Below are 53,684 nucleotides of genomic sequence, written 5' to 3'. Positions count from 1 at the left end.
GATGACAAGGCGGGCGAATTGCCGGTGGTGGCGCAGGCCTTCGTCCACAACCTGCCTTTCACCTGCGGCTTGACCATTCAATACGCGCCCTCGGCCCTGACCGGCGGCGCGGCGCATCAGGCGCTGGCGCCGGGCTTCGATCTGGGCAAGCGGTTCCACTCGGCGCCGGTGATCCGGCTGGCGGATGCCAAGCCCATGGAGCTGGGCCATTGCATCGAGGCGGACGCGCGCTGGCGGCTCTTCGTCTTCGCGCCCGAGGGGGATGTCGGGCAGCCGGGCGGGCCGGTCGCCTCGCTCTGCGACTGGCTGGAGCAGGATCCGGCCTCGCCCGTGCTGCGCCACCGGCGGGAGGGTGACGATATCGATGCGGTGATCGACGTCCGGGCGGTGTTCCAGCCGGGGTTCCGCGAGCTGGACTACGGGGCAATGCCCGCGCTGCTCAGGCCGCAGGGCGGGGCGCTGGGGCTCAGGGATTACGAGAAGGTGTTCTGCGTCGACCACAAGCGGGGCGTCAATATCTATGACGCGCGGGGCATCGACAAGGCGCGGGGCTGTCTGGTGGTGGTGCGGCCCGATCAATACGTGGCGCAGGTCTTGCCGCTCTCGGCGCGGGAGGAGCTGACCGCGTTCTTCGGCGGGTTCCTGGTGTGAGGCGCAAGGTGGGATGAAATCCCACCCTACGGGGCGGGGGACGGTGCGTGCGAGCACGCACCCTACGGGGCGGCGCCGGGTTGGATGAAATCCCATCCTACGGGGGATGGAGCGTGCGGGCACGCGCCCCACGGGAGGTGGGGAGGACGTGAGATTGGCGCGTCCGCGGCGGCGATGGTGCGTGCAAGCACGCAGCCTCCGGGGTGGCGCACAGAGGGGTCGGTTGACCTTGGCCGCCCCGGGTGGCTTGCTGGCGGGGTCCAGAAGCGAGGCCTCATGTCCGACGATCCCTATCGCCACCACCCCGGCCTCAGGGGCAAGATCCGCCCCGCCGCGGAGAGTGTGTTCCGCACCCTGGACGTGGCGGATTTCGACGCGCGGGCGGTGGCGGCGGGGATGCCCGCCGACTGGCGCACGCCGGACGACCAGCGCGAGGCGGCGCGGGCGGCCTTTCTGCAGGAACGGCGCGGGCGGGATCTGTGGGTTTTCGCCTATGGTTCGCTGATGTGGGACCCGGGCGTCGACTTTACCGAGGTGCGCCGTGCCTTCACCCCGGTCTATGCCCGCAGCTTCTGCCTGGTCGATCAGGGCGGCCGGGGCTCGGCGGCGCAGCCGGGGCTGCAACTGGCGCTGGACGAGGGGGCGGGCTGCGAGGGGCTGGCCTTTCGCATCGACGCCGCGGTGCTGGACGGCGAGACCTTCGTGCTCTGGCGGCGCGAGATGATCGCGCCGGCCTATCGCCCGGTGATGCTGCCGCTGGAGACCGGACCGGGGCCGATCGAGGCTCTGGGCTTCGTCGCCGACCACGGGACCGAACATATCGTCACCGGCATCCCGATGGCGGAAAAGGCGCGGATGATCGCCTCGGCCTCGGGCTTTCTGGGCAGCAATTTCGATTATCTGGCGGGTACGCGGGCACAGCTGGCGGGGCTGGGCGTCAGCGATCCCTATGTCGATGACCTCTATGCACGGGTGATGGCGCTGCGGGGCTGACCCCGCCGACGCCCGCCCGATTCCCCTTCGAGACCCGTGCGCGGCCTCAGGGCGCGCGGCGCTTCGGCGTCCGGTGCCAGCTGCGGCGGGAATGGCAGTTTTTAGCACTTTTTTGTCCGCGTTGGCATAATCCAATGCCGCATCTTCGATGTTACATTTTCACGACAAGCCCAAGGGAAGCGCCCGCCAGCCCCTCGCCGGGGCCGAATGACAGGGGCGCAAGGGTCCACCATCATCGGGGAATGACGCCATGACAGCCGTGCCATTGGATGCCACCAACATCCGTATCCTGAACCAGCTTCAGCAAGACGCATCGCTGACCAATGTCGAACTGGCCTCGCGCATTCACCTGTCGCCCTCGCCCTGCCTGTCGCGGGTGAAATTCCTGGAACAGAACGGCGTGATCGAGCGGCGCGTGGCGCTGCTGAACCCGCAGGCGCTGGGGCTGAGCGTCAATGCCTTCGTCCGGGTGCGGCTGTCGCGGCACAGCACCGATGTGGTGGAGCGCTTCGCCGCCGCGATCAGCGACATGGACGAGGTGATGGAGCTCTATCTCATGTCCGATTTCGATTATGTGCTGCGGGTCATGATGCGCGATATCGACGCGCTGGAGCGTTTCGCCACCGCCCGCGTCTCGCGGATCGAGGGGGTGGAGCAGGTGAAGACCGATATCGTCCTGCGCAAGCAGCGTCACAAGACCGCGCTGCCGATCCATCGCACCGCGGCCGATCTGACCATGGTATCGGACAGCTACCCGCGCGCGGCCTATTGATCCGCCATGAATGCCCAGCACCCCTCCCTGCGGGTCGAGGACCTGTCGCCCCGGCTGACCGCGCTGACCCTCGACCGTCCGCCCGCCAATGCCCTGACCAGCGACCTGATCGCGGCGATCACCGCCACCTTCCGTGACCTCGCCCAGCGGTCCGAGCCGCCTGTCGTCCTGCTGTCCGCCGAGGGCGAGCGCTTCTTCTGCGCGGGCGGCGACATCAGGGAGCTGGACGGGACCGAGCCTGACCACGCCCTCGCCCGGATGGAGAAATTCCACCACATGCTGCTGGCGCTGGGCGCCTATCCCTCGGCCATCGTCGTCGCAATCCGGGGCTATGCCGCCGGGGGCGGGCTGGAACTGGCACTGATGGGCGATGTGGTGATCGCGGGCGAGGGGGCGAGGTTCGGCTTTCCCGAGATCAACAACGGCCTGATGCCCGCCATCACCGGGATCCGCCGCGCGGTGGCGATCCTCGGGCGGCAGGCGGCCTTCGACCTGTTGTCGAGCGGGCGTTTCCTGACCGCGCCCGAGGCGCGGGCGCTGGGGCTGGCGCAAAGCGTGGTTCCCGATGCCTTGGTCCTGGCCCGCGCCACCGAGGCGGCGACGGGGCTGGCGGCGAAGGATCCGCTGATCCTGGGGATCATGAAACGCGCGGTGCAGGGCGCAGATCCCGCCGAGGCCGAGGCGATGCGCCGCCGGACGCTGACCGAGTTCCGCAAGATCCTCAACCGGCCGGCGGCGGTCGAGGCGCGGGCGCGGTTCCTCGCCAGGGACAGGGTCTGAGCCATGGAGGCGCCGGTCCATTTTCTCGAACGCCTGACCTCGCCCGAGATTGCCGCGGCGATCGCTGCCGGTTGCACCCGGGCGCTGGTGCCCTGCGGCGCCATCGAGCAGCACGGCCCGCATATGGCGCTGCGCATGGATACCGACCATGCCGAGGCGCTGGCGCCGCTGATCGCCAAGGGGCTGGGCGGTGCCTTCATCGCGCCGAGCATCGCCGTGGGCTGTTCCAGCCATCACCTTGCGTTCAGCGGCACGATCTCCTTGTCCGAGGCCACGTTCACCGCGATCTGCCGCGACTATTGCACCAGCCTGCTGCGGCACGGCATCACGGAAATCTTCTTCTATTCCGGGCATGTCGGCAATTTCCCGGTGCTGGAAAACGCCCTGCCGGGGTTGCGGCAGGCGGTGCCCGGGGCGCGGGTCGAGGCCTTTACCGACGCGACCGCCTGGCTCACCTGCTGGGCCGAGGCGGTCGCCGCCGCCGGGGGATCCGCTGCCAGCGTCGGCGGGCACGCCGATATCGCCGAAACCTCGCTCATGCTGCATATCAGGCCCGAAGCGGTGCGCCCCTCGCGGATCGAGGCCGGGCGCCCGGGCCTGATGACCCGGGCCGAGCTGGAGGTCATGTGGCGCGACGGTCTGCCCGCGGTCAGCCCCAACGGCATTCTGGGCGACGCCCGCGGTGCCAGCGCCGGGATCGGCGCCGCCTGTCTGACGGCCATTGCCGGGCTGATCCTGGCGGATTTCACGGCGAGGGCCTGATCGGGCGAGGCCGCGCGCGGCGGATGATCGACCGACCGGGCCTGCCTGTGCTACAAGGAGGGGCGCAGCGGCAGAGGACGCGTCCCCTAGGCCAACCTTCGGAGGTCGCCCGATGGACAGCTACCAGCAACAGGAGATCGAGCATGAGAATCATGTCTGGTCCCTGCGAGAGCGCAACCCGGCGCTCACCCTCAGCTATCCCAATGTCGACCCCGACCGCATCGACACCCCGGTTTTCGCCATCCGTCTGGGGCGCGGTCCGGCCGATGACGAATTGCCGCTGCACAGCCATCGCAAGGGCCAGCTGGTCATCGCCGAAAACGGCTCGGTCACCTGCCGGGTCGAGAACGGGATCTGGATGGTGCCGACCTTCGGCGCCTTCTGGGTGCCGGGTGGCATCGCCCATTCCAATTCCGTCTCGCCCAATGGCAGTGTGATCTGCGTCTTTGTCGATGGCGAGGTCTCGGGCCTGCCGCGGAAATGCTGCACGCTGGGTGTGACGCCCCTGATGCGGGTCATCACCGAGGCGCTGACCCAGCGCTCGGTCCGCTACACGCCGGACAGCCCTTCGGGCCGTCTGGCGCAGGTATTGATGGATGAATTCGCCAAGGCGCCGACCAGCGACCAGCATCTGCCGATCTCGTCCGATCCGCGGCTGCTGGCGGTGGCCGAGCATCTGCTCGCCGATCCCGCCGACCGGCGGACGGTGGCGGAATGGGCGGCCGAACTGGCGATGAGCGAGCGCAGCTTCGCCCGCTGGGTGGTGCGCGAGACCGGGCTGACCTTCGGCCAGTGGCGGCGCCAGCTGCACGGGCTGGTCGCGCTGGAGCGGTTGTCGGCGGGCAGCAGCGTGCAGATCATCGCCCAGGATCTGGGCTACGAATCGACCAGCGCCTTCATCACCATGTTCAAGAAGGTGTTCGGCGATTCCCCGCGTCGCTACCTGCGGCGCATCGAGGCGACCGGCGAACTGGGCGGCAGCACGCCTTTCGCCTGAGGCACGGCGCCCCCGACTGACCCCTGTTCTTTCCGTCACGAGCCGCGGTCCCGACCGGCCGATTCGCCCTGCCGCAGGCCCTGCCGCAGGCCTGTTCCGGGGCCCCGGTACAATCCACTCGACCCCCCGCGCCCGGCCCTTTTTTGTGCTGCGGCCCGTCCGGTCCGGCGGGCAGTTCGGCAGCACCTGCGGCGCGCTCGGGCGTAGCATCTTTCCAAGGGAATAACGCTTGGAAGGTGTGCCATGACGCTAAAATTCGGTTTCTGGTCAGAGCAGGAGACGCAGGTCGGCCATAGCTACGCGCGGCGGCTGCATGAACTGGTCGACGAGGCGGTCTTCGCCGAGAAGATGGGCTTCGACTTCGTCTCGCTCTCGGAACAGCATGTGGCGCTGGGCGGCATTTCCAGCTCGGCGCCCGAGGTGGTCTATGGCTATCTGGCGGCGAAGACCTCGCGCATCCGGTTGCGCCCGGCGGTCACGCTGATGCCCAAGAACTTCAACCACGCCCTGCGCTCGGCCGAGCGGCTGGCGGTCACCGACATCCTGTCGAACGGACGGATGGAATTCTTCGCCGGTCGCTCGAACACCACCATCGCCATGCGGGCCTTCAACGTCGAGGCGGCCGAGACCCTCTCGCAGATGGAAGAGGGGCTGGCGCTGATGAAGGAGGCGATGTCGAAGGACATCTTCAAGTTCAGCGGCAAGCATTACAACGTCCCGCCGCGCATGCTGGTGCCGAAGCCGCTGCAAAAGCCCTATCCGATCATGGGCATCGCCGCGACCAGCCCCCGCAGCCACGTCTATGCCGCCGAACAGGGCATGGCCTGCCTGTCGAACAATTTCTATTCGGGCTGGGAGAAGCAGGCGGAATACATCGCCCTCTACAAGGACAATTGGAAGCGCGACGAAAACGGGCCGCTGACCCGTCCCAGCCTTGGCATTCCGCTGTTTCTGGGCATCGGCAAGACCGATCAGGAGGCAAAGGACAATTACGCCGAACCGCTGATGAACTACGCCAGGATCTCGACCGACGCCTATCCGCGGCTGGCCAAGATCGCCGACGATTACAATTACTTCTCCGAGGGGCTGGAAGGGCTGCAGCGTGCGGCGACCGACTGGGATTATCTGGTCAACGACTCCGGGACCACGCTCTGCGGCAGCCCCGATACGGTGATCCGGCAGCTGGAGCGGATCGTCGACATGGGCGTGGACGAGGTGCTGTTCCACCTCGATTCCGTCCCGCATGAGATGATCATGGACGCCATCGACATGGTGGGCAAATACATCATCCCGCATTTCAACGACCGCAACAACGTGGTGCGGCCGACCGACGAGATCCTCAACACCATCCGGGGGATGCGCGATGCGTAAGGAACCCGAATTCATCACCATCGAGCACCGCAGCGACGGCGTGGCGGTGCTGACCCTGAACCGTCCCGAGATCCTCAATGCCATCAACTGGCAGATGCACGAGGAGATCGAGCTGGCGCTTTACGACCTCGACCTGGACCCTTCGGTCAAGGCGGTGGTGCTGACTGGCGCCGGGCGCGGCTTTTGCTCGGGCGGGGACCAGAAGGCGGTCGATACCGGCATGCCCTCGGTCACCCGGGGCGGGCGGCATATCGTGCGCAACATTCTTGAGCTGGAAGTGCCGATCATCGCGGCGGTCAATGGCGTGGCCGTGGGTCTGGGGGCGACGCTGGCGCTTTATTGCGATGCGGTCTTCGCCCAGCCCAGCGCGCGCTTCGCCGATACCCATGTGAATGCGGGCGTGGTGGCGGGCGATGGCGGGCAGGTCATCTGGCCGATGCTGATGGGGCCGATCCGGGCCAAGCATTACCTGATGACCGGCGCGTTCCTCTCGGCCGAGGAGGCCCTGCAATTCGGCATGGTCACCAAGCTGGTTCCCGAGGGCACGGTGCTGGACGAGGCGATCCGCTACGCCGAACTCCTGGCCTCGGGCCCGCCGGAAGCGATCAAATGGACCAAATACGCGGTCAACAAGCTGATCAAGGATCAGGTCCAGCTGGGCCTCGACATCGGGCTGGCGCTTGAGGCGCTGACCTTCGATCTGCCCGGACGGCGCGAGGCCGCTGCCGCCTTCGCCGCCAAGAAGAAGCGCTACGCCGAATAACCCCGGCACCCGTCGGCCTTCGCGGATCCCGCGAAGGCCGCAGAGGATCCCATCATGACTTTGGTACGACCCCTTCAGGGCCGCTCCGAGCCTGTCTCGGCCGAGGCCTTCCGCGCGGCGATGCGCAATCTCGCCGGTGGCGTCTCGATCATCGCCACCGGCAGGGGCGAGGATCGCCGCGGGCTCACCGTCACGGCGGTGACCGCCGTCACCTCGACCCCGCCGATGCTGGCCGTCTTCGTCAACCAATCGGCCGAGGCGCATGACGTCATCAAGGGGACCGGCGCCTTCTGCGTCAGTGTCCTGGCCGCCGGACATGTGCCCGAGGCGGCGCTCTTTTCCGGCCAGAACGGGCTGAAGGGTGCGATCCGCTTCGCACCGCAGGACTGGGACAGCCTGGTCACCGGCTCGCCCGCGCTGACCTCGGCCGTGGCCAACATTGATTGCGAGCTGATCGAATGCATCGGGCTGGGGTCGCACACGATGTTCCTGGGTCAGGTCATCGGCACGCGCTGCGACGACGGGGCGCCGCCGCTGATCTACCTGCGCGCGGCCTATCACACGCCTGACCCGCTCTCGCGCCCAAGCGAATGACCAAGCTCCCGAATGACAAGGCCAGGAGACACCATGAAACACGGCACTGAATCGCCGCCTGCCGCTCTGGGCGCAGAGATCCTGAACCAGACGATCCCCGGCCTTCTGGCGCGCAAATGCCGCGCCCGGCCCGAGGCGGTCGCCTACCGCAGGCTGGGCCCGGAAGGCTGGCGCGACGTGAGCTTCGCCGATTACGTGCAGAAGGTCGTCCGCCTTGGCGCCTCGATGCAGGCAGGCGGCGTCAGCCGGGGCGACCGGGTCTGCATCATGGGCGATGTTTCGCCGGAATGGATGATCGCCGACATTGCCACCATCTCGATGGGGGCGATCACGGTGGGGGTGTATTTCACCTCGTCCGCCGAGGAGCTGGATTATTACATCGAGGATTCGGGCGCCTGTCTGCTGTTTGTCGGCAGCGCCACGGAATTGGCCATCGCCGCCCGGGCGCGCAAGGCGCTGGCGCTCAATCAGATCGTCGTGCTGGACCCCGGCTGGCAGGCCTCGGCCGGGGATCCCGCCAATGCGCTGTCCATCGGCGATTTCCTGGGCGCGCCCTTCTCGGCGCCGCTGGAGATGCTGGCAGAATGGGCCGACCGGGCGGCGCCCTCGGATATCGTCAGCCTGGGCTATACGTCCGGGACGACGGGCAAGCCCAAGGGCGTCATCAACACCCATGTCAACCTGCTGGGCGGAGCGCTGGCCAACCTGCTGTCCGCCCCGGACGCCTATCAGCACGAAACCCGCGTGGCAGTGCATCTGCCGCTGTCGCATATCGTGGCGCGGGTGCAATCGGGCTGCTTCCCGCTGGTCTCGGAATGCGTGCCGCATTTCGGCGCCTCCTCGGCCAGCTACGAGGAGACGGTGCGCCGGGCGCGGCCGCAGTATTTCGTCGCGCCGCCGCGCTTCTTCCAGCGCTTCGCCGCGACCATCGTCAGCCATGTCAATCAGGGCACCACGGCGGAACGGGCCAATTACCGGCTGGCGCTGACCATTTCACGCCGGGTGCTGAAGGAGCGCCAGACGCGCCCGGAGCGGCCCGATCCCTTCCTCGCCGCGCTCTATCAGGCCTGTCAGGAGCAGGTCTTCACCCCGCTCCTGCGGCTGGTCGGTTTCGATCAGCTCCGCACCGCCATCACCGCCTCGGCGCCGATGCCGGCCGATGTGATGACGCTGTGGCAGCTGTGGGGGGTGAACCTGAAAGAGGCCTATGGCCAGACCGAGACCGTGGGCTCGAACATCGCGCAAGCCGAGGATTGGCAGCCTGCGGGCACCATCGGCGCGCCGATCCCCGACCCCGCCTGGGAAACCCGGGTGGACGAGAATGGCGAGATGCTCGTGCGCGGCCCGGGCGTGACGCAGGGCTATTGGAACAACCCCGAGGCCACGGCCGAGGCGCTGCGCGACGGCTGGCTGCATACCGGCGATATCGTCGAGGTGCAGAAGAACGGCCAGTACAAGCTGATCGACCGCAGCAAGGAAATCATCAAGACCATCAACGGCAAGACGATCAGCCCGACGCAGATCGAGAACGAGCTGCGCGGCAGCCCCTATATCGCCGAGGCCGCGGTGATCGGCGAGGGCCGGAAATACCTGACCGCCCTGATCGAGGTCGACCCGACCGTCGGTTTCAACTGGGCGCAGGAGGCCGATCCGGCGATCGCCAGCTACGCCGATCTGAGCGCCTCGGCGCGGGTGAAGGACCTGCTCTGGGCCGAGGTGCACAAGGCCAACCGCCGCCTCGCCCGGGCCGAGCAGATCAAGGATTTCACCATCCTGCCCGAGGAGCTGACACCCGAAATCGGCGTCGTCACCCCCACCCGCAAGAAGAAGCGCCGGGCCATCGCCCTGCGCTACGCCCCGCTGATCGCCGCGATGTACGACGACAGCGAAACCGAGCTTCTGGAACGGGCGCTCGGCAAGAAGATCCTGAAAAGCAAGTGAAATAACCACCACCAACCGGGAGAATGACCATGGAAAAACCGTCGAGAAGAGCTTTCATCCAGACCGCCGCCCTGGGATCGGCCGCCGCCGCCTTCGCGGGCACCACGGCGCAGGCCCAGGGGCGCAGCCGGATCCGTGCCGCGCATATCGTGCCGGAATCCTCGAAGATGTATCAATTGTCGGTCGGCCCGTTCCAGCGGGTGCTGGACATCGTCACCGACGGGTCGTTCTCGTTCCAGGTCTTCGCCGGGGGCACCATCGCGCCGCCGTTGCAGACCTATCAGGCGGTGCAGGACGGGCTGGCCGAGGCCGGCATGGTGCCGCCGCTCTGGGCGGTGAACCTCGACCCGGTGAACAGCCTCTTCGGCGGGCATCCCGGCGGCATGGCGGCCGAGGAATTGCTGAACTGGTACTTCGTCGGCGGCGGCTCGGAGCTGCTGGCGGAACACCGCCGCGAGACGATGGGCCTGCATTCGATGCTGCTGAGCATCAACCCGTCCGAGGTCTGGCATTCGCACAAGATCATCCGCGTCCCCGAGGATCTGCAGGGCGTGCGCTTCCGCACCGCCGGGGCCTGGGCCACGATCCTCAACGAATATTTCGGCGGCGCCGCCACCACCGTGGGCCCGTCCGAAGTCTTCACCATGCTGGAGCGTCGCGGGGTCGATGCCGCGGAATGGTCGACACCCTCCGAGAACCTCATCATGGGGCTGGAGGACGCCGCGCCCTACATGATCGTGCCGGGGATCCATGCGCCTGCCGCCTGCCTCGAACTGGCGATCCGGGCCGAGGTCTGGGACGAGCTCGACGCCTCCATCCAGCGCAAGATCGAGATCGCGGCGCGGGAAGCGGTTGTCGAATGCCTGACCGAATGGTCGGCGGCGGACCTCACGGCGATGGAGACGATGCGCGAGCGCGGCATCGAGATCATCGAGATGGACCAATCCCTGATCGACGCGATCCGCGCCGCCGGTCGCGACTGGGCCGAGGCCCAGGCGACCGAGCGCGCGGCTGCGGGCGACGACTGGATGCGCCGGGTGACCGAGTCCTACTACGGCTTCCATGATCGCTGGCAGGCGAACAGCATCTGATCCCGTCCCGACCGAAACACGAGAGCGGTGGCTGGCCGGACGCATCCGGTCGGCCACCCGTCGCCACAGAACAGGCAGGGCCGCCCGTTGTCACACGCTCTTCGACTCATCGACTGGCTTACCCGGATCACCGGATATGTCGCCGCCTTCGGCATCCTGCTGATGATCGGTGTCATCCTCTACGAGGTCACCTCGCGCTATTTCTTCAACGCGCCGACCGTCTGGGCCTACGACATTTCCTACATGCTGAACGGCACCGTCATCATGCTGGCCGGAGCGCTGGCGATGAAGGTGGATCAGCATGTCGTCATCGACATCGTGTCGCAGGTCTTCCGCGAGCGGACCAAGCGGATCATCGAGGTCACGGTCTTCGCCCTGCTCTTGCTGCCCGCGCTGGGCTTCATCAGCCTGATCGCCTGGAGCCAGTTCTGGACCGCCTATGTCCACGGCACGGTCGAGACGGTCAGCCCCTGGCGTCCGGTGCTCTGGCCGTTCCGGCTGATGATCGCCGTGGGCCTCTCGATCCTGTGGTTGCAGATCCTGAGCAAGACGCTGGCCTCAGCCCTGCGCCTGATCGCCACCCCGACCACCCCGGCCGAGGGGCACTGACATGGACGCCGATCTCGCCATCTGGATGTTCCCGGCCGCCTTCGCGCTGATCTTCGCCGGCATCCCCGTCGCCTTTTCGCTGATCATCGTCGCGGTGATCTTTGCCTTTCCGGTCTTCGGCAGCCTGACCGGGCTGCAGCTTTACCAGTTCGTCGGTAGCGTCTCGTCCAATTACTCGCTGGCCGCGGTGCCGCTGTTCATCTTCATGGGCGCGGTGCTGGAGAGTTCGGGCATCGGCAAGCGGGCCTTTGAATCGCTCTCGATGTGGATGGGCCGCCTGCCCGGGGGCCTGGCCATCGCCACGCTGTCGATGTGCACGCTGTTCGCCGCCGGAACCGGCGTGGTCGGAGCGGTCGAGGTGATGACCGGCCTGCTGGTCATGGGGCCGATGCGGGCGGCGGGCTACAGCAAGTCGATCATTTCGGGCACGATCTGCGCCGGGGGCTCGCTGGGGACGATGATCCCGCCCTCGATCGTCGTGGTGATCTATGCCTCGGTCGCGCAGATCCCGATCGGTACGCTGTTCGGTGCGGTGCTGGTGCCGGGCTTCCTGATGGTCGGCTTCTTCCTGATCTGGATCATCGTCTATGCGCTGATCTGGCCCGCGTCGGCGCCCCGGGTCCATTTCGGCCAGGACATGCCGCTGGGCCGGAAGCTCGGCTTCACCGCCTATGCGCTTTTCCCGCCGCTGGTGCTGGTCACCTCGGTCATCGGCTCGATCCTCCTGGGCATCGCCGCCGTGACCGAAGCCGCGGCCATCGGGGCGGTGGGGGCGGTGCTGCTGAACATCCTCTACCGCGATTTCAGCTGGCGCGAGACCTGGAACGCCACGGTGAAGACCGCGACGGTCTCGTCGATGATCATCTTCATCGCGCTGGGCGGCACCATGTTCACCAGCATCTTCAAGATCCAGGGCGGGGCCGAGCTGGTCGATGCGGCGGTGTCCTCGCTGGATGTCGGGCCTGCCGGCTTGGTCATCGTGCTGCTCTTTGCCTATTTCATCGCCGGGATGATCCTTGACTGGATCTCGGCGGTGCTGATCTGCACGCCGATCTTCCTGCCCTTCCTGCATGCGGCGGGGGTGGATCCGATGTGGTTCGGCGTGCTGGCGGTCATCATGTTGCAGACCTCGTATCTGACGCCGCCGATGGCGCCTGCGGTCTTTTACCTCAAGGGCATAGCGCCGCGCGATTTCTCGACCCTTGCGATGTATCGCGGCGTGTTCCCCTTCATCCTCTGTCAGTTCCTGACAGCCGCCGCGGTCTTCGCCTTCCCCGAGATCGCCACGATCATCCCGGAGTTGATGCGCCCATGACCCGACACTGCACCTTCGACCCGCCGGTCGAGCCCCTGGCCCTGTCGCCCGTCGACTGCGCGCGTGAGGCCCGGATGATGATCCTCTGCGATCCCGAGGGCGGGGCGCTGCCCTGCCTGATGATCCCGGCCGATTTCGCCGATGCCGGGGCGATCAACCGGATGGCGACCCATGCGCGGGGGCTGGTCTGTCTGGCGCTGGACAGCCGGATCGTGGACCGGCTGCAGCTGGCGCTGCAACCGCAGAGCAACCGGCGCCGCTTCGCCACGCCCTTCACCCTGTCGATCGAGGCGACGCATGCCGTCTCGACCGGCATTTCGGCGCCGGACCGGGCGCGGACGGTGGCGGCGGCGATCCGTCCGGGGGCGGTGCCGGGGGATCTGGCGACGCCGGGCCATGTCTTCCCGATCCGGGTAGAGCGGGACGGGCCGCGCGCCGGGGGCTGCATCCCCGGCGCCGCGGTCGAGATCTGCGACCGCGCGGGCCTGCGCCCGGCGGCGGTGATCTGCGAGATCCTCGACCCGTCGGGGGCGGCGCCGGGGCGGGAATGGCTGCAAAGCCTTGCCGCGGCGCTGGATCTGCCGGTCTTTGCCTGCAACGACCTTCTGGGCTGAGCGTAGGGTGGGCGGTTCCGCGCCGTCACGGCGCGGGTTCGCCCACCTTTGGCCTCAGCCCGCGGTGACGCAATCGGCGATGCTCTGCGCCAGCGCCCGCAGCAGCCTTGCATAAAGGTCCGGTCCCGGCGCCAGCTCCATCCCGGCGGGGTCGAGCGGCGCGCCGATCCTGAGCGTGGTCCCCTCGGCCACCACCCGGGCGAAATCATCGGGATGGTTCGCCTCGGGGAAGAGGCACACGGCCCGATCGTGCTGCAACTCGGCCCTGAGCGCCGCGATCCGCGCCGCCCCCGGGGCCGAGGCATCGCCGCCGCTGATCGTCGCCACCACGTTCAGCCCGAAAGCATGGGCGAAATAGCCATAGGCGTCGTGGAACATCACCAGCCCGGCATCGCCGACCGGGGCGAGGATCGCCTCGATCTCGGCCCTCAGCGCCTCGGTTCCGGCGGCGGCGGCCTCGGCCCGGGCGATGTAGTCGGCGGCGTGTTCGGGGTCTCCGGCCGCCAGTTCCGCCCCCAGCGCCCGCTGCCAGATCGCCACATTGCCCGGCTCGAGCCAGAGATGGGGGTCCATGCCGCTGTGGTCGTGCCCGTGGTCGTCATGGTCGTCGTGCGCGTGGTCATGGTCATGGTCATGACCGTGGTCGTCGTGCTCGTCCTCGGCGAAGTCCTGGGTATAGAGGCCCGGCACCGCGCTCAGATCCAGCACCCGGCCGCCTGCCAGACTGTCCAGCGGCCCCGCCAGCCAGGGGCTGAGGCCCGGCCCGATCCAGACCACCAGATCAGCGCCCGACAGCGCCCGCGCCTGCGAGGGGCGCAGCTGCGCGTGATGCGGGTCGGCGCCGCGGTCCAGCAGCGCCGTCACCCCCGCGTCATCGCCCAGCACCCCGGCCACCAGCGACTGGGTGAGCGGCAGATCGGTCACCACCCGCGGGGCCTCGGCCAGGGCAGGGGTGGCGCTGAGGAGAAGCGCGAAAAGAAGTCTCGACATGGGCTTGGCTCGGCTGTCAGGAATGTTATACTGTTACTTGTTATAACATAACATATGCACCCGCAAGGCCCCTCATGACCGCCTCCAGCCCCCCGACCGGCCCCGAACCGGCCTTCGAGCCGCACGACCACCACCATTGCGTCGAAAGCGCACTGGCCGGGGCCGAGGATCTGGTGCGTGCCAAGGGCCTGCGCATGACCCCGGTGCGGCGCCGCGCGCTGGAGATCCTGCTGGAGCGGCATGGCGCCATGGGTGCCTATGACGTCCTGCAACGGCTGGCCGAGGACGGGTTCGGCCACCAGCCGCCGGTCGCCTACCGGGCGCTCGATTTCCTGGTCGAACACGGGCTGGCGCACCGCATCCAGCGGCTCAACGCCTTTGCCGCCTGCCTGCATCCGGGCGAAGCGCACCACGCCGCTTTCCTGATCTGCCGCGGCTGTCACACCGTGGCCGAGGTCTCGGCCGACCCGCTGCGGGTATCGCTGGACGAGGGCGCGGCCGCGCTGGGTTTCAGCGTCGAGCGGGCGACGATCGAGGCCCTGGGCCTCTGCTCTGCCTGCCGTGAGGCGGCGGCATGAACGCCCCGGTTCTGGTCGAGGCGCGCGGCCTCTCGGTCGCCTATGGCCCGGCGGCGCCGGTGCTGAGCCATGTGGATTTCACCCTGCGCCCGGGCGAGATCGTCACCATTGTCGGCCCCAACGGATCGGGCAAATCCACGCTGCTCAGGGCGCTTCTGGGCATGGTGCCGGGTTCCGCGGGCAGCGTGACCCGGGCGCCGGGGCTCAGGGTCGGCTATGTGCCGCAGAAGCTGCATCTGGACCCGAACCTGCCCCTCTCGGTCGCCCGCTTCCTGCGGCTGAACCGCAGGCTGAGCGGCGACGAGATCGCGCATCTGCTGTCGCGGGTCGGCGCCCCGGGGCTGGAGGATCGGGCGCTGGCCACGCTGTCGGGCGGGCAATTGCAGCGGGTGATGCTGGCCCGGGCGCTGGCCGGGAACCCGCAGCTGCTGGTGCTGGACGAGCCGACGCAGGGGCTGGACCAGCCCGGCACGGCGGCCTTCTACCGGCTGATCGAGGATGTCCGGCGCGAGATCGGCTGCGCCGTCCTCAGCGTCAGCCACGACCTGCATGTGGTGATGAGCGCCTCGGACCGCGTGGTCTGCCTGAACGGGCATGTCTGCTGCGAGGGCACGCCCTCGGTCGTGTCGAACGCGCCGGAATACCGGGCGCTGTTCGGCCTCGGCACCGGGGGGGCGCTGGCGCTCTATCAGCACCACCACGACCACGGCGCCGACCATCCCGACCATCCCCACGACCACGAGACCTGCGATCATGATCACTGACGCGTTCGTCCTGCGCGCCTTGGGCGCCGGGCTGCTGGCGGCGCTGGCGACGGGGCCCCTGGGCTGTTTCGTGGTCTGGCGGCGCATGGCCTATTTCGGCGATGCCACGGCGCATGCGGCGATTCTGGGCGTGGCGCTGGCGCTGGGCTTCAACATTTCGATCTTCGCCGGCACGCTGGTCACCGCCTTCGCCATGGCCCTTCTGGTCAGCGCGCTGGCCGGGCGGGGCTGGGCGATGGACACCACGCTGGGGGTTCTGGCGCATTCGGCGCTGGCGCTGGGTCTGGTCGCGGCCTCGTTCCTGCAGGGCGTCCGGGTCGATCTGGAGGCGTTCCTCTTCGGCGACATCCTGACCGTGCAGGCCTCGGACCTGATCGCCATGGCGCTGGGAACGGCGGCGGTGACGGGGCTGATGCTCTGGCGGTGGGAGGCCTTGCTGACCGCGACGATCAGCGAGGATCTGGCGCGCTCGCTGGGCCTGAAGCCGGAACGCGAGGGGCTGATCCTGACGCTCGCCCTGGCGCTGGTGGTGGCGGTGGCGCTGAAAGTGGTGGGCGCGCTGCTGATCGGCGCGCTCTTGGTCATCCCGCCCGCCACGGCCCGGGTCATGGCCCGCACGCCCGAGCGGATGGCGCTGGGCGCGGTCGCCGTGGCGGGGTTGAGCGTGGTGCTGGGGCTGATGGCCTCGCTCTGGTTCGACACGCCCGCCGGGCCGAGCATCGTCGCGGCGGCGGCGGGGCTGTTCGTCCTGTCCCTGAGCCTGGGGCGCGTGGTCAGGACCTGAGGCGGGGGGAGGCACGCTCCCACCCGCCCGCCCCGCGCGCCTCCCCCCGCCTCAGGCGGCGGCGCTCAGCGCACGGAGGCCAGCAATTCCTCGACCCGGGCGCGGCCCAGGGTGATGCGGCAGGCGGTGATGGCGATCCCGGTGCCCGAGCCGCCGCCGAAACCCTCGCCCACCGCATGGCATTGCGCCTCGCGATAGGCCGACCAGGCCTCCTGCGCGGCATCGAGGGCGGGCACGGCGGTGCCGCGGCCGGTGGCATTGTCCAGTTCCTCGGCGCTGGAGCGGGCAAAGCCCAGCGCCGAGTCGAGCGAGCGGTCGACCGAGGCCAGCGTCGCGGTCACGCAGGCGCCGATCTCGATCTGGCTGCCGCCGTCGCATTCGAGGGTCGGATCGGCCAACGCCAGCGACGGCAGGGCAAGGACGAGGCAGGCGGCGAGCGGCAGGCGGGTCATGGCGGGCATCCTTCGAGGCTGAGAACCGGCCCCAGCATGATCCCTGCGTCCGGCCCTGACCAGCCCCGCCGCGGGCACATCTGCGTCAGGCGGCGAGGCCCAGCAGGATCCCGGCCAGCGCCTTGGGCCGGGTCAGCATCGGCACATGCCCGCAGTCCAGCGTAAATGCCGCCTCGCAGGGGGTCGCCGCGACCATGGCCCGTTGCAGGGGATGGGTGACGACCCGGTCTTCGGTGCAGAAGACATAGGCCTTGGGCACCGCCGCGAACCCGGGGCCGACGACCGCCTTGTCGGTCTGCCCGCGGTTGGGCTGCGGGCTCAGCACCGCCATGGCGGCGGCAGCGGCCTGCGGCGTGGCATCGGGGAACAGCACCCCCGCCGCGCCCGGATCCAGCAGCGTCGTGCCCCTGACCGGGCCGGGGCGGACGAAATCGCGCACGCCCGGCGCGTCCTGCCGCTGCACCAGATCCAGCAGGCTCTCGCCATCCCGGGGCAGCAGCGCGGCGACGAAGACCGCGGCGCTGACCTGCGCCGGCTGCCGCGCCGCCACCTGCGCCACGACCATGCCGCCCATGGAATGCCCGACCAGCAGCGCGGGCGGCCCGGCCAGAAGCCGCGCCTCGACAGCCGCCACATACTCGGGCTGGCCGATGTCCCCTGAGGGCGTGTCGTTGCGCCCGTGCCCGGGCAGCGAAAAGGCCTCGACCTGATGGCCCTGTGCGGCCAGCAGGGGAACCACGCCGGTCCAGCTGCTGCCATTGCCCCAGGCGCCGTGAATGAGAAGGATGCGTGCCATGGGTCCCCCGCGCTGCACCGCCATCCTGCCCCGCAGCCGGTGCCGCCGCAAGCCGGGGCGCGGGTGACGTGACGCCCGCCGCCAAGCCGAGGCTATGCCCCGGCCCGGACGCGGGCTAGCATGGGCCAAACGGGAGGATGACCATGACCACGCCGACCACGACCCGCGCCCTTGCCCTGCGCGAGGGCGGTTTCGCCACGACGCCCATGCCGCAGGTGCCCGACAGCCTCGCCCCGTTCCTGGAGCTGCGCGAGGTGCCGCTGCCGGCGCTGAAACCGGGGCAGGTGCTGATCGAGGTGGGGCTGAGCCCGGTGAACCCTTCGGATCTGTTCTTCGTGCAGGGCAGCTACGGCCAGCCCCGGGTCCAGGGCCAGGCGGCGGGGTTCGAAGGGGTGGGCGTGGTGATCGCTGCCGGGGGGCCTCAGGGCGAGAAACTGATCGGGCAGCGCGTCTCGTTTCTGGGCACCGGGACCGGGGCCTGGGCCGCGCATGCGGTCTCGGACGCCGCGCTCTGCATTCCCCTGCACCCGGCGGTGCCCGAGGCCGATGCGGCGGCGCTGATCGTCAACCCGCTGACCGCCGTGGCGCTGGTCGAACGCGCGCGGCAGACCGGGGGCGCCTTCATCGTCAACGCCGCGGGCTCGCAGCTGGGGCGCCTGATCCTGGGTCTGGCGAAGGACGAGGGTCTGAGCGCCATCGCCGTGATCCGCCGCCCGGACGATGCCGAGGCGCTGAAGGCGCTGGGCGCGGCCGAGGTTCTGGTCTCCTCGGCGCCGGATTTCGACGGGCAGGCGCGGGCGACGATCAAGGCGCTGAAACCCCGGGCGCTGCTGGATGCGGTGGGCGATCAGGCGACGGCCGATCTGTTCTTCGCCATGCCCGCGGGGGCGCGCTGGGTCAGCTATGGCAAGATGTCGGACGAGGCGCCCGCGCTTACCGCCATGGGCCAGTTCATCTTCATGGACAAGGCGATCGAGGGCTTCTGGCTGAGCCGCTGGCTGCCCGCCGCGCCCCCCGACCGCGCCGCGGCGGTGATCCGGCAGGTACAGGAGCGCTTCGCCACCGGCCGCTGGCAGACGCGGGTCGGGGCCGAGCTGCCGCTCGACCGGGCGATCGAGGGGGTGATCCCGGCCTATCGCAGGAGCAACGGCAAGGTGATGATCCGGCCCTGAGCGGGGCCGGATCTGTCGGCGGCCTCAGCCCGAGACCTTCAGGACGATCTTGCCGATATGGGCCGAGGTCTCCAGCCGGGCATGGGCGGCGGCGGCCTCGTCCAGCGGGAATTCGCTGTCGATCACCGGCGCGACGCGGCCCGTGGCCAGCAGCGGCCAGACCTCGGCCTCCAGCGCCCGGGCGATGGCGGCCTTGGCGGCGACCGAACGCGGCCGCAGGGTCGAGCCGGTGATGGTCAGGCGGCGCACCATGACCTGGGCGAAGTTCAGCTCGACACTGGGACCGGAGAGGAAGGCGATCTGCACCAGCCGCCCGTCATCGGCCAGCGCCTTGACGTTGCGCGGCAGGTAATCGCCGCCGACCATGTCGAGGATCAGGTCGGCCCCGCCCTCGGCCCGCATCGCGGCCACGAAATCCTCGTTGCGGTAGTTGATCGCCCGCTCGGCGCCGAGGTCGAGACAGGCCTGACACTTGTCGTCGGACCCCGCGGTGGCGAAGACCCGCGCGCCACGGGCGGCGGCCAGCTGGATGGCGGTGGTGCCGATGCCGGAGGTGCCGCCATGGATCAGGAAGCGCTCGCCCGCCTGCAGGCGCCCGCGGTCGAAAACATTGGTCCAGACGGTGAAGAAGGTCTCGGGCAGGCAGGCCGCCGCCCTGAGGCCCAGACCCGCGGGCACCGGCAGGGCATGCGCGGCGGGGGTGGCGACGTATTCGGCATAGCCGCCGCCGGGCAGCAGCGCGCAGACCTCGTCGCCGATCCGCCAGCGGGTGACGCCCGCCCCCAGCGCCACGACAACACCCGAGGCTTCGAGCCCCGGCAGGTCCGAGGCGCCGGGCGGCGGCGCATAGCTGCCCGCGCGCTGCAGGGCATCGGGGCGGTTGACCCCGGCATAGGCGACGCGGATCACGATCTCGCCCGCCCCGGGGACCGGCACGGCGCGCTCGGCGGGCACCAGCACCTCGGGCCCGCCGGGTTTCGAGATCTCGATCACGCGCATGGTATGGGATTGGGTCATCGGTCGTCCTGTCTTGAGTCGGGCGCAGCTTAGCCGCAGAAGAGGATGGGCGAAATCGCCCATCCTACGGGCGTTCCCCGGGGCCTCGGCGCGGGTGGCGGGGGGCATCCCGGACCTTTCCCGAGACACTCTGCCCCCCCGGAGGAGATGTGTCGAACGACGAGAGGGCTTAAGCCTTTCTTAACCCGCCTTCTTTGCGCTTCAAATATCCCGGGGGGACCGGGGGGCTGGCCCCCCGGCGCTGCCACGGGCGCCCGGGCGGCTGTTCAGCGCCAGCTGCCGGGCATCGGGCCGGGCGCTTGCGGCTTTTTCAGCGATTCGAGCAGCCGGAAGGGCAGGCCCAGCACCGGGTTCAGCACCGGCGAGGCCTTGATCCGGGCCTTGGTCTGCTCGAATTGCATCACATTCTCGATGCGGCGGTCGAGGAAGGCCCAGGTCTCGGCGCTGCCCTCGCTGGTGTCGCCCAGCCAGAAGAGCACCGTCGCCGAATGCACCGCCGAGAGGATCGCGCGTTTGGAATACCAATTGCCGTCCTCCGAGGTGTCACCCAGCGTGTTCCACACCGTATCGGCGGTGTTCCAGACGGCGCGGGCGGCTTCGGGGGCGTTCTGCGGCAGCGCGAGCAGCGTGGCGGCGCGGCGCACCGCCTCGCGGTCGGCCTGTTCCAGCCTGAGGCGCAGGGCCAGGGCCACTTTCTCGCGGAATTTCAGGGTGCTGAGGTCGCGGGTGGCCAGCGCCTCCTGCATCTTGCGGTCGCCCTGGCGGTGATAGGCCAGCGCCAGATCGAGCCCGGCGCGGGGATAAAGCGCCTTGGCCAGTGCCGGGTCGATGCCGGTCTCGGCGGCGGCGGCGGCGAGCGTCGCCCCGGACCAGCCGTCGAAGGGGACATGGGCGAGCGCGGCCTCCAGCAGGCGGTCGGCGGCGGAGGTTTGGCTGTCGGTCATCGCGGGGCCTCGCGGTTCAGGGCGCACCCTGCATGTAGGACGCAGGACGCCGGTGGCCAAGCCCGAAGCGACAGAGCGGCGGCCCGGGGCGCGCAAACGCCGCAGCGGAACGGGTCGAATCCACGGTTTCCGGCCGCAAAACACCCCGCCGGGGCGTGGACAAGCCGCCCGGGCTTTGCTATGGGGGCGCTTCCTGCACTTATGTCACTTTAGCTTAGAAAGGTGGTGAAAACCACATGCAGGTATCGGTTCGCGACAACAACGTCGAACAGGCACTTCGGGCGCTGAAGAAAAAACTCCAGCGCGAGGGCGTGTTTCGCGAAATGAAGCTCAAGCAGCATTTCGAGAAACCCTCCGTCAAGAAGGCCCGTGAACAGGCCGAGGCGATCCGCCGTGCGCGCAAACTCGCGCGCAAGAAGGCGCAGCGTGAAGGTCTGGTCTGAACCTTTCGCCCTTTCGGGGGCGTGACGGAAAAGACCCCCGGTCCCCCGCGGTCCGGGGGTTTCTTTTTGCGCGGCGGAGGCGGCATGCGGGTTCTGGTCATCGGCGCGCATCACGGTCTGGGGGCGGTGATCCTGCGCCGGGCAGGCGCGGCGGGTCATGATGCCGCGCCCTTCGAGGGCGATCTGTTCGCGGGCGAGGCATTGGCCCGATCCGTGGCGCGGCAGGAGGCGGTGATCTCGACCCTCGGGCCGCGGCGCGATTCGCCGGCGGATCTGTGCGCGCAGGGCGCGTCGCGGATCATCGCGGCGATGCAGCGGGCCGGGGCGCGGCGGCTGATAAGTGTCAGCGGGGCGATGGTCGGCGAGGATGCTCGGCTGGGGCTGGTCTACCGGCTGATCCGGGCCCAGGTGCCCGGCGCCATCCTGGCCGACATGCGGCGGGCCGAGGCTCTGGTCAGGGGCTCGGGCCTCGACTGGACACTGGTGCGGCCGGTGCGGCTGACCGACGGGAAGGGGCGCGGTCGCTGGCGGGCCGATCCGGGCGCGCGGGTCGGCGGGCTGGCGCGGATCGCGCGGGAGGATGTGGCGCAGGCGATGCTCGCCGCGCTGGAGGACCCCGCGACCCACGGCCAAGCATTGCTCCTGCAGGGCTAGAGGTCGAGCGCGGTGGTCTTGACCACGGTCCGCAGCGAGAACGAACTCTGCATCTTTGCCACCCCCGGCAGCCGGGCCAGGTATTGGCGGTGGATGCGGGCGAAATCCTCGGTATCCTCGGCCACCAGCTTCAGCAGATAATCGGCGCTGCCCGCCATCAGGTGGCATTCCAGCACGTCGGGGATGCGGGCGACGGCCTTTTCGAACCCGTCCAGCACCTCGTCCGACTGGCCGTTGAGGGTGATCTCGACGAAGACGGTGGTCGGCTTGCCGATCCGCCTTGGGTCGACCAGCGCCACATAGCCGGCGATGAAGCCCTCGGTTTCCAGCCGCTGCACGCGGCGGTGGCAGGCCGAGGGCGAGAGGGCGACGCGCTCGGACAGGTCGGCGTTCGAGATCCGGCCCTCGTGCTGCAGGACCTTCAGGATGCGGCGGTCGGTGGGGTCTAGCTGCATCGCAGCGCAACTTTCATCGGGGTCAGGGGCGGGGCTTTCGAAGAATCTTGCGTCTTATCGCGCGGCTTGTCTGTCGAAATCAAGCAATCGCGGCGGAATCTGGGTAATTCTTCCAAGGACAGAGCGCAGGAGGGTATCATGCTGATCGGTTGTCCCCGGGAGATCAAGCCACAGGAATTCCGCGTCGGGATCACCCCCGCCGCCGCGCACGAGGCCGTCGCCGCGGGCCATCAGGTCATCATCGAGACCGGTGCCGGGCTGGGCGCGGGCTTCACCGATGCCGATTACCGCGCGGCCGGGGCGGCGATCGTCGAGACCGCGGCCGAGATCTTCGCCACGGCCGAGCTGGTGGTCAAGGTGAAGGAACCGCAGGCGGTCGAGCGCAGGCAGCTGCGCGCGGGGCAGGTGCTGTTCACCTATCTGCATCTGGCGCCCGATCCCGAGCAGACGGCGGATCTGCTGGCCTCGGGCGTCACCGCCATCGCCTATGAGACGGTGACCGACCGCTGGGGCGGGCTGCCGCTGCTGGCGCCGATGTCCGAGGTGGCGGGGAAGCTCGCGCCGCAGGTCGGCGCCTGGTCCTTGCAGAAGGCCAATGGCGGGCGGGGCGTGCTGATCGGCGGCGTGCCGGGGGTGCTGCCGGCCAAGGTGGTGGTGATCGGCGGCGGCGTGGTCGGCACCCATGCGGCGCGGGTCGCGGCCGGGATGGGGGCGGATGTGACGGTGCTGGACCGCTCGCTGCCGCGGATGCGGGCGCTGGATGACATGTTCGGCGGCCAGTTCAAGACCGGCTATGCCAGCGCCGAGCTGACCGCCCGGCTGGTGGCCGAGGCCGATATGGTGATCGGCGCGGTGCTGATCCCGGGCGCGGCGGCGCCGAAGCTGGTGACGCGGGCGCAACTGGCGACGATGAAGCCGGGCGCGGTGCTGGTCGATGTGGCGATTGACCAGGGCGGCTGTTTCGAGACCTCGCGCCCCACCACCCATGCCGACCCGATCTACGAGGTGGACGGCATCCTGCATTATTGCGTGGCCAATATGCCGGGGGCGGTGGCGCGAACCTCGACCCAGGCTCTGGGCAACGCCACGCTGCCCTTCATGCTGGCGCTGGCCAACAAGGGCTGGCGGCTGGCCTGCGCCGAGGACGAGCATCTGCTGAACGGGCTGAACACCCATGCCGGGCATCTGACCTATGACGCGGTGGGCAAGGCGCTGGGCCTGCCGGTGATGGCCGCGCGCGAGGCGCTGAGGGTCTAGGCGCCGATCAGGCCAAGGGCGAGTTCCAGCGCGATCAGCACCAGACCCAGCGCCGCGACGAAAAGCCAATAGGCCGAGGCCAGCGCCTGCACCTCGTCCAGATCGGCGATCCCGGGATGGCCGAGGCGCCCCAGCAGGCGCCGCGCGCGGGCGTCCTGCCCTTCGCGGTCGCGGGCCATGGCGGCGCTGTCGCCCCGGTGGACCAGCGACCAGACGAAGAGTTGCAGCGCATAGAGCGTCAGCGCCAGCGGCAGGAAGCGCGGGCGGCCCCAGACGGGCGGCATCGGGCGCAGCCCGGCCCCGGCCAGCCCCGCCAGCAGCGCCGCCATGCCCAGAGCGTAACCGATGATGCCGAGCATCCGCCCCTCCCCGTTCCTGCGCTGCAGCATGGCGGCAGGCAACGCGAAAGGCCACCCCGGTTCGAACCCGCGGCAGCGCGCCGATCACGTCGCCCGGAGGCGCCCCCACATCGCTTGACACGCGGGCAGGCGCGGGCCAGAAACCCCTCGCAGCAGAGCGAGGAACGAGCATGGCCGCCACCGCCGAAAAAAAGGACGGGATCTGGGAAACGGTCAAGACCGTTTTCTGGGCGCTGGTCATCGCCGGGGTCTTCCGCACCCTGTTTTTCCAGCCGTTCTGGATCCCCTCGGGCTCGATGAAAGAGACGCTGCTGATCGGCGATTTCCTCTTCGTCAACAAATGGGCCTATGGCTATTCGCGCTATTCCTGCCCCTTCGCTTTGTGCCCGATCACCGGCCGGATCTTCGCCTCGGACCCCGAGCGCGGCGATATCGTCGTCTTCCGCCATCCGGTTTCGGGCGATGACCTGATCAAGCGGCTGATCGGCCTGCCCGGCGACCGCATCCAGGTGCGCGAGGGCGTGCTCTACATCAACGACGAGGCCGTCCAGCTGGAAGACGCCGGCGATTTCGCCGAGACCTACGAGCGTCAGGGCTCGGCCGGGCAATACCCGCGCTGCGAGAATGCGCCGGTGGGGCAGGGCGGCGATTGCCTGAAGGGCCGCCAGATCGAGACGCTGCCCAATGGCGTGAGCCATTACATCCTCAACATCGAAGACAACGGTTTCGCCGACAACACCCCGGTCTTCACCGTGCCGGAGGGGCATTTCTTCTTCATGGGCGACAACCGCGACAATTCGGTCGACAGCCGCTTCCCGCAGGCGACCGGCGGCGTCGGTTTCGTGCCCTTCGAGAACCTGATCGGCCGGGCGGACCGGGTGATGTTCTCCTCGGCCGGGACCTCGATGCTGGCCTTCTGGACCTGGCGCCCCGACCGCTTCTTCCACGCGCTGCGCCTGGACTGAGGGCGCGGCGCCAGCCCCCGCTCCCGGCCGGGCCGGGGGGTGGGCACGGCTTGACTTGGCCTGTACCCAGGCCCAGAAAGCGGCCGTTGCCAAGGGGCTTGGCGAGGAACAGGCGGGGACAGGCAGCGCGGTGGCCAGCACCAAGACGCATCGCAGGCACGATTGGGGCGAGAGCCTGCGCACCTTCTCGGTGGCGCTGCTGATGGCGGTGGCGGTGCGGACCTTCCTGATCCAGCCGTTCTGGATCCCCTCCGGCTCGATGAAAGAGACGCTGCTGGTCGGCGATTTCCTCTTCGTCAACAAATTCGCCTATGGCTGGTCGCGCTGGTCCTGCCCCTGGGGTCTCTGCCCGATCGAGGGCAGGCTCTGGGGCGCGCTGCCGGAACGGGGCGATATCGTGGTTTTCCGCCATCCCGTCACCGGCGAGGATTACGTCAAGCGCCTGATCGGCCTGCCGGGCGACCGGGTGCGGATGCGGGCCGGCCATCTGCAGCTGAACGGCCAGCCGGTCGACCAGCGCCCCGCGGGCCAGTTCTCCGAGCCCTTCCTGCCCCAGGGCAGCACCGGCGCCGTGCCGCGCTGCGCGAACCGGCCGCGCCCGGGCGGGGAATGCCGCGTCGACCGCTCGGTCGAGACGCTGCCCAACGGCGTCTCCTACGCGATCCTCAACCTGACCGACTGGGCGCGCGGGGATACGACCGACGACATCGTGGTCCCCCCCGGCCATGTCTTCGTCCTGGGCGACAACCGTGACAACTCGCTCGACTCACGCTTTGCGCAGGCGCAGGGTGGGGTCGGCTTCGTGCCGCTCGAAAACCTGATCGGCCGCGCCGACCGGGTCCTGTTTTCCTCGGCGGGATCGTCGCTCTGGGCCTTCTGGACCTGGCGCGGCGACCGCTTCTTGCATGCAGTACACTGATGGCCAAGGGACTTTCGCTTTCCGCCGAGATGATCGCCTTCGCCGGGCGGCTGGGACACGACTTCCAGCGGCCCGAGCTTCTGATCCGGGCGCTCACCCATGCCTCGGCCGGCTCTCCGGTCCGGCCGCACAACCAGCGGCTGGAGTTTCTGGGCGACCGCGTGCTGGGCCTCGTCATGGCCGAGGCGCTGTTCTCGGCCGACCGCAAGGCGACCGAGGGGCAGCTGGCGCCCCGCTTCAACGCGCTGGTGCGCAAGGAGACCTGCGCCGATGTCGCGCGGACCATCGACCTGGGCGCCGTGCTGCGGCTCGGCCGGTCCGAGATGATCTCGGGCGGGCGGCGGAAAGAGGCGCTTCTGGGCGACGCGATGGAGGCGGTTCTGGCCGCGGTCTATCTGGACGCGGGGCTGGAGGCCGCGCGCGCCGTGATCCTGCGCCATTGGGCGCAGCGCATCGACCAGGTCGACGCCGACGCCCGCGACGCCAAGACCGCGCTGCAGGAATGGGCGCAGGGCCGGGGCGAGGCGCCCCCCGCCTATGTCGAGATCGCCCGCGAGGGCCCGCCGCATGCGCCGGTCTTCACGATCGAGGTCCGCACCGAGGGCGGGCTCAGCGCCCGGGCCGAGGCCGGGTCGAAACGCGCCGCCGAACAGGCGGCGGCCAAGATGCTGCTCGATCAGGTCAGCGCCGCGTGAGCCTGGCCGACAATCGCAAGGGCGCGCTGTTTATGACGCTGGCCATGGCGGCCTTCGCCGTCGAGGACAGTTTCCTCAAGGCGGCGACCGCGCTGGTTCCGCCTGCCACCGCCATGATGGGCTTCGGCGCGCTAGGCATGCTGGTCTTTGCCGTGATCGCCCGGTTCCGGGGCGAGGCGGCACTGCCCCGGATCACCCGGGGCCTGGCGATCCGCTCGGGCTTCGAGATCGGCGGGCGGCTCTTCTATTCGCTGGCGCTGGCCTTCGCCGGGCTCGGCGCCACCTCGGCCATCCTGCAGGCGACGCCGCTGGTGGTGATTGCCGGGGCGGTCTGGGTCTTCGGCGAAAAGGTCGGCTGGCGGCGCTGGACGGCGATCGGGGTGGGCTTCCTCGGCGTGCTGCTGGTGTTGCGGCCCTCGGGCGAGGCGCTGCAACCCGCCGCGCTCTTTGCGCTCCTCGGCATGGCGGGCTTTGCCGGCCGCGATCTGGCGACCCGCGCCGCGCCGCTGACCGTGACCAACGCGCAGCTGGGGGTGCTGGGGCTGGGCATGCTGTTCCTGGCGGGGCTGGTGGTGCAGCTGGTGACGCTGAGCCCGCTCGCGCTGCCGCCCCCCGCGGCCGTGGGCGCGATCCTCGGCGCCACGGTTTTCGGCTGCATCGCCTATGCCGCGCTGACGGTGGCGATGCGCACGGGCGAGGTCTCGGTCGTGACGCCCTTCCGCTACACCCGGCTGGTCTTCGCCCTGATCCTCGCCGTGGCGGTGTTCGGCGAACGCCCGGACCTGCCGATGCTGCTGGGCTCGGCGCTGATCGTCGGATCGGGCCTGTTCACACTCGCCCGGTCGCGGCGGGTCAAGGCCGGGACCTAGCGGGCGGGTTCGGGCGGCATGCGACCCTTTTGGCGCGCATCGGCCCGCCAGAGCTTGCGCCGCACCCCCTCGGGTTCGAGGTGCCGGTAGCACCCGCCCGAGAACTTCGGCCAGTCCAGGGCCAGGCCCTGGCTGACCAGTTCCGCGCCGATGTCGCGCCCGTCGGGCAGATAACAGCGCGCCACGCAGCGGTCGTAGCTGACATCTTCCAGCAATTCGGCCCGGACCCGGTGGCCGCGTGTCATCTCGACCACCGCCCATTTCGCGCGCTTGCCCCAAGGGTGGTTCATCTCCGGCGCGTCGATGCCGTAAAGCCTGAGCCGCACGCCGTCGATGATGATCGGGTCGCCGTCGATGACGAAACAGGGCCCGGTCAGAACCCGCTTCTGCGTCAGGATCGCGCCGCCGCTTTGTGCCGGGGGCACGCCCGGGGGCTGGATCGGCGGGCGGCGCGGATGGCGGGGATCGGAGGTCGGGGCGGAACGTCTGGGGGCGGAAGACCCGCGGAACAACCGGCGCAACAGGGCTATCAGCCTCACGCAACACTCCTTCACTCGTGAACGATGGCCAGATTGCCTTGCCCGCCTCGAAGAATCCAGCATTTGGTGGCAGTGGCGCCGCGCATGGTATAAGGGGCGGCATGGCGGATGAGACAGGACCCAAAATGACCACACGCGCGGGCTTCGTCGCCCTGATCGGAGAGCCGAACGCCGGCAAATCGACGCTCCTGAACCGGATGGTGGGGGCCAAGGTCTCGATCGTCACGCATAAGGTGCAGACGACCCGCGCCCGGATCCGCGGCATCGCCCTGGAAGGTGAGGCGCAGATCGTCTTCGTCGACACGCCCGGGCTCTTCCGTCCCCGCCGCAGGCTGGACCGGGCCATGGTCGCGGCCGCCTGGGGCGGCGCGGCGGATGCCGATATCGTGGTCCTGCTGATCGAGGCGCATCGCGGCCTGACCGAGGGGGTCGAGGCGATCCTCGCCTCGCTCAGGGAACGGGCCGAGGGCCGCCGCATCGCGCTCGCCATCAACAAGATCGACAAGGTCAAGGCCGAGGCGCTGCTGAAGCTGACCCAGAGCCTGAACGAGGCCTTCCCCTTCGAGAAGACCTTCCTGATTTCGGCCGAACGCGGGCATGGCACGCAGGACCTGAAGGAATGGCTGGCGGGCGCGCTGCCCGAAGGGCCCTGGCTTTATCCTGAGGACCAGATCGCCGACCTGCCGATGCGGATGATCGCCGCCGAGATGACGCGCGAGAAATGCACCCTCCGGCTGCACCAGGAACTGCCCTACGAGCTGACCGTGGAAACCGAGGCCTGGGAGGACCGCGAGGACGGCTCGACCCGCATCGACCAGGTGATCTTCGTCGCGCGCGACGGCCACAAGGGCATCGTGCTGGGCCACAAGGGCGAGACGGTCAAGGCGATCGGCCAGCAGGCCCGCGCCGAGATCGCCGAATTCCTCGGCCGCAAGGTGCACCTGTTCCTGACCGTCCGGGTGCGGGAGAACTGGCTGAACGAGGCCGAACGCTACGGCGAGATGGGCCTCAATTTCCGCGACGGCGATGGCTGACTTCATTCTGCCGGAAATACGCACGGGGTTTCCAAAGGGGCCGGTGGGCCCCTTTGGCGAGGGGAGCGCGAGGGGGCGAGCAGCCCCCTCGCTCCGCCCGTGACCCCCAGGCTCACGGCCGATTTCTGGGTCCAGGCCTATCTGACCCGCCTGCGCCTGGCCGATATTCCCGCTTTCGTGGTGAAGAAGGGCGATGCGACGGCCGGCTCGGTGCTCATCAAGCAAAGCTCGCTCGACGGTTCCGCCAGCCTGCACCGCCGCCAGTTCGACCTGATGGAAGACATGACCCGCTGGGCCGAGGTGGCCCGCGGTGCCGAGGCCGAGATCGACGCCCAGATCGCGCGCGAGCGGGGGCGGGACCCGGATCTGTGGGTGATCGAGGTCGAGGATCGGGCGGGGCGCACGCTTCTGGACGAGCCGGGGTTCGAGGGGTGACGGAGGAGCCGGGTGGCTGCTCGCCCCCCGGACCCCCTCGCCCAAGGGGCCCACGGGCCCCTTGGGGAACCCCGTGCGTATTTGAGACAAAGTGATGGGCGCCTTGCCTTGCGTGGCCGGACGCGCTAGGCCCGCGATGCAACCCCGGAGGCCCCATGCCGACCTTTACCGCCCTCACCACGCTGTCCGACGAATCCCGCGCCCAGGCCCTGGGCGAGGCTCTGGAAGAGCTGGATCCGGCGCCGGTGGGCGTGGGCGTCTTCGAGCTGGAGGACGGCTCGGGCCTGTGGGAGGTCGGCGCCTATTTCACCGACGTTCCCGACGACATCGCGCTGACGCTGATGGCCGCGGCCTTCGGCTCGGCTGAATTCGCGATCTCCGAGTTGCCGGAAATCGACTGGGTCGCCCATGTCCGCCGCGAGCTGAAGCCGGTCGAGGCCGGGCGCTTCTTCGTCTATGGCAGTCATGATGCCGAGAAGCTGCCCGCCGACCGCATCGGCCTGTTGATCGAGGCCGCCATGGCCTTCGGCACCGGCCATCACGGCACCACGCTGGGCTGCCTCAGGGCGCTGGACCGGCTGGCCACCAGCGGTTTCCACGGCAAGAACGTCATCGACGTCGGCTGCGGCACGGCGGTGCTGGCCATGGGCGCGGCCAAGATCTGGCCCGAGACGGTGCTCGCCACCGATATCGACCAGGTCGCGGTCGACGTGGCCGAGGCCAATGTCGTCGCCAATGGCCTCGACGGTCGCGTCGAATGCCTGGAGGCCATGGGTTTCGATCATGACCTGATCCATGCCCGCGCGCCCTATGATCTGGTTTTCGCCAATATCCTCAAGGGTCCGCTGATCCAGATCGCCCCCGATATGGCCCGGCACACCGAGGCCGGGAGCCTCGCCATCCTCTCGGGCCTGCTCACCACCCAGGCGGCGGATGTGCTGGCGGCCTATCAGGCGGCGGGTTTCACCGAAGTGGAGCGCGAGGAAATCGGCGACTGGACCACGCTGGTGCTGCGCCGCGCCTGAATTTCGCCAAACTCGGTCCTTAGCCTCGGCGCCTGTGGTCAAGATACCGAGTGTGCCCGATGCAAAGTCCCGATTTCCGCCGCCGCATGGCCCATGTCCTCGCCGCCCGTGTCGAGGCGGTGAAGGCGCGCGAGCAAAAGCCCCGCCGCGCCGCCGCGATCCTGTCGGCTTTCGCCGCGACGCTGGTCTGCTTCTTCGTGCTGAAAGCCGCGGCCGTGGCCCATAACGGCCATGCCTTCGCCGAGCCGCCCGGGGAGGGGGCCGGGATCGCCGCGCAGCTCCATCACTGGCTCGCCGGGGCCGATCCGATCAGCGCCACGCTGGCCGCGGCCCTGCGCCAGGCGCCGCTGCCGGGGGCACGGGACACGCTCTGACCCATGTCCCCAAAGCAAAGCGCCGCGCCGGTTGCCCGGGCGGCGCTGCTGTCGTTGTGGCGGGACGGGGTCAGCGCAGGGCGCCGACCACATCCTCGATGTCGCCACGGCACAGACCGATATCATCGAGCTCGCGGTCGGAGAGCTTCGCCAGCTCGCGGCGGGTGACACGCTTGTCATTCCACGCGGCGACGCGGGCAAAGGTATCGGCGAACGAGAACCCGAGGCTGCGGCCGAACACGCCGTCGGCGACGGGGCGGGCGGAGGTAAAGAAGGCCATCGGAGGCTCCTGTCGTTTCAAAACTGCCAAAGCATTGTGCTTGCGAGCCGTAGATAGCTCTTTGCAGGTGCAGCGAGAAGACAGGGAACGCGCAATCCCGCCATGCAAGCCAAGCATGGCAAGTGGCATGGGGACCCACCCCGTGCGCGACGGATTGAGGGTGAATGCGACCAATTTAGGGTCCTTTGCGAAGGATGCAACAGGATTGTGACCCCTCGCGCCGGCGAATCGCCTTTGCGCTGGTCAATGTTCACTTTTCGTGCTAGTCAGCGGGCAAGGCCGGGGCAACCGTGCCAGCAGGAACAGGCAGGGCTTTGCGATGCGTGTGATGGGAATCGACCCCGGTTTGCGCAACCTCGGCTGGGGGGTGATCGACGTGGACGGCAGCCGCCTGAAACATGTCGCCAACGGGGTCCTGCATTCGGACGGCACGGCGGATCTGGCAACGCGGCTGCTGGGCCTGCACCGGCAGCTCACCGCGGTGGTGGCGGCGCAGCGCCCCGATTGCGCCGCGGTCGAACAGACCTTCGTCAACAAGGACGCCGTGGCCACGCTGAAACTGGGCCACGCCAGGGCCGTGGCGCTGCTGGTGCCGGCGCAGGCGGGGCTCGTGGTCGGCGAATACGCCCCCAATGCGGTGAAGAAGGCCGTGGTCGGGGTCGGCAAGGCGGCCAAGGTGCAGGTGGACCATATGGTGCGGATGCAATTGCCGGGCGTGCAGATCGACGGGCCCGATGCCGCCGATGCGCTGGCCGTGGCGATCTGCCATGCCTTCCACATGCAAAGCGCCGGGCGGCTGCAGGCGGCGCTGAGGGCGGCGGGATGATCGGCAAACTCTCGGGGCGGATCGATTACAAGGGAACCGATCACGTGCTGCTCGACGTGCGGGGCGTGGGCTATATCGTCCATGTCTCGGACCGCACGCGGATGGCGCTGCCCGGCCCGGGTGGCATGGCCGCGCTCTATACCGAATTGCTGGTGCGCGAGGATCTGCTGCAGCTCTTCGGCTTCCAGACCCTGGCCGAGAAGGAATGGCACCGCCTGTTGATGTCGGTGCAGGGCGTGGGCGCCAAGGCGGCGATGGCCATTCTGGGCACGCTGGGGCCCGAGGGCGTGGCGCGGGCGCTGGCCATCGGCGACGCGGGCGCCATCCGCAAGGCGCCGGGCGTCGGGCCGAAGCTCGCCAGCCGCGTGGTGATGGAGCTGAAGGACAAGGCGCCCGCCGTCATGGCCATGGGCAGCGCCGCCCCGGATCTGGACGAGGACGCGCCGCTGGTCGAGCCGGTGGAGGAGGCCCCCGCCGCCACCCCGGCCCCGAAACCCGCCAAACCCTCGGCCCGCCGCCAGGCGCAGCAGGCCCAGGCCGACGCGCTTTCGGCGCTGACCAACCTCGGCTATGCGCCCTCGGAGGCCGCCCAGGCCGTCGCCACCGCCGCCGAAGAAGAAAGCGAAACCCCCGCCCTGATCCGCGCCGCCCTGAAACTGCTGGCGCCGAAGTGACCTCGCGTATTCATTCTGCCGAAAATACGCATGGACGCCGCCCGCCGTTCCGCGCGACATGACTGACATGAGCAATCCCGACCCCACCCTCCGCCCGGACCGTCAGCCCGAGGATACCGACCGCGCGCTGCGGCCGCAGATGCTGGACGAATTCATCGGCCAGCACGAGGCGCGGGCCAATCTCAAGGTCTTCATCCAGTCGGCCAGGATGCGCGGCGAGGCGATGGACCACACGCTGTTCTACGGGCCGCCCGGTCTGGGCAAGACCACGCTGGCGCAGATCATGGCGCGCGAATTGGGCGTGGGGTTCCGCATGACCTCGGGCCCGGTGCTGGCCAAGGCGGGGGATCTGGCGGCGATCCTGACCAATCTGGAGGCGCGCGATGTCCTCTTCATCGACGAGATCCACCGCCTGAACCCGGCGGTGGAGGAGGTGCTCTATCCGGCGATGGAGGATTTCCAGCTGGATCTGGTGATCGGCGAGGGGCCGGCGGCGCGAACGGTGCGGATCGAGTTGCAGCCCTTCACGCTGGTCGGGGCGACGACCCGGCTGGGGCTGCTGACCACGCCTTTGCGCGACCGTTTCGGGATCCCGACCCGGCTGCAATTCTATACCGAGCCCGAGCTGTGCGAGATCGTCGCCCGGGGGGCGCGGCTGCTCGGCGTCGCCGCCGATGCCGAGGGCGTGCGCGAGATCGCGCGGCGGGCGCGGGGCACGCCGCGGATCGCCGGGCGGCTGCTGCGCCGGGTGGTCGATTTCGCGCTGGTCGAGGGCGATGGCACGCTGCACCGCGGGCTCGCCGACGATGCGCTGACCCGGCTGGGGGTGGATCATCTGGGTCTCGATGGCGCGGACCGGCGCTATCTGCGGCTGCTGGCCGACAGCTATGGCGGCGGTCCGGTCGGGGTGGAGACGATCGCCGCCGCGCTGAGCGAGAGCCGCGATGCCATCGAGGAGGTGATCGAGCCTTACCTCTTGCAGCAGGGGCTGATCGCCCGGACCCCGCGCGGCCGGATGCTGACGCAGGCGAGCTGGCGGCATCTGGGCCTGCCGCCGCCGCGTCCGGCGGGGCAGGCGGAGCTGTTCGATCCCGAGTGACGGGAGATCACGTTTCCGTGAGGCGCCGGACCGTTGTTCCCTGCATTCCGCCCGGGTTGCTGCGGGCTTCGGCGGCCGGGACGGCCGCCCGCGCCGGGCCCGATGGCCAGCCAGGCCATGCTTGACGTCTTGCAGGCCGCGTGACCCGAGGGCGTGGTGCCAGGGTGGCCCCGATGCGGCGGCGGGCGGGTCCGAACGGCGGAAACCCCTGATCCGCATGGCACTTTTCGGCCAGCAAACGGCGGTGTACGGTGGGCGAAACTTCGGCGCTCCGGGGGGCTCATGATTCTCGCAGATGCGCAGATTGCGCCCAGCACCCTGTCGGTCATCGTCGGCTATCTGGCCCAATACACCCGCGTCTGCGCGATGCTGATCGACGCCGAGGGGCGGATCGCCGCGGTCAACCGCGCGGGTCTGGCGCTGATCGAGCAGGACGCGAGCGAGGTCTGCGGCAGGGACTGGCTGACCCTGTGCGAGGGCGAGGACCGCGCCCGCGCCGCCGCTGCGGTGGCCACCTGTTTCGAAGGCCACGCCACCCGCTTTGCCGCCAATCTGATCGCCACCGGCAGGCAGGGCCCGTGGCAGGTCGAGGCGGTGCCCTGCGATTGGGTCGGCGGCAATGTCGCGCGCATCCTGCTGCTGTCGACGCCCGCGACCGGCCCGGCCGATGACGCCGACGCGGCGTTGAAAAGCCGCGACGCCGCCGCCGCGCTGGCCCAGACGCTGCACACGATCGCCAATCTCTCGACCGCGGCGATTTCGGCCGCGAACATCCTGCGGCGCGGCGTCACGCCCGAACGGGCCGAGGTCGTCGCCCAGTCGCTGGAAGAGACCGGGCAGGCCGCCGCCCGCGCCATGGGCGACCTCAAGGCGCTGGTCGGGGCAGAGCCTCCGGCGGCCTGATCAGCCGCCTTCGCGCAGCCGGATCAGGGCCTTGGACAGCGTTTCGGCGGTATAGGGCTTTTGCACCACCGGCGCGGGCGGGAACTGCGCCAGCGCGTCCGACTGGCTGCCATAGCCGCTGGCCAGCACGAAGGGGATCTCGCGCGCGGCCAGGTATTTGGCGACCGGCAGGCTGGTTTCCGAGCCGAGGTTGATGTCCAGGATCGCCAGCGACAGGGTGCTGGCATCGGCGACGCGGAACGCCTCGGCCACGGAGGAGGCGATATGCACCACCTCGGCCCCGAAATCGCTGAGGATGTCCGAGGCATCCATGGCGATGATCAGATTGTCCTCGACCACCAGCGCCACGCCGGACAGCGCCAGTTTCTCGGCCGTCTCGATCCGGGCGGGCTTGCTGCCGGCCGTCGGCCGCGCCGCGCCCTCTCGGACGAAGCGTTCGGGCAGCAGGAAGTCGGCGTGCAGGCCGGTCAGGCGGAAATCGACCTCGGCCGCGCCGTCCAGCTCGAAGGGGATCGACTTTTCGATGATCGTCGTGCCAAATCCGCGGCGGCTGGGGGGCTGCACGGCCGGTCCGCCGCTTTCGGTCCAGGTGATCCGCACGAAACCGTCGCCGAGGAAGGTGGTCTGCACCTCGACCCGACCCGCCGCGGTCGAGAGGGCCCCGTATTTGACCGAATTGGTGACCAGTTCGTGAAAGACCAGCGCCATGGTGGCGAAGGCCTCGGGCGAGAGGTCGATCTCGGGGCCGGACAGGATCAGGCGCCGTTCGTCGCCGTCCAGATAGGCGCGCAGCTCGGTCCTGAGCAGTTCGCGGAAGGCGACGGGCTTCCATTCCATCTCGGTCAGCTGGTCATGGGCCTGTGCCAGGGCGTGGATGCGCCCGTCGATGGCGGCGGTGAATTCCTCGATCGAGCCGGTGGTCTTGCGCGATTGCTTCACCAGCGAGCGGATCAGGCCCAGGATGTTGCGCACCCGGTGGTTCAGCTCGGCGATCAGCAATTCCTGCTGGTCCTGGGCGCGCTTGCGCTCGCTGTTGACCTCATCGGCCAGTTTCAGCACCACCTCCAGCAGGGTGACGCGGATCGCCTCGGCGGCGCGGAGCGCGGTGGGCGACCATTGCTCGGACCGGCTGCCGATCTCTTCCTTCCAGATCTCGAAGCTCTTGCGGGGCGTCAGCCGCGCGCCATAAGCGCCGACCTCGACCGGCTTGTGCGGATTGCCGGCCCAGGCGACCTGCCGCACGGCCTCGGTCCGGAACAGGACGATGTAATCGCGCGGCTTGCGGGAAATCGGGATGGCCAGGATCCCGGCGCAGCAGTCGATCACATGCTCCATCGAGGGCAGGCGGGCGACCAGATGGTCGGTCGCATAGACCCGCGACACGGTCGAGGTGTTGAGAAACCGGGCGATGGTCTGGAAGTCCTGAAAGCCCGGCGTCTTGCCATGGGTGACGTATTTGCCGTCGGAATAGAGCGCGATGCCGTCGAAGCGGATCACCTTGGCGATCTCGCGCACGATGCCCTGAAAGCCGTGCTCCAGATCCTCGTTCGAGCTGAGCTGCATCATCAGCCGGTCGTGCAGCTTCTGCGCCCGTCCCGCCGTCTCGCTGACCGCCCGGGCCTCGCGCCGCTCCAGCTCGTAGGCGTAGAATTGCGCCAGCAGCTCGATGGCGGTGCGGCGTTCGTAATCGACATAGAGCGGTTCGCGGTGGTGGCAGGCGAAAAGCCCCCAAAGCTCGCCCCGGATGACGATGGAGACCGACATCGAGGCCCGCACCCGCATGTTGCGCAGGTATTCCAGATGGATGGGCGAAACGGCGCGGGTCACGGCCAGCGACAGGTCCAGCGGCTGCCCCTCGGGGCTGTATTGCGGCACGATCGGCGAAACGGGATCGTCCACATCCGAAATCAGCCGCAACAGGCTGCGCTTGTAGAGGTCGCGCGCCTGGCGGGGAATGTCCGAGGCGGGAAAATGCATACCGAGATAGGTCTCGGCATCCTGGCTGTCCTTGGCCTCGGCAATGACGCTGCCGTCGCCTTCGGGGCCGAACTGATAGACCAGCACCCGGTCGAAACCGGCGAGGCTGCGCAGTTGCTCGGCCGCGGTCTGCGACACGCCGAGGATGTCCTTCTCGACCGAGATGCGGCGCATCATCGGCGTGACGATGGCCAGCTCGTCATGGTCGGTGCCGCGCGACTTGGCCTCGAATTCGAAGACGAAGCTCAGGTTCGACTGATGGGCGCTGATATCGAAGAGCCGCCCGTCGCCGAAGACGTCGAACCCGAACAGCCGCGCCACGGCATTCTCGTTGCTGGCGCCGCCCAGCCGTTCGCGCAGCTTGGCGACGCTGGCGGCGGGCAGGAAGTCACCCAGCGGGCAGCCGACCAGCGCATCGGCGGCAAGGCCCAGCACATGCTCGCAGTTTTCCGAGGCGTGCTGCACGATCCAGTCGGCCGAAATGGCGATCAGCGCGCCGAAGCTCTGCACATTGCCCAGAATGTGGATCGGCTCGCGGTCGCAATTCGTCAGATCGACGGGCGTGTCGGTCGAGATGAAAGGGTCGTTCATGGGGTCCGTTCCGCGGCGGGCGTGAGAAGGGTCGCGGCCTCTGCCTGAAAGATGCCAAAGACGCGGCGGGCATCGTCGACGATGCGCCGGGCGGCTTCGGTCCCGGTGGCGCTGCGGGCGATGCGCTGGGAAAAGGCGGTCCAGGCGGCGGTATCGGGCGTCATGGCCAGTGCGCCGGTGCGCTGCGCGGGCGCCAGCCCCTGCCTGAGCAGCGAGAGGCCCATCTGCGAGCCGAGCAGCACATAGGCGGCGGCATCGGCTTCGATGGGGACATCGTAGTGCGACGGATTGTCGTCGGGGAAGTCGGGACCCAGCGCCTCGACCATCCGCGCCATGAGCGCCGTGGCCTCGGCCGCCTGCCATTGGCAGGCATGCCCGACCCTGAGCGTCCCGCGGTAGAGGATCCGGGAATAGACCGCGCGCGGGCCCGGCTCGCGCAGGTCGAGTTGCGAGATATGCGCATCCAGTCGCGCATGGTCCTCGCTGGTCGCGGTTCGCAGCAGCACCCGCAAGGAAGTTCGCCCGGCGGTCGGGTCGTCAGTCGGTGGGTGCAACGATGGGGCCTATCTCTGTCGAATGCCCTCCCCCTTGGAGAGCATCCTGCGACAACGCCGCGGCGTTCCGAAAGTTCCCGCAATTCTCAAAGATTCTGCAGACTTCCGCGGCGCCGGTCGCCGATGGCGCGGCGGTTCCCCCGGCCGGTCGCGAGCCTCAGCCCGCCGCCCGCTTGAAGGTTCCCACGGCATGGGCGACCGGGGTTCCATCCCCGGCCCGGGCGGTGGCCTCGACAAACACGGTCTTGTGCCCGCCGCCGGTGATGCGCCCGGTGGCGCTGACCCGGCCCCGGGGCGCAGGGGCCAGAAAATTGACCGTCAGGCTGAGCGTCAGGAAGGGCACGCGCCCGTCATCGCCCCGCAGATGGCTGGCGGTGGCCCCCATCGCCGTGTCCAGCAGCGTCGCGATCAGCCCGCCGTGCAGGTTGCCCTGCCGGTTGGTGTGATCCTCGGTCACGGCCATGCTGACCGTCGCCCCCTCGGGGGCGAGGTCGATGGTATAGCCCAGCAGACGCGCGGTGCCGGTGACACCATGGGCGCGGGCGTCATTCATGCCGAAAGCTTCATGAACCGGGCCAGATGCCAATCCTCGTCGCCGAAACGGTGATCGACGGCGACCAGACGGCGGGCCACGTCCGAAAGCGCGTATTCCTCGGTCATGGCGATGCCGCCATGCATCTGGATCGCCTCTTCCGCCACCAGTCTGGCCACGCGGCCGATCAGGTTCTTCGCGGCGCTCACATGCCGGTCGCGGGTCGGCGCCGGGGCGCTCAGGTGCCCGGCAAGGTTGATGAGCGCCGAGCGCGCCATCTCGATCTCGATGGCGACATCGGCCATGCGGTGTTGCAGCGCCTGGAACTTGCCGATCGGCACGCCGAATTGCTTGCGGGTGCGCAGGTAGTCCAGCGTCATCGCCTTGGCCGTCTCCATCGCCCCCAGCGCATCGGCGCAGACCGCGAGCGTGGCGGCGGCGACACGGGCCTCCAGCGTTCCGGCATCGCCCAGAGGCTCGGCCGGGGCGCGGTCGAAGGTGATCTCGCTGATCGTGCCGCCCATCAACGCGGGCGTGGTGTGTAGCGTCACGCCCTGCGCTTTCGGATCGACGAGGAAGAGCGCGGTCTTGCCCTGCGCGACGGCCGAGACGACCAGCAGATCGGCGCCCTCGGCATTGGTGGCGAAGCTCTTGCGCCCGGACAGATGCCCGTCATGGACCGAGGCCGAGACCGGCCCGAGGTCATAGCGCATCCCCGGCTCGGCATGGGCCAGCGCGACCTTGAGGTCGCCGCCGATGATCCGTTCCACCAGATCGGCACGGCCCGCGTCGGCGATCAGCCCGCCCGCCAGCCCCGCCTCCAGCACCGGGGCGTCCGATCCGGCGCGGCCCAGTTCCTCGAAGATCACGGCGATGTCGAAGCCCTGGCCGCCGAAGCCGCCCTCGTCCTCGGTAAAGAGCGCGCCCAGCACCCCCAGCTCGGCCAGCGCCGCCCAATCCGCCCCGCGCTCCAAGGAGCGGCGCAGCGAATCGGCCAGCATCCGGCGTTCTTCGGTATGGTTGAAATCCATGGTTCCGCCCCCCCCTCAGAGCCCCAGAATGGCCTTGGTAATGATCCCGCGCTGCACCTCGTTCGACCCGCCATAGATCGAGATCTTGCGGTTGTTGAGGTACACGTTCGACGCCTTGGCCGAATAGTCCGGCCCCGGGTGGTAGAGGTTCCCCTCCATCTGTTCGGACACGAAGGGCATGGCCCAGGGGCCCACCGCGCGCCGGGCCAGATCGTTGATCTGCTGGCGCATGATCGAGCCCTTGATCTTCAGCATCGAACTTTCCGCCCCGGGCGCCTTGCCCGCATCGGCGCCCGCCACGGTGCGCAGGTTGAAGGTGGCCATGGCCATCAGCTCGATCTCGAACCGGGCCAGCCGCGCGGCGAAGAGCGGATCCTCGATCAGCGGACGGCCGTGCTGCATCTCGCTATGCGCCAGCCGCTTCAGCGCCTGCAGCCCGGCATTGGTGCCGCCCACGCCCGCAATGCCGGTCCGTTCATGGGTCAGCAGGTATTTGGCATAGGTCCAGCCCTCGTTCTCCTTGCCGACCAGGTTCTCGACCGGGACCTTCACATCGGTGAACCAGACCTCGTTCACCTCATGCTCGCCGTCGATCAGGATGATCGGCCGGACCTCGATCCCGGGGGTCTCCATGTCGATCAGCAGGAAGCTGATGCCTTCCTGCGGCTTGCCCTCGGTCCCGGTGCGCACGAGGCAGAAGATCTTGTTGGCGTATTGACCCAGCGTGGTCCAGGTCTTCTGCCCGTTGACGATGTAATGATCTCCCTCCCGCACCGCGCGGGTCTTGAGCGAGGCCAGATCCGAGCCCGCGCCGGGTTCGGAATAGCCCTGGCACCACCAATCCTCGCCCGACAGGATACGGGGCAGGTAGTAATCCTGCTGCTCCTTCGAGCCGAAGGCCTGCAGCACCGGGGCCAGCATCGCCACGCCGAAGGGGACGATGCGCGGCGCATGGGCCAGTGCGCATTCCTCCTCGAAGATGTGTTTCTGCACGGCCGACCATTCCTGACCGCCGAATTTCTTCGGCCAGGGACCGGAGAGATAGCCCTGCTCGGCCAGCGCCAGATGCCAGAGGTCGTAATCGGCCTTGCTCAGCTGGGTGGCCGAGGCGACCTTGGCGGCGATCTCGGGCGGGAGCTTGGCCTTGAGGAAGGCGCGGACTTCCTCGCGGAAGGCCATTTCCTCGGCGGTATAGTTCAGGTCCATGACTTCCTCCCTCAGAAGATCTCGAACAGGCCCGCGGCCCCGGCGCCGCCGCCGATGCACATGGTGACGACGCCCCATTTCGCCTTGCGGCGGCGGCCTTCCAGCAGGATATGCCCCGCCATCCGCGCCCCCGACATGCCGTAGGGGTGGCCGATGGCGATCGAGCCGCCATTGACGTTGTATTTCTCGGGGTCGATGCCCAGCTGGTCGCGGCAGTAAAGGCACTGGCTGGCGAAGGCCTCGTTCAATTCCCACAGGTCGATGTCGTCGACGATCAGCCCCGCCCGGTCCAGCAGCCGCGGCACGGCATAGATCGGCCCCACGCCCATCTCGTCAGGCTCGCAGCCCGCGACGGCGAAACCGCGGAAGGCGCCGAGGGGTTCGAGGCCCAGTTGCTCGGCCTCCCTGGCTTCCATCAGCACCAGCGAGGCGGCGCCGTCCGAAAGCTGGCTGGCGTTGCCCGCCGTGACGAAATTGCCGGGGCCGCGCACGGGGTCGAGCGAGGCCAGCCCGTCGAGCGTGGTCGACGGCCGGTTGCATTCGTCCTGGGTCAGCGTCACCGCTTTCTCGCTGATCTCCTTCGTCACCTTGTCCTGAACGCCCATCATCACGTCCATCGGCACGATTTCATCGGCGAAGATCCCGCCCGCCTGCGCCGCCGCGATCCGCTGCTGCGAGCGCAGCGCGTATTCGTCCTGCGCCTCGCGGCTGACGCCATAGCGCTGGGCGACGATATCGGCGGTGTCGATCATCGGCAGATAGAGTTCCGGCTTGTGTTCGAGGATCCACGGCTCGGGTGCGTTCCGGGGGCTCGGCTGGTTGAGGCTGATGCTTTCGACGCCCCCCACCAGCATGGCACGCGCGCTTTCCTGGGTTATCATGTGGGCGCCCATGGCGATGGCCTGCAACCCGCTGGCGCAGAAGCGGTTCACCGTGGTGCCCGCCACGCTGACCGGCAGGCCGGCGCGGATCACCACCTGGCGGGCCATGTTGCCGCCGGTGACGTTTTCGGGCAGCGCGCAGCCCCAGATCGAATCCTCGATCAGCGCCGGGTCGATCCCCGCGCGGTCCACGGCATGGCGCGCGGCATGGGCGGCGATGGTCACGCCATGGGTCTTGTTGAAGGCGCCGCGATAGGCCTTGCCGATGGCGGTGCGGGCGGTGGAAACGATGACGGCTTCACGCATGGTTCTTGCTCCTCCCCGGGGGAAAGGCGCGCCGCGCGGGGCGCGCCCCGTTGGTCAGTTCAGATCGGCGAAGGTCTTGCCCTCGGCCACCAGTTTCGTCAGCAGCGGCGCGGGTTCGAAGATCGCGTCGCCCGCCTGATAGGCCGCCTCGACGCTGGCCAGCACCTTGTCCAGCCCCACGGCATCGGCGTAATGCATCGGCCCGCCCCGGAAACGCGGGAAACCGTAGCCGAAGAGCTTGGTCACATCCACGTCGAGCGGGCGCAGCGCGATCCCCTCGCCCACCACCTTGGCGCCCTCGTTTATCATCGCCGCCATGTAGCGCTCGACGATCTCCGCGTCGGTGAAGCTGCGCGGCGTGATCCCCTTGGCGTTGCGCTCGCGGGCGATGATCTCCTCGACCTCGGGGTCGGGGCGGCCCTTGGGGCTGGCTTCGTCGTAAACATAATGTCCGTGGCCGGTCTTGCGACCCAGCCGGCCCATTTCGTACAGCACATCGCCCCATTCGCCCCAACGCTCGCCCGGCTTGCGGGTCGGCGCCAGACGCTTGCGGGTCAGGTAGCCGATGTCGATGCCCGCAAGGTCGGCCACCGCATAGGGCCCCATGGCGAAGCCGAAATCCTCCAGCGCCTTGTCCACCTGGAAGGGCGAGGCGCCTTCCAGCACCATGATATCGGCCGCCGTGCGATAGGTCTTGAGGATGCGGTTGCCGATGAACCCGTCGCAGACACCGGCGCGGACCGGGACCTTCTTCAGCGCCTTGGCCAGCGCGAAGCCGGTGGCCACGACATCCTTGGCGGTCTTGGCGGCGACCACGATTTCCAAAAGCCGCATGACATGCGCCGGGCTGAAGAAATGCAGGCCGATCACATCCTCGGGGCGTTTGGTCATGGCGGCGATCTCGTCCACGTCCAGATACGAGGTGTTCGTGGCCAGCACCGCGCCCGGCTTGCAGACGGCATCGAGCTTGGTGAAGACATCCTTCTTCACCTCCATCGACTCGAAGACCGCCTCGATCACCAGATCGGCGTTGGACAATCTGGCGTAATCGTCGGTCACCAAGAGCTTGTCGGCCAGCAGCATGTCGCGCGCATCCGCCCCCAGCTTGCCGCGCTTCACGCTGTCCGCGAGCGTGCGGGCGATGCCGTTATGCGCCTTCTCGACCGCTTCGGCGTCGCGTTCGATCAGCACCACCGAGAGCCCGTTCAGCAGGCAGGAGACGGCGATGCCGCCGCCCATCGTGCCGCCGCCGATCACGCCGATCTGCGCCAGCTTGCGCGGCTCCACGCCCTTCAACTCGGGCAGCGAGGCCACCTTCCGCTCGCTGAAGAAGGCGTGGATCATGGCGGCGCGCTGGGGGGTCTGCATCATGTCCCAGAAGGCCGCGCGTTCCAGCTTCATCCCCTCGGCGAAGGGCAGTCTGGTGCCCTCGACCGCCGTGTCGATGGCGCGCAGGTGGCAGACATGGCCGGGGTTGGCCTTCGCCACCTTCTTCTTCAGCGCCGCCAGCGCCTCGGCATCGGTCGGCGGCACCGACATCTCGCTGACCCGGCGCACCTGCAGGCCCTCGGCCAGAACCTTGCGAGCGAAGGTCATCCCGGCCTCGAAGGGGTCGGCGGTCGAGAGTTCGTCGACGATCCCCAGCGCCAGACAATCCTCGGCCTTGACCTGCGCGGCCGAGGTGAAGATCTCGGACGCGGGCACGATGCCGATCAGCCGCGGCAGGCGCTGCGTACCGCCGGCGCCGGGCAGCAGGCCCAGATTGACCTCGGGCAGGCCGATCCGCGCGCCTTTCAGCATCACCCGGTAATGACAGCCCAGCGCCACCTCGAACCCGCCACCCAGCGCCGTGCCGTGGATCACGCAGACCACCGGCTTTTCGCTGGCCTCGATCCGGTGGATCACATCGGGCAGATGCGGCTCCTTCGGGGTCTTGCCGAATTCGGTGATATCGGCCCCGGCGATGAAGGTGCGCCCCTCGGCCACCAGCACCGCGACCTTCTCGGGCGAGGCGGCGAAGTGCGCGGCGGCAGCGACAAGCCCTTCACGCACCGCGTGGCTGGTGGCGTTCACCGGCGGGTTGTCGATGCGGATCACGGCGATATCGCCGTGGGATTCATAGCGGACGGGACCTTCCATCACGGACTCCTCTCAGGTCGAAACGGGAAACGCGCCATCTGGCGCGGCGAATAGCGCATGGCCGATGCGGCGGCAGGTCTGGACCAGATCCTCGCCGATGGCGCGGCGGGCGTCATCATCCATCTGCCCGGCCAACGAGATGCTGGACATACCATAGCGCGCCTGACCCGCGGCATCCACGATCAGCGCGCCGACCACATCGACACCGACATAGAGCTGGCCCAGATCCTCGGCATAGCCGTCGCGGCCCGCGGCCTCGATACTGGCGCGGTAGGCGGCGAAATCGGGCGGCGGGCTTTCCCAGCGCAGCGCGTCGTAATGGCGGCGGATCTCGGCCTCGGGCAGGCCGCGCTGGGCGGCCAGCACCCGGCCGACGCCGCCGGTATAGGCGGGCAGGCGCTTGCCCAGCGGCAGGTCCACGCGGGTCGCGGCGGGCTCGAAAGCGCGTTCGATCAGGACGATGCGGTCGTCGCCGGTGATGTGCCACAGGCACATCAGCACGCGGTACTGACGGGCGAGGCGTTCCAGTTCCGGGCGGATCAGGTCGCCGGGGTTGGTGCCCAGCACGCCCACCGCCAGTTCGACCAGCCCCAGACCGGGGCGATAGGTCTTGTCGCCCGCGTCGAAGGTCACCAGCCCCTCGGCCGCCAAGGTCCGCAGGAGGTTGAAACAGGTGGAGGGGCTGACGCCGGTGGCGCGGGAAATGGCGTTGACGCCCGCAGGCCGACCCAGGGCCGAGAGGTGCCGCAGGATGCGCAGCGCATGCACCAGCGCCCCCACCGGACGCTGCAAGGCGGCCTCGTCGCTCAAGCGGCATTCCCCCCTTGGAATGGCATTCTCTATCTGGAATTTGGTACTCGCCACTCTTCCCGCTGTCCAGCGGCAAATCCTCTGGACGTAACGTCGCCGGGCTCTAGCTTTGAGCCGGGCCATGCCCGGAACAAGGCGCCCGAGCCGAGGCCGCCAGAACGGAGGAAATGTGACGGTCGACCAGATCAGCCTTTTGCTGCAACGCGTCGCCGGGGGGGACCGTTCCGCCTTCGAGGCGCTCTATGCCGCCACCGCCGCGAAACTATCCGGCGTGCTGACCCGTATCCTCGGCAACAGAGCCGAGGTGGATGACGCCATGCAGGAAGTTTTCATAAGGGTCTGGCAACGATCCGCCCAGTACCGCCCCGAACGGGGGGCGGGCATGAGCTGGCTCATTGCCGTGGCCCGCAATCACGCGCTGGACCGGCTGCGGGCCCGGCCCGAACGCGCCGGGTTCCGTCAGGAGGTCGCGCGCGACGAGGACGGGCAGGACCCGCTGGACCGTATCGCCGACACGGCGGTCGGGGCCGAAGCCGGCCTCATCGCCCAGGGCGAGGCGCGGCGCGTTGTCGATTGCTTCGACGAGCTGGAAAATGACCGCGCCCTTGCGATCAAGGGTGCCTATCTGCAAGGGCTCTCATATGTAGACCTCGCCGAACGCCACGGCGTGCCGCTGAACACGATGCGGACGTGGTTGCGCCGGGGCCTGCTGCGCCTGAGGGAGTGCCTGGACAGATGAGCGACACCTTTCAATCCGACGCCTGGCCGCCCGAGGACCGCGACGACCTTCTGGCCGCGGAATACGTGCTGGGCGTGCTGCCCGCGCCCGAGCGGCAGGCGGTGGCCAAGCGCGCCGAGCTTGAAGGCGCGTTGCAGGAACGCATCGCCGCCTGGGAGAACCGGCTGGCGCTGCTGAACGCGGCCTACGAGGATGGCCCCGTCTCGCCCGAGGTCTTCCCCCGGGTCGAGGCGGCGCTCTTCGGGGGGGACGAGGCCCCGGCCCCGGCCGGACGCCGCCGCTTCGGCTGGCTGTGGCTGAGCGGGACGCTGGTGGCGGCGGTGCTGGCGCTGGCCGTGGTGATCTGGCCGCAATTCCCGCCGCAACCGGCCGAGCTGGTCGCCCGGCTGGATGGCGGCGCGCTGGTGTTCGAGGCCCGCTTCGACGGCGCGATGTTGCAGATCGACCGCAGCGGCCCGGGTGCGGGCGCGGGGCAGGACTATCAGCTCTGGGCGATCGGCGAGGACGGCGTGCCGCGCTCGCTGGGCCTGCTCAGGGGCGATCACGAGGCGCTGGCCACCGATGCCGTCGGCCCGGGCGTGACGCTGGCCGTCTCGCTGGAGCCCGAGGGCGGATCGCCCGGCGATCTGCCGACCGGGCCGGTTCTGGCCGCGGCGCCGCTCACCAGCCTCTGACCCAAGCGGCTCTGCTCACGAGCCTGTGACAAAGAAAAAGGGCGCGGCAGGAAACTGCCGCGCCTTTCGCTTCGTAACTGGGTCATGGGCAAAGGAAACGCCCCTGATCTGGTTCCAAGGGAGAAACCACATGAAAACGCTTTTTGCTGCTGCCGCCATCACCGCCTTCAGCTCGACCTTCGCGCTGGCCAATCCGACCGTCGGCGGTGCGCCGATGATGGAATCGATGAACATCATCGAGAACGCGGTGAACTCGCCGATCCACACCACGCTGGTTGCCGCCGTTCAGGCCGCGGGCCTGGTGGACACGCTGCAGGGCGAGGGCCCCTTCACCGTGCTGGCGCCGACCGATGAAGCCTTCGCCATGCTGCCCGCGGGCACCGTCGAGGACCTGCTGAAGCCGGAAAACCTGCAGACCCTGCAGACCATCCTGACCTGCCACGTGATCCCGGCCCGCGCGCTTTGGGGTGACATCAACGGCATGATCTCGGCCGATGGCGGCTCGCATACCTTCACCACCGTGGGCGGCTGCGAATTCACCGCCACCAACGTGGATGGCGTCATCACCATCGAAGACGGTCAGGGCAACATGGCCCATGTCACCACCGCCGACGTGATCCAGTCGAACGGCGTGATCCATGTGATCGACCACGTCCTGCTGCCGGCGATGTAAGATCCGGCCCATCGGTTGCAGAAGGCCCCGGTCCCTTGCGGATCGGGGCTTTTTTCATGGCTGGTGGTCGGGGAATGGTGGGTGATGACGGACTCGAACCGCCGACATTCTCGGTGTAAACGAGACGCTCTACCAACTGAGCTAATCACCCGCGCCGCCCTGATAGCGCAAGCGGGCCCCCGCTCGCAAGGGTGGCTCGCGTTAAGCCTGCGTTAACCAAGGGGCGCGACACTCGCGGGATGCGCCCGCTCCTTGCCCTTCTGCTGCTTGCCGCCTGTGCCTCGCCCGACCGTGCCTTCTGGGGGGCCGAGGAAGGGCGCGTCACGCTCGACGGCCGCGACTATGCGGTCTACGTGGACCGTGACCGGGCGCGGCCCCGGGTGCAGGTGATCCGCCTTGGCTATGCCCGCCGCGGCCAGCACCAGGCGATCCTGGCCGCCATGCCCCGCGCCGCCGAGGCCGTCAGCGGCTGCGCGCTGGTCGCGGGCAGCGCGCAGGGCGACAGCGGGGTGATGAATGCGCGGCTCGACTGCGGCGGCTGAGGTCGGCCGGGCACAACTTGAGCAAGATCAAGGACACCGCCGCCACCGCCGCTATGCTTGGCGAAACCAGTACGAGAGGGATGACCATGTTTCGCCTGACGAGCCTGCTGTACGCCATCGTCGGAACCACGCTGGCCGGGATCGGCGTCGTGGTTGCGGTGTCGCTGAACCTGTACGACTTCCAGTCGATCATCGTGGCGGCGGTCATCGGCGCGTTGCTGGCGCTGCCGGTCAGCTGGCTGGTGGCGCGCAAGCTGCAATCGCTCTGACGGATCAGTCGAAGAACACCCGCAGCGTCGCCTCGAAATCGCGCGGCTTTTCGGCATGCAGCCAATGGCCCGCGCCGGGCAGTTTGGCGAAACGCGCCTGCGGGAACAGGGCGCGGATCGCCGGGCGGGCCTCGGGCGTGACGTAATCGGACAGCGCGCCGGACAGGAACAGCGTGGGACCGGTATAGGGCGTCAGGCCGCTCGTGTCCGGCCAGCCGGTGATAAGGTCCATTTGCCGCTCCAGCGCGTCGAGGTTGAGCCGCCAGCAGGGCGGCTCGGCCTTCAGATCCAGCGATTGCAGCAGGAAGGCGCGCACGCCGGGGTCGCTGACCGTCTCGGCCAGCCGCGCATCGGCCTCGCGCCGGTTGTCGAGCCCGCTCAGGTCGAGGCCGCGCATGGCGGCGATCAGGTGATTCTGGCTGTGGCCATAAGCGACGGGCGCGATATCGGCCACCACCAGCCGGTTGACCAGCTCGGGCCGGGTCAGGGCCAGCCACATCGAGGTCTTGCCACCCATCGAATGCCCCATCACGTCCATGGGCCGGCCCTCGGCCTCGATCACCGCGGCGAGGTCGGCGGCCATGGCGGGATAGGTATGCTCCTCGTCCCAGAAACTGCCCGCATGGTTGCGCATGTCCACCGCCACCACGGCGCGGCTGTCGGAGATGCGCTTGGCGATGGCCCCCCAGTTGCGGGCCGAGCCGAAAAGCCCGTGCACGATCAGCAAGGGCGGCAGATCGGTCGGCGTGCCGTGGCGGAGGGTGGTCAGCAGGGGCATGTCAGACCTCAATCTTCGACGGGCGTGAGCGGGGCGCGGGCTGTGGCCTCCGGCAGGACCGCCAGGGCCACCATGAGCGCGACATAAAGGAACAGCACCCACGAGCCAAGGGTCGCGAGGCTGACCCATTCATGCACCGCCTGCCCGTCATAGAGCCAGGTGCCGGTGACGGTGCCCAGATTCTCGGCCAGCCAGACCCCCAGCGCCGACAGCACGAGCGACAGCAGCATCGGCATCCACCAGCGCCGTCCCGGGCAGGGCGTGAACCAGATTCGCGTCCGCCAGAAAGTCAGCAGGATCAGCGCGAAAAGGCCGATCCGCAGGTCGATCCACAGATGCTGGGTGAAGAAATTCGCATAGATCGCCGCGGCCAGGGCAAAGGCCACGGGGCGCGGCGGATAGGGGGCGAAGGTCATGTCGAAAATGCGGATCATGCGGATCACGCAGACGCCGACCGCCGCATACATGGCGCCGACGAAGAGCGGCACATGGGCCACGGCGAAGGCGCCTTCCTCGGGATAGGACCAGTGACCGCTGGCGGTGTTGTAGCCCTCGATCCCCAGCCCCAGCACGGAAAAGGCGACCAGGGCCGCCACTTCCTCGCGCGATTCCAGCCGGTAATGCAGGAAAAGCGCCTGGGTCAGCAGCGCGACGAGGAAAAGCGCGTCATAGCGGGCAACCGGCCAGGCCGGGTCCCACAGCAGGTTCGACAGCAAGATGGCGACAAGCAGCACGCCGCCGAAGAGCCCGGCCCAGAGATGCTTGAGCACGAACATCGCCGGCTCCTCGATCGGAGCCGGCAGGCGCGCGCGGACCGTGTCGCCCAACGCGCGTTCGAGCCGCCGTGTCGCCCGTCCGCCCAGCGCTCAGAGCCCGGGGTAGAGCGGGAAGCGGTCACAAAGGGCCTGCACCTTGGCGCGGACGGCGGCCTCGACCTCGGCATTGCCACCCTCGCCATGGGCGGCGAGCCCGTCCACCACCTCGACGATCCAGTCGGCGATCTGGCGGAACTCGGCCTCGCTGAAGCCGCGGGTGGTGCCGGCGGGGGTGCCCAGCCGGATGCCCGAGGTGACGAAGGGCTTTTCCGGGTCAAACGGAATGCCGTTCTTGTTGCAGGTGATATGGGCGCGGCCCAGCGCCGCCTCGGCCGCCTTGCCGGTCACCTTCTTCGGCCGCAGGTCGGCCAGCATCAGGTGGTTGTCGGTCCCGCCCGAGACGATGTTGATCCCGCCCTTGAGCAGCTGATCGGCCATCGCCTGCGCGTTCTTCACCACCTGCGCCGCGTAATCCTTGAAGCCGGGCTCCAGCGCCTCGCCGAAGGCCACGGCCTTGGCGGCGATCACATGCATCAGCGGCCCGCCCTGCAGACCCGGGAACACGGCCGAGTTGATCTTCTTGGCGATGTCCGGGTCGTTGCACAGGATCATCCCGCCCCGCGGGCCGCGCAGCGACTTGTGGGTCGTCGTGGTGCAGACATGCGCGTGCTCCAGCGGCGAGGGATGGACGCCCCCCGCCACGAGACCCGCGATATGCGCCATGTCGACGTGCAGATAGGCCCCGACCTCGTCGGCGATCTCGCGGAAGGCGGCCCAGTCCCAGACGCGGGAATAGGCAGTGCCACCGGCCAGGATCAGCTTCGGCTTGTGCTCGCGCGCCTTGGCCCGGACCTCGTCCATATCGAGGATCTGGTCCTGCGCCCGCACCCCGTAGGAGACGACGTTGAACCACTTGCCCGACATGTTGACCGGGCTGCCATGCGTCAGGTGCCCGCCCGAATTGAGGTCGAGGCCCATGAAGGTGTCGCCGGGCTGCAAGAGCGCCAGGAACACCGCCTGGTTCATCTGGCTGCCCGAGTTCGGCTGCACGTTGGCGAAGTTGCAGCCGAAGAGCTGCTTGGCGCGCTCGATCGCCAGTTCCTCGGCGATGTCGACATACTGGCAGCCGCCGTAATAGCGCTTGCCCGGATAGCCCTCGGCATACTTGTTCGTCATGACCGAGCCCTGGGCCTGCATCACCGCCTTGGACACGATGTTTTCCGAGGCGATCAGCTCGATCTCGTCGCGCTGACGGCCCAGTTCGAGGCCGATGGCCCGGGCGATCTCGGGGTCGCGGGTGGCGAGGTCTTCGGTGAAGAAGCCGGTCGAGGGGGTCATGCGCATCTCCGGGGCAAGGCAAGGGGGCTGTCGTGGCGCTGTTTATCGCAGCCCCGCCTGTGCGGAAAGCGCTGAAAACGCCGCAATGCGCGCCGGATGCGAATTGCCCTTTCCGATTGCGGGCCCGCGCCGCATTTGCGAAACCTGACGGGCCGGGACGAGCGGGAGAGAAACGTGACCACAGGGCAGGGCCGCCGACGCCCCATCGTCTTTCTGGCCAGCCATGCCGAGGCGGCGCAGGCCGCCCGCGCGGAACTGGTGGGGCTCTATGGCGAGGCGCCGCTGGCGCAGGCCGGGGTGATCGTGGCGCTGGGCGGCGACGGTTTCATGCTGGAGACGCTGCACGCCACCCAGCACCGCGATGTGCCGGTCTACGGGATGAACCGGGGCACGGTCGGCTTTCTGATGAACAATTACGCGACCGAGGATCTGCCCGCCCGGCTGGAGGCGGCGCAGGAGACGGTGCTGAACCCGCTGGCGATGAAAGCGACCGACCGCAAGGGCGTGGTGCACGAGGCGCTGGCGATCAACGAGGTCTCGCTCCTGCGCGCCGGGCCGCAGGCGGCGCGGCTTCGGATTTCCGTCGACGGGCTGGTGCGGATGGAGGAACTGGTCTGCGACGGCGCGCTCTTGGCCACGCCGGCCGGGTCCACCGCGTACAACTACTCGGCCCATGGCCCGATCCTGCCGATCGGCGCCGATGTGCTGGCCCTGACGGCAGTCGCCGCCTTCCGCCCCCGCCGCTGGCGCGGCGCGCTGCTGCCCAAGGCGGCCTCGGTCCGCTTCGACGTGCTGGACCCGGGCAAGCGGCCGGTGATGGCGGAAGGGGACGGACAATCGGTGCGCGACGTGGTCTCGGTCGAGGTCCGCTCGGAACCCCGGATCCGCCACCGGCTGCTCTTCGACCCCGGCCACGGGCTGGAGGAACGCCTGATCCGCGAGCAGTTCTTCTGAAAAGGGGGGAGGGGTTTCGCCCTCGTCGGGAGCGGCTTCGCCGCGCCCTCCTCGGGCGACCAGCGGCGCCGCGTGCCGCGGCGCCGAAGGGAGGGGGCCTTCTGCCCCCTCTTGGCTTTCAGCCAATTCACCCCCGAGGATATTTGCGGCGCAAAGAAGGGCCTTAACCCTTCCTTAACCTCGTATCTTCGTTCTGAAAATATCCCGGGGGGTGAGGCGCGCCTCGCGCGCCGAGGGGGGCTGGCCCCCCTCCTTTTGTCTCACCGCGTCGGGACAGGGACTTCGCCCCGGTAATCGTAGAAACCGCGCTGGGTCTTGCGGCCCAGCCAGCCGGCCTCGACATATTTGGTCAGCAGCGGGCAAGGGCGGTACTTGGTATCCGCCAGCCCGTCATGCAGCACGTTCATGATCGCGAGGCAGGTGTCGAGCCCGATGAAATCCGCCAGTTCCAGCGGGCCCATCGGGTGGTTGGCCCCCAGTTTCAGCGATTCGTCGATCGATTTGACCGAGCCCACGCCCTCGTAAAGCGTGTAGACCGCCTCGTTGATCATCGGCATCAGGATGCGGTTGACGATGAAGGCCGGGAAATCCTCGGCCGAGGCGGCGGTCTTGCCCAGCTTCTCGACCACCGCATGCATGGTCTTGTAGGTCGCGTCATCCGTGGCGATGCCGCGGATCAGCTCCACCAGTTGCATCACCGGCACCGGGTTCATGAAATGGAAACCCATGAAGCGTTCGGGCCGGTCGGTGCGGCTGGCCAGCCGGGTGATCGAGATGGACGAGGTGTTCGAGGTCAGGATCGTATGCGGTTTCAGATGCGGCAGCAGATCCTCGAAGATCGCCTGCTTGACCATCTCGCGCTCGGTCGCGGCCTCGATCACCAGATCGGTCGGGCCGACATCGGCCAGCCGGGTCGTGGTGCGGATCCGGGCGAGGGCGGCGGCCTTGACCTCCGGCTCGATCTTGCCGCGCTGCACCTGGCGTTCGAGGTTCTTGTCGATCAGCGCCAGCGCCCGGCTCAGCGCGTCCTCCGAGATGTCGTTGAGCACCACATCGAAGCCGGCCATGGCGAAGACATGGGCGATCCCGTTGCCCATCTGCCCCGCGCCGACGATCCCCACGCTCTGAATGTCCATGACCTGTCCCCGGTTGATTGCGGCGACCTTATGCATCCGGCGCCGGGGGGCGCAAGTCTTACCCCGCGGCGAAACCGGGCGGGGTTAGGGGATTGTAAGCATTCGGGGATAGAATTCCTGGCGGGCGATGAAAGGGGACGGGCCATGCAACACTTTCCGCAACCGCTGGACCGCGGGCGCGCGGGCGTGCCGCCTCTGGGGCAGAGCCCGGCCTGCGCCGCGCTGCGCCACCGGGCGCTGATGCTGATCGGGCCGCGGGGGCCGGACCGGATGGCGGGGCCGCTGGGGACGCGGGTGCTGGACCGGCTGCTGGTGCCCGCCGCGCAGGTCGAAGGCGTGGACCTGCATCTGGCTGACCCGGCGCTGGCGGGGCGGGCGCGCTGGGCGGTCGCCTTCGCGCTGGTGCTGCCGCCGCTGGGCAATCTGTCCAATGTTTTCTACCGCGTGCATCCGCGCCGCAACGACCGGTTTCTGGCCGCGCGGGCGCCGCTCAAGGCCCTGTTTCCGGAGGTGGATTTCGCGGCCTTCGCCTTCACCGGCCATGCGCTGGGCAGTCTCGCTGCCGTCTGTCCCGAGCGTTTCACGCTGGTGCGCCGGGGGCTGGTCGAAGCCTGGGTGCCGCGGATGCGGCTGCTGGTGGAGGTTCTGCCGCCGCGGGGGGTGCTGATCGACTTGCCCGCGCCCGACTGGCTGCGCCGTCCGGTGACGGCGCGGGAAGGGCTGCGCCAGATCGCCCTTGATCCCGAAGATCGTGCGGAGGGCCTGGCACGGCTGCGCGCGGCACTGCTGCAGGGGGCGCTGTGAGGGGCGGCAAGGGCAAACGGCCCGCCATCTCTGGCGGGCCGCTGTCTCGGCTGCGTAGGGTGCGTGCTTGCACGCACCACCCCCTCACAGTTTCGCGGTCAGTTCCGGGACGAGGGTGAACAGGTCACCGACCAGACCGTAATCGGCGACCTGGAAGATCGGCGCCTCCTCGTCCTTGTTGATCGCCACGATCACCTTGGAATCCTTCATCCCCGCCAGATGCTGGATCGCGCCCGAGATGCCCACCGCCACGTAGAGCGCCGGGGCCACCACCTTGCCGGTCTGGCCGACCTGCCAGTCGTTCGGCGCATAGCCCGAATCCACCGCCGCGCGCGACGCGCCCACCGCCGCGCCCAGCTTGTCGGCCAGCGCCTCGATGA

The 53,684-nt window shown here is 68.9% G+C and carries 62 protein-coding genes and 1 tRNA gene (1 of these 63 running past the window's edge); 40 read left to right on the top strand and 23 right to left on the bottom strand.

Features of this window, described 5'->3' with window-relative positions; translation table 11 throughout:
• The 14 genes from DDE23_RS13860 to DDE23_RS13795 form a co-directional block, all read left to right on the top strand.
• A protein-coding gene (locus DDE23_RS13860) for an FAD-dependent monooxygenase (RefSeq protein ID WP_107752342.1) crosses the window boundary here: on the top strand, positions 1–651 show its 3' end. Its footprint begins 1,242 nt before the window's first position; only the last 651 of its 1,893 coding nucleotides appear in the window; its start codon lies beyond the left edge, outside the window; the stop codon is at positions 649–651.
• Between the two features lie 276 nt (positions 652–927).
• Positions 928–1,644, top strand: a complete 717-nt coding sequence (locus DDE23_RS13855) for a gamma-glutamylcyclotransferase (RefSeq protein ID WP_157958030.1) — start codon at positions 928–930, stop codon at positions 1,642–1,644.
• Between the two features lie 250 nt (positions 1,645–1,894).
• On the top strand, positions 1,895–2,416 hold the full coding sequence (locus DDE23_RS13850; protein ID WP_192883730.1) for an Lrp/AsnC family transcriptional regulator: 522 nt from the start codon (positions 1,895–1,897) through the stop codon (positions 2,414–2,416).
• A gap of 6 nt (positions 2,417–2,422) precedes the next feature.
• Positions 2,423–3,196 (top strand): enoyl-CoA hydratase/isomerase family protein, encoded by a 774-nt coding sequence (locus DDE23_RS13845; RefSeq protein ID WP_107752340.1) that lies wholly within the window; start codon positions 2,423–2,425, stop codon positions 3,194–3,196.
• Between the two features lie 3 nt (positions 3,197–3,199).
• On the top strand, positions 3,200–3,958 hold the full coding sequence (locus DDE23_RS13840; protein WP_107752339.1) for a creatininase family protein: 759 nt from the start codon (positions 3,200–3,202) through the stop codon (positions 3,956–3,958).
• A gap of 112 nt (positions 3,959–4,070) precedes the next feature.
• A complete protein-coding gene (locus DDE23_RS25565) occupies positions 4,071–4,955 on the top strand; it encodes an AraC family transcriptional regulator (RefSeq protein WP_107752338.1) in 885 nt (294 codons plus the stop codon).
• A 243-nt stretch (positions 4,956–5,198) separates the two neighbouring features.
• Positions 5,199–6,326, top strand: a complete 1,128-nt coding sequence (locus tag DDE23_RS13830) for an LLM class flavin-dependent oxidoreductase (RefSeq protein WP_107752337.1) — start codon at positions 5,199–5,201, stop codon at positions 6,324–6,326.
• On the top strand, positions 6,319–7,089 hold the full coding sequence (locus tag DDE23_RS13825; protein WP_107752336.1) for an enoyl-CoA hydratase/isomerase family protein: 771 nt from the start codon (positions 6,319–6,321) through the stop codon (positions 7,087–7,089). The genes DDE23_RS13830 and DDE23_RS13825 overlap by 8 nt, the downstream gene beginning before the upstream one ends.
• Positions 7,090–7,143: 54 nt before the next feature.
• Entirely contained in the window at positions 7,144–7,683 is a 540-nt protein-coding gene (locus tag DDE23_RS13820) for a flavin reductase family protein (RefSeq protein WP_107752335.1), read from the top strand.
• 33 nt (positions 7,684–7,716) lie between these two features.
• Entirely contained in the window at positions 7,717–9,624 is a 1,908-nt protein-coding gene (locus DDE23_RS13815; RefSeq protein WP_107752334.1) for an AMP-dependent synthetase/ligase, read from the top strand.
• Between the two features lie 29 nt (positions 9,625–9,653).
• Positions 9,654–10,715 carry a type 2 periplasmic-binding domain-containing protein gene (locus DDE23_RS13810; protein ID WP_157958029.1) on the top strand — a complete coding sequence of 354 codons (1,062 nt, stop codon included), beginning with the start codon at positions 9,654–9,656 and terminating at the stop codon, positions 10,713–10,715.
• Positions 10,716–10,802: 87 nt separating this feature from the next.
• On the top strand, positions 10,803–11,324 hold the full coding sequence (locus tag DDE23_RS13805) for a TRAP transporter small permease subunit (RefSeq protein WP_107752332.1): 522 nt from the start codon (positions 10,803–10,805) through the stop codon (positions 11,322–11,324).
• A gap of 1 nt (position 11,325) precedes the next feature.
• Positions 11,326–12,639 (top strand): TRAP transporter large permease, encoded by a 1,314-nt coding sequence (locus DDE23_RS13800; protein ID WP_107752331.1) that lies wholly within the window; start codon positions 11,326–11,328, stop codon positions 12,637–12,639.
• Positions 12,636–13,253, top strand: coding sequence for a 3,4-dihydroxy-2-butanone-4-phosphate synthase (locus tag DDE23_RS13795; RefSeq protein ID WP_107752330.1), 618 nt, complete (start codon positions 12,636–12,638; stop codon positions 13,251–13,253). The genes DDE23_RS13800 and DDE23_RS13795 overlap by 4 nt, the downstream gene beginning before the upstream one ends.
• A gap of 54 nt (positions 13,254–13,307) precedes the next feature.
• Here the strand turns inward: DDE23_RS13795 and DDE23_RS13790 are convergent, their stop codons facing one another.
• Positions 13,308–14,243 (bottom strand): zinc ABC transporter substrate-binding protein, encoded by a 936-nt coding sequence (locus DDE23_RS13790; protein ID WP_107752329.1) that lies wholly within the window; start codon positions 14,241–14,243, stop codon positions 13,308–13,310.
• Between the two features lie 74 nt (positions 14,244–14,317).
• Between DDE23_RS13790 and DDE23_RS13785 the strand changes: the two genes are divergently transcribed.
• From DDE23_RS13785 to DDE23_RS13775, 3 genes are read left to right on the top strand one after another with little or no spacing between them, the layout of a single operon-like run.
• Positions 14,318–14,821: a Fur family transcriptional regulator gene (locus DDE23_RS13785; RefSeq protein WP_107752328.1), complete on the top strand. Its 504-nt coding sequence runs from the start codon at positions 14,318–14,320 to the stop codon at positions 14,819–14,821.
• Positions 14,818–15,585 carry an ATP-binding cassette domain-containing protein gene (locus DDE23_RS13780; RefSeq protein ID WP_107752327.1) on the top strand — a complete coding sequence of 256 codons (768 nt, stop codon included), beginning with the start codon at positions 14,818–14,820 and terminating at the stop codon, positions 15,583–15,585. Before DDE23_RS13785 ends, DDE23_RS13780 begins: the two co-directional genes overlap by 4 nt.
• Positions 15,575–16,369, top strand: coding sequence for a metal ABC transporter permease (locus DDE23_RS13775; protein ID WP_107752326.1), 795 nt, complete (start codon positions 15,575–15,577; stop codon positions 16,367–16,369). Before DDE23_RS13780 ends, DDE23_RS13775 begins: the two co-directional genes overlap by 11 nt.
• Positions 16,370–16,434: 65 nt before the next feature.
• Here the strand turns inward: DDE23_RS13775 and DDE23_RS13770 are convergent, their stop codons facing one another.
• Positions 16,435–16,821, bottom strand: coding sequence for a lysozyme inhibitor LprI family protein (locus DDE23_RS13770; RefSeq protein ID WP_107752325.1), 387 nt, complete (start codon positions 16,819–16,821; stop codon positions 16,435–16,437).
• Between the two features lie 85 nt (positions 16,822–16,906).
• Positions 16,907–17,617 (bottom strand): alpha/beta fold hydrolase, encoded by a 711-nt coding sequence (locus tag DDE23_RS13765; RefSeq protein ID WP_157958028.1) that lies wholly within the window; start codon positions 17,615–17,617, stop codon positions 16,907–16,909.
• A 143-nt stretch (positions 17,618–17,760) separates the two neighbouring features.
• Between DDE23_RS13765 and DDE23_RS13760 the strand changes: the two genes are divergently transcribed.
• Positions 17,761–18,789, top strand: a complete 1,029-nt coding sequence (locus tag DDE23_RS13760) for a zinc-binding dehydrogenase (protein WP_107752323.1) — start codon at positions 17,761–17,763, stop codon at positions 18,787–18,789.
• Between the two features lie 24 nt (positions 18,790–18,813).
• On the opposite strand, the gene DDE23_RS13755 is transcribed toward DDE23_RS13760, so the two are convergent.
• On the bottom strand, positions 18,814–19,806 hold the full coding sequence (locus DDE23_RS13755) for an NAD(P)H-quinone oxidoreductase (protein WP_107752322.1): 993 nt from the start codon (positions 19,804–19,806) through the stop codon (positions 18,814–18,816).
• Positions 19,807–20,072: 266 nt separating this feature from the next.
• Entirely contained in the window at positions 20,073–20,750 is a 678-nt protein-coding gene (locus DDE23_RS13750) for a COQ9 family protein (protein ID WP_107752321.1), read from the bottom strand.
• A 236-nt stretch (positions 20,751–20,986) separates the two neighbouring features.
• Between DDE23_RS13750 and rpsU the strand changes: the two genes are divergently transcribed.
• Both rpsU and DDE23_RS13740 read left to right on the top strand, forming a co-directional pair.
• Positions 20,987–21,193, top strand: a complete 207-nt coding sequence (gene rpsU, locus DDE23_RS13745; RefSeq protein ID WP_107752320.1) for a 30S ribosomal protein S21 — start codon at positions 20,987–20,989, stop codon at positions 21,191–21,193.
• A gap of 84 nt (positions 21,194–21,277) precedes the next feature.
• The gene (locus DDE23_RS13740) at positions 21,278–21,847 is read left to right on the top strand and encodes an NAD(P)-dependent oxidoreductase (protein WP_107752319.1); all 570 of its coding nucleotides are present in this window, start codon (positions 21,278–21,280) and stop codon (positions 21,845–21,847) included.
• Here the strand turns inward: DDE23_RS13740 and DDE23_RS13735 are convergent.
• Positions 21,844–22,302: an Lrp/AsnC family transcriptional regulator gene (locus DDE23_RS13735; protein ID WP_107752318.1), complete on the bottom strand. Its 459-nt coding sequence runs from the start codon at positions 22,300–22,302 to the stop codon at positions 21,844–21,846. The genes DDE23_RS13740 and DDE23_RS13735 overlap by 4 nt on opposite strands.
• Before the next feature lie 138 nt (positions 22,303–22,440).
• Between DDE23_RS13735 and ald the strand changes: the two genes are divergently transcribed.
• Positions 22,441–23,559 (top strand): alanine dehydrogenase, encoded by a 1,119-nt coding sequence (gene ald / locus DDE23_RS13730; protein WP_107752317.1) that lies wholly within the window; start codon positions 22,441–22,443, stop codon positions 23,557–23,559.
• Here the strand turns inward: ald and DDE23_RS13725 are convergent.
• Positions 23,556–23,918 carry a hypothetical protein gene (locus DDE23_RS13725; RefSeq protein ID WP_107752316.1) on the bottom strand — a complete coding sequence of 121 codons (363 nt, stop codon included), beginning with the start codon at positions 23,916–23,918 and terminating at the stop codon, positions 23,556–23,558. The genes ald and DDE23_RS13725 overlap by 4 nt on opposite strands.
• A 170-nt stretch (positions 23,919–24,088) precedes the next feature.
• On the opposite strand from DDE23_RS13725, the gene lepB (DDE23_RS13720) reads away from it, so the two are divergent.
• The 4 genes from lepB (DDE23_RS13720) (at position 24,089) to DDE23_RS13705 (ending at position 27,366) form a co-directional block, all read left to right on the top strand.
• Positions 24,089–24,883 carry a signal peptidase I gene (gene lepB, locus DDE23_RS13720; protein ID WP_107752315.1) on the top strand — a complete coding sequence of 265 codons (795 nt, stop codon included), beginning with the start codon at positions 24,089–24,091 and terminating at the stop codon, positions 24,881–24,883.
• Positions 24,884–25,085: 202 nt separating this feature from the next.
• Positions 25,086–25,802 carry a signal peptidase I gene (gene lepB, locus DDE23_RS13715; protein ID WP_238149996.1) on the top strand — a complete coding sequence of 239 codons (717 nt, stop codon included), beginning with the start codon at positions 25,086–25,088 and terminating at the stop codon, positions 25,800–25,802.
• The gene (rnc, locus tag DDE23_RS13710; protein WP_107752313.1) at positions 25,802–26,497 is read left to right on the top strand and encodes a ribonuclease III; all 696 of its coding nucleotides are present in this window, start codon (positions 25,802–25,804) and stop codon (positions 26,495–26,497) included. The genes lepB (DDE23_RS13715) and rnc overlap by 1 nt, the downstream gene beginning before the upstream one ends.
• 2 nt (positions 26,498–26,499) lie before the next feature.
• Positions 26,500–27,366, top strand: a complete 867-nt coding sequence (locus DDE23_RS13705) for a DMT family transporter (RefSeq protein WP_272947881.1) — start codon at positions 26,500–26,502, stop codon at positions 27,364–27,366.
• On the opposite strand, the gene DDE23_RS13700 is transcribed toward DDE23_RS13705, so the two are convergent.
• A complete protein-coding gene (locus DDE23_RS13700) occupies positions 27,363–27,905 on the bottom strand; it encodes a thermonuclease family protein (protein WP_238149987.1) in 543 nt (180 codons plus the stop codon). The genes DDE23_RS13705 and DDE23_RS13700 overlap by 4 nt on opposite strands.
• A 125-nt stretch (positions 27,906–28,030) precedes the next feature.
• Here DDE23_RS13700 and era point away from each other — a divergent pair, with 125 nt between their 5' ends.
• From era to DDE23_RS13680, 4 genes are all read left to right on the top strand, one after another.
• Positions 28,031–28,939, top strand: a complete 909-nt coding sequence (gene era / locus DDE23_RS13695; RefSeq protein WP_107752311.1) for a GTPase Era — start codon at positions 28,031–28,033, stop codon at positions 28,937–28,939.
• A gap of 99 nt (positions 28,940–29,038) precedes the next feature.
• The gene (locus tag DDE23_RS13690) at positions 29,039–29,374 is read left to right on the top strand and encodes a DUF1491 family protein (protein WP_107752310.1); all 336 of its coding nucleotides are present in this window, start codon (positions 29,039–29,041) and stop codon (positions 29,372–29,374) included.
• Positions 29,375–29,529: 155 nt separating this feature from the next.
• The gene (locus DDE23_RS13685) at positions 29,530–30,399 is read left to right on the top strand and encodes a 50S ribosomal protein L11 methyltransferase (protein WP_107752309.1); all 870 of its coding nucleotides are present in this window, start codon (positions 29,530–29,532) and stop codon (positions 30,397–30,399) included.
• A gap of 59 nt (positions 30,400–30,458) precedes the next feature.
• Complete coding sequence (locus DDE23_RS13680) at positions 30,459–30,773, top strand: hypothetical protein (RefSeq protein ID WP_107752308.1); 315 nt, start codon at positions 30,459–30,461, stop codon at positions 30,771–30,773.
• A gap of 70 nt (positions 30,774–30,843) precedes the next feature.
• Here DDE23_RS13680 and DDE23_RS13675 read toward each other — a convergent pair whose 3' ends face one another.
• Entirely contained in the window at positions 30,844–31,053 is a 210-nt protein-coding gene (locus DDE23_RS13675; protein ID WP_107752307.1) for a DUF1127 domain-containing protein, read from the bottom strand.
• Between the two features lie 319 nt (positions 31,054–31,372).
• Between DDE23_RS13675 and ruvC the strand changes: the two genes are divergently transcribed.
• The 4 genes from ruvC (at position 31,373) to DDE23_RS13655 (ending at position 34,555) form a co-directional block, all read left to right on the top strand.
• Positions 31,373–31,879, top strand: a complete 507-nt coding sequence (ruvC, locus tag DDE23_RS13670) for a crossover junction endodeoxyribonuclease RuvC (protein ID WP_107752306.1) — start codon at positions 31,373–31,375, stop codon at positions 31,877–31,879.
• On the top strand, positions 31,876–32,553 hold the full coding sequence (ruvA, locus tag DDE23_RS13665; RefSeq protein WP_107752305.1) for a Holliday junction branch migration protein RuvA: 678 nt from the start codon (positions 31,876–31,878) through the stop codon (positions 32,551–32,553). Before ruvC ends, ruvA begins: the two co-directional genes overlap by 4 nt.
• A gap of 67 nt (positions 32,554–32,620) precedes the next feature.
• Positions 32,621–33,652 (top strand): Holliday junction branch migration DNA helicase RuvB, encoded by a 1,032-nt coding sequence (ruvB, locus tag DDE23_RS13660; RefSeq protein WP_107752304.1) that lies wholly within the window; start codon positions 32,621–32,623, stop codon positions 33,650–33,652.
• A gap of 282 nt (positions 33,653–33,934) precedes the next feature.
• Entirely contained in the window at positions 33,935–34,555 is a 621-nt protein-coding gene (locus DDE23_RS13655; protein ID WP_107752303.1) for a PAS domain-containing protein, read from the top strand.
• On the opposite strand, the gene DDE23_RS13650 is transcribed toward DDE23_RS13655, so the two are convergent.
• From DDE23_RS13650 to DDE23_RS13615, 8 genes are all read right to left on the bottom strand, one after another.
• On the bottom strand, positions 34,556–37,123 hold the full coding sequence (locus tag DDE23_RS13650) for an HWE histidine kinase domain-containing protein (RefSeq protein WP_107752302.1): 2,568 nt from the start codon (positions 37,121–37,123) through the stop codon (positions 34,556–34,558).
• A complete protein-coding gene (locus DDE23_RS13645) occupies positions 37,120–37,635 on the bottom strand; it encodes a heme oxygenase-like domain-containing protein (protein ID WP_107752301.1) in 516 nt (171 codons plus the stop codon). Before DDE23_RS13645 ends, DDE23_RS13650 begins: the two co-directional genes overlap by 4 nt.
• A 199-nt stretch (positions 37,636–37,834) precedes the next feature.
• Positions 37,835–38,230 (bottom strand): PaaI family thioesterase, encoded by a 396-nt coding sequence (locus DDE23_RS13640; protein WP_107752300.1) that lies wholly within the window; start codon positions 38,228–38,230, stop codon positions 37,835–37,837.
• On the bottom strand, positions 38,227–39,240 hold the full coding sequence (locus DDE23_RS13635; protein ID WP_107752299.1) for an acyl-CoA dehydrogenase family protein: 1,014 nt from the start codon (positions 39,238–39,240) through the stop codon (positions 38,227–38,229). The genes DDE23_RS13640 and DDE23_RS13635 overlap by 4 nt, the downstream gene beginning before the upstream one ends.
• A gap of 15 nt (positions 39,241–39,255) precedes the next feature.
• Entirely contained in the window at positions 39,256–40,446 is a 1,191-nt protein-coding gene (locus DDE23_RS13630; RefSeq protein ID WP_107752298.1) for an acyl-CoA dehydrogenase family protein, read from the bottom strand.
• Between the two features lie 11 nt (positions 40,447–40,457).
• Positions 40,458–41,633 carry an acetyl-CoA C-acyltransferase gene (locus DDE23_RS13625; RefSeq protein ID WP_107752297.1) on the bottom strand — a complete coding sequence of 392 codons (1,176 nt, stop codon included), beginning with the start codon at positions 41,631–41,633 and terminating at the stop codon, positions 40,458–40,460.
• Positions 41,634–41,687: 54 nt separating this feature from the next.
• On the bottom strand, positions 41,688–43,772 hold the full coding sequence (locus DDE23_RS13620) for a 3-hydroxyacyl-CoA dehydrogenase NAD-binding domain-containing protein (RefSeq protein WP_107752296.1): 2,085 nt from the start codon (positions 43,770–43,772) through the stop codon (positions 41,688–41,690).
• Positions 43,773–43,784: 12 nt separating this feature from the next.
• Positions 43,785–44,582 (bottom strand): IclR family transcriptional regulator, encoded by a 798-nt coding sequence (locus DDE23_RS13615; RefSeq protein WP_170121863.1) that lies wholly within the window; start codon positions 44,580–44,582, stop codon positions 43,785–43,787.
• A 169-nt stretch (positions 44,583–44,751) separates the two neighbouring features.
• Here DDE23_RS13615 and DDE23_RS13610 point away from each other — a divergent pair, with 169 nt between their 5' ends.
• From DDE23_RS13610 to DDE23_RS13600, 3 genes are all read left to right on the top strand, one after another.
• Entirely contained in the window at positions 44,752–45,321 is a 570-nt protein-coding gene (locus DDE23_RS13610) for a sigma-70 family RNA polymerase sigma factor (RefSeq protein ID WP_170121862.1), read from the top strand.
• The gene (locus DDE23_RS13605) at positions 45,318–45,995 is read left to right on the top strand and encodes an anti-sigma factor (protein ID WP_107752293.1); all 678 of its coding nucleotides are present in this window, start codon (positions 45,318–45,320) and stop codon (positions 45,993–45,995) included. Before DDE23_RS13610 ends, DDE23_RS13605 begins: the two co-directional genes overlap by 4 nt.
• A gap of 130 nt (positions 45,996–46,125) precedes the next feature.
• The gene (locus DDE23_RS13600) at positions 46,126–46,668 is read left to right on the top strand and encodes a fasciclin domain-containing protein (protein WP_107752292.1); all 543 of its coding nucleotides are present in this window, start codon (positions 46,126–46,128) and stop codon (positions 46,666–46,668) included.
• 75 nt (positions 46,669–46,743) lie between these two features.
• On the opposite strand, the gene DDE23_RS13595 is transcribed toward DDE23_RS13600, so the two are convergent.
• Positions 46,744–46,819: transfer RNA gene (locus tag DDE23_RS13595), tRNA-Val, on the bottom strand.
• Between the two features lie 88 nt (positions 46,820–46,907).
• Here DDE23_RS13595 and DDE23_RS13590 point away from each other — a divergent pair.
• Together DDE23_RS13590 and DDE23_RS13585 are read left to right on the top strand one after the other, a co-directional pair.
• On the top strand, positions 46,908–47,210 hold the full coding sequence (locus DDE23_RS13590) for a hypothetical protein (protein WP_107752291.1): 303 nt from the start codon (positions 46,908–46,910) through the stop codon (positions 47,208–47,210).
• 86 nt (positions 47,211–47,296) lie between these two features.
• The gene (locus DDE23_RS13585; protein ID WP_107752290.1) at positions 47,297–47,479 is read left to right on the top strand and encodes a hypothetical protein; all 183 of its coding nucleotides are present in this window, start codon (positions 47,297–47,299) and stop codon (positions 47,477–47,479) included.
• 4 nt (positions 47,480–47,483) lie between these two features.
• Here the strand turns inward: DDE23_RS13585 and DDE23_RS13580 are convergent, their stop codons facing one another.
• The 3 genes from DDE23_RS13580 to glyA all read right to left on the bottom strand — a co-directional run bounded on the left by DDE23_RS13580 (position 47,484) and on the right by glyA (position 50,410).
• Positions 47,484–48,257 (bottom strand): alpha/beta fold hydrolase, encoded by a 774-nt coding sequence (locus DDE23_RS13580; RefSeq protein ID WP_107752289.1) that lies wholly within the window; start codon positions 48,255–48,257, stop codon positions 47,484–47,486.
• A gap of 8 nt (positions 48,258–48,265) precedes the next feature.
• Complete coding sequence (locus tag DDE23_RS13575; RefSeq protein WP_107752288.1) at positions 48,266–49,033, bottom strand: DUF817 family protein; 768 nt, start codon at positions 49,031–49,033, stop codon at positions 48,266–48,268.
• Positions 49,034–49,123: 90 nt separating this feature from the next.
• Positions 49,124–50,410 (bottom strand): serine hydroxymethyltransferase, encoded by a 1,287-nt coding sequence (glyA, locus tag DDE23_RS13570; protein ID WP_107752287.1) that lies wholly within the window; start codon positions 50,408–50,410, stop codon positions 49,124–49,126.
• Between the two features lie 174 nt (positions 50,411–50,584).
• Here glyA and DDE23_RS13565 point away from each other — a divergent pair, with 174 nt between their 5' ends.
• Complete coding sequence (locus tag DDE23_RS13565) at positions 50,585–51,364, top strand: NAD kinase (protein WP_238149986.1); 780 nt, start codon at positions 50,585–50,587, stop codon at positions 51,362–51,364.
• A gap of 260 nt (positions 51,365–51,624) precedes the next feature.
• Here the strand turns inward: DDE23_RS13565 and DDE23_RS13560 are convergent, their stop codons facing one another.
• Positions 51,625–52,500: a 3-hydroxybutyryl-CoA dehydrogenase gene (locus DDE23_RS13560; RefSeq protein ID WP_107752285.1), complete on the bottom strand. Its 876-nt coding sequence runs from the start codon at positions 52,498–52,500 to the stop codon at positions 51,625–51,627.
• A 144-nt stretch (positions 52,501–52,644) separates the two neighbouring features.
• Here DDE23_RS13560 and DDE23_RS13555 point away from each other — a divergent pair, with 144 nt between their 5' ends.
• Positions 52,645–53,304 (top strand): DUF6473 family protein, encoded by a 660-nt coding sequence (locus DDE23_RS13555; RefSeq protein ID WP_107752284.1) that lies wholly within the window; start codon positions 52,645–52,647, stop codon positions 53,302–53,304.
• A gap of 84 nt (positions 53,305–53,388) precedes the next feature.
• Here the strand turns inward: DDE23_RS13555 and DDE23_RS13550 are convergent.
• Positions 53,389–53,684: electron transfer flavoprotein subunit alpha/FixB family protein (locus DDE23_RS13550; protein WP_202863262.1), on the bottom strand; the 296-nt coding region annotated here is incomplete at its 5' end.

Origin of the sequence: Pararhodobacter aggregans (assembly GCF_003075525.1) — a bacterium.
Lineage (GTDB): Bacteria > Pseudomonadota > Alphaproteobacteria > Rhodobacterales > Rhodobacteraceae > Pararhodobacter > Pararhodobacter aggregans.
The sequence above is the reverse complement of the archived record's forward strand: the minus strand, read 5'-3'. Positions and strand labels throughout refer to the sequence as shown.

Coding starts and splice junctions, on each gene's coding strand:
- DDE23_RS13855 (WP_157958030.1), top strand. CDS start 928: ATGTCCGACGATCCCTATCGCCACCACCCCGGCCTCAGGGGCAAGATC.
- DDE23_RS13850 (WP_192883730.1), top strand. CDS start 1,895: ATGACAGCCGTGCCATTGGATGCCACCAACATCCGTATCCTGAACCAG.
- DDE23_RS13845 (WP_107752340.1), top strand. CDS start 2,423: ATGAATGCCCAGCACCCCTCCCTGCGGGTCGAGGACCTGTCGCCCCGG.
- DDE23_RS13840 (WP_107752339.1), top strand. CDS start 3,200: ATGGAGGCGCCGGTCCATTTTCTCGAACGCCTGACCTCGCCCGAGATT.
- DDE23_RS25565 (WP_107752338.1), top strand. CDS start 4,071: ATGGACAGCTACCAGCAACAGGAGATCGAGCATGAGAATCATGTCTGG.
- DDE23_RS13830 (WP_107752337.1), top strand. CDS start 5,199: ATGACGCTAAAATTCGGTTTCTGGTCAGAGCAGGAGACGCAGGTCGGC.
- DDE23_RS13825 (WP_107752336.1), top strand. CDS start 6,319: ATGCGTAAGGAACCCGAATTCATCACCATCGAGCACCGCAGCGACGGC.
- DDE23_RS13820 (WP_107752335.1), top strand. CDS start 7,144: ATGACTTTGGTACGACCCCTTCAGGGCCGCTCCGAGCCTGTCTCGGCC.
- DDE23_RS13815 (WP_107752334.1), top strand. CDS start 7,717: ATGAAACACGGCACTGAATCGCCGCCTGCCGCTCTGGGCGCAGAGATC.
- DDE23_RS13810 (WP_157958029.1), top strand. CDS start 9,654: ATGGAAAAACCGTCGAGAAGAGCTTTCATCCAGACCGCCGCCCTGGGA.
- DDE23_RS13800 (WP_107752331.1), top strand. CDS start 11,326: ATGGACGCCGATCTCGCCATCTGGATGTTCCCGGCCGCCTTCGCGCTG.
- DDE23_RS13795 (WP_107752330.1), top strand. CDS start 12,636: ATGACCCGACACTGCACCTTCGACCCGCCGGTCGAGCCCCTGGCCCTG.
- DDE23_RS13790 (WP_107752329.1), bottom strand. CDS start 14,243: ATGTCGAGACTTCTTTTCGCGCTTCTCCTCAGCGCCACCCCTGCCCTG.
- DDE23_RS13785 (WP_107752328.1), top strand. CDS start 14,318: ATGACCGCCTCCAGCCCCCCGACCGGCCCCGAACCGGCCTTCGAGCCG.
- DDE23_RS13780 (WP_107752327.1), top strand. CDS start 14,818: ATGAACGCCCCGGTTCTGGTCGAGGCGCGCGGCCTCTCGGTCGCCTAT.
- DDE23_RS13775 (WP_107752326.1), top strand. CDS start 15,575: ATGATCACTGACGCGTTCGTCCTGCGCGCCTTGGGCGCCGGGCTGCTG.
- DDE23_RS13770 (WP_107752325.1), bottom strand. CDS start 16,821: ATGACCCGCCTGCCGCTCGCCGCCTGCCTCGTCCTTGCCCTGCCGTCG.
- DDE23_RS13765 (WP_157958028.1), bottom strand. CDS start 17,617: ATGGCACGCATCCTTCTCATTCACGGCGCCTGGGGCAATGGCAGCAGC.
- DDE23_RS13760 (WP_107752323.1), top strand. CDS start 17,761: ATGACCACGCCGACCACGACCCGCGCCCTTGCCCTGCGCGAGGGCGGT.
- DDE23_RS13755 (WP_107752322.1), bottom strand. CDS start 19,806: ATGACCCAATCCCATACCATGCGCGTGATCGAGATCTCGAAACCCGGC.
- DDE23_RS13750 (WP_107752321.1), bottom strand. CDS start 20,750: ATGACCGACAGCCAAACCTCCGCCGCCGACCGCCTGCTGGAGGCCGCG.
- rpsU (WP_107752320.1), top strand. CDS start 20,987: ATGCAGGTATCGGTTCGCGACAACAACGTCGAACAGGCACTTCGGGCG.
- DDE23_RS13740 (WP_107752319.1), top strand. CDS start 21,278: ATGCGGGTTCTGGTCATCGGCGCGCATCACGGTCTGGGGGCGGTGATC.
- DDE23_RS13735 (WP_107752318.1), bottom strand. CDS start 22,302: ATGCAGCTAGACCCCACCGACCGCCGCATCCTGAAGGTCCTGCAGCAC.
- ald (WP_107752317.1), top strand. CDS start 22,441: ATGCTGATCGGTTGTCCCCGGGAGATCAAGCCACAGGAATTCCGCGTC.
- DDE23_RS13725 (WP_107752316.1), bottom strand. CDS start 23,918: ATGCTCGGCATCATCGGTTACGCTCTGGGCATGGCGGCGCTGCTGGCG.
- lepB (WP_107752315.1), top strand. CDS start 24,089: ATGGCCGCCACCGCCGAAAAAAAGGACGGGATCTGGGAAACGGTCAAG.
- lepB (WP_238149996.1), top strand. CDS start 25,086: ATGGCGGTGGCGGTGCGGACCTTCCTGATCCAGCCGTTCTGGATCCCC.
- rnc (WP_107752313.1), top strand. CDS start 25,802: ATGGCCAAGGGACTTTCGCTTTCCGCCGAGATGATCGCCTTCGCCGGG.
- era (WP_107752311.1), top strand. CDS start 28,031: ATGACCACACGCGCGGGCTTCGTCGCCCTGATCGGAGAGCCGAACGCC.
- DDE23_RS13685 (WP_107752309.1), top strand. CDS start 29,530: ATGCCGACCTTTACCGCCCTCACCACGCTGTCCGACGAATCCCGCGCC.
- DDE23_RS13680 (WP_107752308.1), top strand. CDS start 30,459: ATGCAAAGTCCCGATTTCCGCCGCCGCATGGCCCATGTCCTCGCCGCC.
- DDE23_RS13675 (WP_107752307.1), bottom strand. CDS start 31,053: ATGGCCTTCTTTACCTCCGCCCGCCCCGTCGCCGACGGCGTGTTCGGC.
- ruvC (WP_107752306.1), top strand. CDS start 31,373: ATGCGTGTGATGGGAATCGACCCCGGTTTGCGCAACCTCGGCTGGGGG.
- ruvA (WP_107752305.1), top strand. CDS start 31,876: ATGATCGGCAAACTCTCGGGGCGGATCGATTACAAGGGAACCGATCAC.
- ruvB (WP_107752304.1), top strand. CDS start 32,621: ATGAGCAATCCCGACCCCACCCTCCGCCCGGACCGTCAGCCCGAGGAT.
- DDE23_RS13655 (WP_107752303.1), top strand. CDS start 33,935: ATGATTCTCGCAGATGCGCAGATTGCGCCCAGCACCCTGTCGGTCATC.
- DDE23_RS13650 (WP_107752302.1), bottom strand. CDS start 37,123: ATGAACGACCCTTTCATCTCGACCGACACGCCCGTCGATCTGACGAAT.
- DDE23_RS13640 (WP_107752300.1), bottom strand. CDS start 38,230: ATGAATGACGCCCGCGCCCATGGTGTCACCGGCACCGCGCGTCTGCTG.
- DDE23_RS13635 (WP_107752299.1), bottom strand. CDS start 39,240: ATGGATTTCAACCATACCGAAGAACGCCGGATGCTGGCCGATTCGCTG.
- DDE23_RS13630 (WP_107752298.1), bottom strand. CDS start 40,446: ATGGACCTGAACTATACCGCCGAGGAAATGGCCTTCCGCGAGGAAGTC.
- DDE23_RS13625 (WP_107752297.1), bottom strand. CDS start 41,633: ATGCGTGAAGCCGTCATCGTTTCCACCGCCCGCACCGCCATCGGCAAG.
- DDE23_RS13620 (WP_107752296.1), bottom strand. CDS start 43,772: ATGGAAGGTCCCGTCCGCTATGAATCCCACGGCGATATCGCCGTGATC.
- DDE23_RS13605 (WP_107752293.1), top strand. CDS start 45,318: ATGAGCGACACCTTTCAATCCGACGCCTGGCCGCCCGAGGACCGCGAC.
- DDE23_RS13600 (WP_107752292.1), top strand. CDS start 46,126: ATGAAAACGCTTTTTGCTGCTGCCGCCATCACCGCCTTCAGCTCGACC.
- DDE23_RS13590 (WP_107752291.1), top strand. CDS start 46,908: ATGCGCCCGCTCCTTGCCCTTCTGCTGCTTGCCGCCTGTGCCTCGCCC.
- DDE23_RS13585 (WP_107752290.1), top strand. CDS start 47,297: ATGTTTCGCCTGACGAGCCTGCTGTACGCCATCGTCGGAACCACGCTG.
- DDE23_RS13580 (WP_107752289.1), bottom strand. CDS start 48,257: ATGCCCCTGCTGACCACCCTCCGCCACGGCACGCCGACCGATCTGCCG.
- DDE23_RS13575 (WP_107752288.1), bottom strand. CDS start 49,033: ATGTTCGTGCTCAAGCATCTCTGGGCCGGGCTCTTCGGCGGCGTGCTG.
- glyA (WP_107752287.1), bottom strand. CDS start 50,410: ATGACCCCCTCGACCGGCTTCTTCACCGAAGACCTCGCCACCCGCGAC.
- DDE23_RS13560 (WP_107752285.1), bottom strand. CDS start 52,500: ATGGACATTCAGAGCGTGGGGATCGTCGGCGCGGGGCAGATGGGCAAC.
- DDE23_RS13555 (WP_107752284.1), top strand. CDS start 52,645: ATGCAACACTTTCCGCAACCGCTGGACCGCGGGCGCGCGGGCGTGCCG.